The sequence below is a fragment of the Caballeronia glathei genome, assembly GCF_000698595.1.
In the GTDB taxonomy this organism is placed as follows: Bacteria; Pseudomonadota; Gammaproteobacteria; order Burkholderiales; family Burkholderiaceae; genus Caballeronia; species Caballeronia glathei.
In genome coordinates this window covers 112,813-170,170 of sequence record NZ_JFHC01000003.1, presented here as the reverse complement: position 1 = coordinate 170,170, position 57,358 = coordinate 112,813, and the positions used below count along the sequence as shown (strand labels likewise).

Annotated in this window: 51 protein-coding genes (2 of these 51 running past the window's edge); 28 read left to right on the top strand and 23 right to left on the bottom strand. The window is 67.1% G+C overall.

Annotated features, from left to right (window positions below; genetic code table 11):
* Positions 1–685: the 3' portion of an aldose epimerase family protein gene (locus BG61_RS03925; protein ID WP_035935192.1), read on the top strand. It extends 407 nt beyond the left edge of the window; 685 of the gene's 1,092 nt are visible here — the last part of the coding sequence; the start codon falls outside the window, past its left edge; it ends in the stop codon at positions 683–685.
* Here BG61_RS03925 and BG61_RS03920 read toward each other — a convergent pair.
* Positions 682–2,025, bottom strand: a complete 1,344-nt coding sequence (locus BG61_RS03920; RefSeq protein WP_063740956.1) for a cytochrome P450 — start codon at positions 2,023–2,025, stop codon at positions 682–684. The two genes, BG61_RS03925 and BG61_RS03920, sit on opposite strands and share 4 nt — an antisense overlap.
* 93 nt (positions 2,026–2,118) lie before the next feature.
* Complete coding sequence (locus tag BG61_RS03915; protein WP_035935190.1) at positions 2,119–3,636, bottom strand: xylulokinase; 1,518 nt, start codon at positions 3,634–3,636, stop codon at positions 2,119–2,121.
* A gap of 261 nt (positions 3,637–3,897) precedes the next feature.
* Between BG61_RS03915 and BG61_RS03910 the strand changes: the two genes are divergently transcribed.
* Both BG61_RS03910 and tam read left to right on the top strand, forming a co-directional pair.
* The gene (locus BG61_RS03910; protein WP_063740952.1) at positions 3,898–4,953 is read left to right on the top strand and encodes a putative 2-dehydropantoate 2-reductase; all 1,056 of its coding nucleotides are present in this window, start codon (positions 3,898–3,900) and stop codon (positions 4,951–4,953) included.
* Between the two features lie 82 nt (positions 4,954–5,035).
* Complete coding sequence (gene tam / locus BG61_RS03905; RefSeq protein ID WP_035935466.1) at positions 5,036–5,806, top strand: trans-aconitate 2-methyltransferase; 771 nt, start codon at positions 5,036–5,038, stop codon at positions 5,804–5,806.
* 118 nt (positions 5,807–5,924) lie between these two features.
* Here the strand turns inward: tam and hmuQ are convergent, their stop codons facing one another.
* The 11 genes from hmuQ to BG61_RS39135 all read right to left on the bottom strand — a co-directional run bounded on the left by hmuQ (position 5,925) and on the right by BG61_RS39135 (position 17,659).
* Positions 5,925–6,239, bottom strand: a complete 315-nt coding sequence (hmuQ, locus tag BG61_RS03900) for a heme-degrading protein HmuQ (protein ID WP_035935188.1) — start codon at positions 6,237–6,239, stop codon at positions 5,925–5,927.
* Positions 6,240–6,328: 89 nt separating this feature from the next.
* The gene (locus BG61_RS03895; protein WP_035935185.1) at positions 6,329–7,447 is read right to left on the bottom strand and encodes a response regulator; all 1,119 of its coding nucleotides are present in this window, start codon (positions 7,445–7,447) and stop codon (positions 6,329–6,331) included.
* A 30-nt stretch (positions 7,448–7,477) separates the two neighbouring features.
* Positions 7,478–8,488, bottom strand: coding sequence for a chemotaxis response regulator protein-glutamate methylesterase (gene cheB / locus BG61_RS03890; RefSeq protein ID WP_035935182.1), 1,011 nt, complete (start codon positions 8,486–8,488; stop codon positions 7,478–7,480).
* Positions 8,489–8,609: 121 nt separating this feature from the next.
* Entirely contained in the window at positions 8,610–10,922 is a 2,313-nt protein-coding gene (locus BG61_RS03885; RefSeq protein WP_035935181.1) for a hybrid sensor histidine kinase/response regulator, read from the bottom strand.
* Positions 10,919–11,692, bottom strand: a complete 774-nt coding sequence (locus BG61_RS03880) for a chemotaxis protein CheW (RefSeq protein ID WP_035935178.1) — start codon at positions 11,690–11,692, stop codon at positions 10,919–10,921. The genes BG61_RS03885 and BG61_RS03880 overlap by 4 nt, the downstream gene beginning before the upstream one ends.
* On the bottom strand, positions 11,685–13,271 hold the full coding sequence (locus BG61_RS03875) for a CheR family methyltransferase (protein WP_035935175.1): 1,587 nt from the start codon (positions 13,269–13,271) through the stop codon (positions 11,685–11,687). Before BG61_RS03875 ends, BG61_RS03880 begins: the two co-directional genes overlap by 8 nt.
* On the bottom strand, positions 13,268–13,735 hold the full coding sequence (locus tag BG61_RS03870; RefSeq protein WP_035935173.1) for a chemotaxis protein CheW: 468 nt from the start codon (positions 13,733–13,735) through the stop codon (positions 13,268–13,270). Before BG61_RS03870 ends, BG61_RS03875 begins: the two co-directional genes overlap by 4 nt.
* Positions 13,736–13,762: 27 nt before the next feature.
* Complete coding sequence (locus BG61_RS03865; RefSeq protein ID WP_035935463.1) at positions 13,763–15,388, bottom strand: methyl-accepting chemotaxis protein; 1,626 nt, start codon at positions 15,386–15,388, stop codon at positions 13,763–13,765.
* 538 nt (positions 15,389–15,926) lie between these two features.
* The gene (locus BG61_RS03860) at positions 15,927–16,325 is read right to left on the bottom strand and encodes a hypothetical protein (protein ID WP_232256318.1); all 399 of its coding nucleotides are present in this window, start codon (positions 16,323–16,325) and stop codon (positions 15,927–15,929) included.
* A gap of 16 nt (positions 16,326–16,341) precedes the next feature.
* The gene (locus tag BG61_RS39870) at positions 16,342–17,103 is read right to left on the bottom strand and encodes a hypothetical protein (protein ID WP_232256317.1); all 762 of its coding nucleotides are present in this window, start codon (positions 17,101–17,103) and stop codon (positions 16,342–16,344) included.
* Positions 17,066–17,659, bottom strand: a complete 594-nt coding sequence (locus BG61_RS39135) for a PAAR domain-containing protein (RefSeq protein ID WP_161783657.1) — start codon at positions 17,657–17,659, stop codon at positions 17,066–17,068. The genes BG61_RS39870 and BG61_RS39135 overlap by 38 nt, the downstream gene beginning before the upstream one ends.
* A gap of 435 nt (positions 17,660–18,094) precedes the next feature.
* On the opposite strand from BG61_RS39135, the gene BG61_RS03850 reads away from it, so the two are divergent.
* The 5 genes from BG61_RS03850 to BG61_RS03830 all read left to right on the top strand — a co-directional run bounded on the left by BG61_RS03850 (position 18,095) and on the right by BG61_RS03830 (position 22,169).
* Positions 18,095–18,622, top strand: coding sequence for a 2,4'-dihydroxyacetophenone dioxygenase family protein (locus BG61_RS03850; protein ID WP_035935457.1), 528 nt, complete (start codon positions 18,095–18,097; stop codon positions 18,620–18,622).
* A gap of 81 nt (positions 18,623–18,703) precedes the next feature.
* The gene (locus BG61_RS03845; RefSeq protein WP_035935169.1) at positions 18,704–20,005 is read left to right on the top strand and encodes an MFS transporter; all 1,302 of its coding nucleotides are present in this window, start codon (positions 18,704–18,706) and stop codon (positions 20,003–20,005) included.
* A gap of 15 nt (positions 20,006–20,020) precedes the next feature.
* Positions 20,021–20,749 carry an SDR family NAD(P)-dependent oxidoreductase gene (locus BG61_RS03840; protein WP_035935166.1) on the top strand — a complete coding sequence of 243 codons (729 nt, stop codon included), beginning with the start codon at positions 20,021–20,023 and terminating at the stop codon, positions 20,747–20,749.
* Positions 20,750–20,834: 85 nt separating this feature from the next.
* The gene (locus BG61_RS03835) at positions 20,835–21,653 is read left to right on the top strand and encodes an IclR family transcriptional regulator (RefSeq protein ID WP_370818082.1); all 819 of its coding nucleotides are present in this window, start codon (positions 20,835–20,837) and stop codon (positions 21,651–21,653) included.
* 69 nt (positions 21,654–21,722) lie between these two features.
* Positions 21,723–22,169 (top strand): DUF3574 domain-containing protein, encoded by a 447-nt coding sequence (locus tag BG61_RS03830; protein ID WP_052040559.1) that lies wholly within the window; start codon positions 21,723–21,725, stop codon positions 22,167–22,169.
* Positions 22,170–22,200: 31 nt separating this feature from the next.
* Here the strand turns inward: BG61_RS03830 and BG61_RS03825 are convergent, their stop codons facing one another.
* Together BG61_RS03825 and BG61_RS03820 are read right to left on the bottom strand one after the other, a co-directional pair.
* Positions 22,201–22,962, bottom strand: coding sequence for a DUF4410 domain-containing protein (locus BG61_RS03825; RefSeq protein ID WP_035935162.1), 762 nt, complete (start codon positions 22,960–22,962; stop codon positions 22,201–22,203).
* 235 nt (positions 22,963–23,197) lie between these two features.
* Positions 23,198–24,016 (bottom strand): DUF72 domain-containing protein, encoded by an 819-nt coding sequence (locus BG61_RS03820; protein ID WP_035935160.1) that lies wholly within the window; start codon positions 24,014–24,016, stop codon positions 23,198–23,200.
* Between the two features lie 648 nt (positions 24,017–24,664).
* Between BG61_RS03820 and BG61_RS03815 the strand changes: the two genes are divergently transcribed.
* The 6 genes from BG61_RS03815 to ltaE all read left to right on the top strand — a co-directional run bounded on the left by BG61_RS03815 (position 24,665) and on the right by ltaE (position 33,076).
* Entirely contained in the window at positions 24,665–26,695 is a 2,031-nt protein-coding gene (locus BG61_RS03815) for a PgaA family protein (RefSeq protein ID WP_035935158.1), read from the top strand.
* Between the two features lie 6 nt (positions 26,696–26,701).
* Positions 26,702–28,744 (top strand): poly-beta-1,6-N-acetyl-D-glucosamine N-deacetylase PgaB, encoded by a 2,043-nt coding sequence (pgaB, locus tag BG61_RS03810; RefSeq protein WP_035935156.1) that lies wholly within the window; start codon positions 26,702–26,704, stop codon positions 28,742–28,744.
* Between the two features lie 32 nt (positions 28,745–28,776).
* Positions 28,777–30,120: a poly-beta-1,6-N-acetyl-D-glucosamine synthase gene (gene pgaC / locus BG61_RS03805; RefSeq protein WP_035935155.1), complete on the top strand. Its 1,344-nt coding sequence runs from the start codon at positions 28,777–28,779 to the stop codon at positions 30,118–30,120.
* A 16-nt stretch (positions 30,121–30,136) separates the two neighbouring features.
* Positions 30,137–30,592, top strand: a complete 456-nt coding sequence (locus BG61_RS03800) for a hypothetical protein (RefSeq protein WP_035935152.1) — start codon at positions 30,137–30,139, stop codon at positions 30,590–30,592.
* Positions 30,593–30,684: 92 nt separating this feature from the next.
* Entirely contained in the window at positions 30,685–31,908 is a 1,224-nt protein-coding gene (locus tag BG61_RS03795) for a hypothetical protein (protein ID WP_035935149.1), read from the top strand.
* A gap of 157 nt (positions 31,909–32,065) precedes the next feature.
* Positions 32,066–33,076, top strand: coding sequence for a low-specificity L-threonine aldolase (gene ltaE, locus BG61_RS03790; RefSeq protein ID WP_035935146.1), 1,011 nt, complete (start codon positions 32,066–32,068; stop codon positions 33,074–33,076).
* A gap of 47 nt (positions 33,077–33,123) precedes the next feature.
* Here the strand turns inward: ltaE and BG61_RS03785 are convergent, their stop codons facing one another.
* The 4 genes from BG61_RS03785 to BG61_RS03770 all read right to left on the bottom strand — a co-directional run bounded on the left by BG61_RS03785 (position 33,124) and on the right by BG61_RS03770 (position 38,181).
* Positions 33,124–33,954: a sugar phosphate isomerase/epimerase family protein gene (locus BG61_RS03785; protein WP_035935144.1), complete on the bottom strand. Its 831-nt coding sequence runs from the start codon at positions 33,952–33,954 to the stop codon at positions 33,124–33,126.
* Between the two features lie 25 nt (positions 33,955–33,979).
* Positions 33,980–34,591: an NIPSNAP family protein gene (locus tag BG61_RS03780; protein WP_035935141.1), complete on the bottom strand. Its 612-nt coding sequence runs from the start codon at positions 34,589–34,591 to the stop codon at positions 33,980–33,982.
* Positions 34,588–36,342, bottom strand: coding sequence for an FAD-dependent oxidoreductase (locus BG61_RS03775; protein WP_035935453.1), 1,755 nt, complete (start codon positions 36,340–36,342; stop codon positions 34,588–34,590). The genes BG61_RS03780 and BG61_RS03775 overlap by 4 nt, the downstream gene beginning before the upstream one ends.
* A gap of 78 nt (positions 36,343–36,420) precedes the next feature.
* Entirely contained in the window at positions 36,421–38,181 is a 1,761-nt protein-coding gene (locus tag BG61_RS03770; RefSeq protein ID WP_035935136.1) for an FAD-dependent oxidoreductase, read from the bottom strand.
* A 233-nt stretch (positions 38,182–38,414) separates the two neighbouring features.
* Between BG61_RS03770 and BG61_RS03765 the strand changes: the two genes are divergently transcribed.
* On the top strand, positions 38,415–39,245 hold the full coding sequence (locus BG61_RS03765) for a shikimate dehydrogenase family protein (RefSeq protein WP_035935134.1): 831 nt from the start codon (positions 38,415–38,417) through the stop codon (positions 39,243–39,245).
* A gap of 28 nt (positions 39,246–39,273) precedes the next feature.
* Here the strand turns inward: BG61_RS03765 and BG61_RS03760 are convergent, their stop codons facing one another.
* The 3 genes from BG61_RS03760 to BG61_RS03750 form a co-directional block, all read right to left on the bottom strand.
* Complete coding sequence (locus tag BG61_RS03760) at positions 39,274–40,620, bottom strand: MFS transporter (RefSeq protein ID WP_035935131.1); 1,347 nt, start codon at positions 40,618–40,620, stop codon at positions 39,274–39,276.
* Positions 40,621–40,684: 64 nt separating this feature from the next.
* Positions 40,685–42,073, bottom strand: a complete 1,389-nt coding sequence (locus BG61_RS03755; RefSeq protein ID WP_035935451.1) for an MFS transporter — start codon at positions 42,071–42,073, stop codon at positions 40,685–40,687.
* A gap of 180 nt (positions 42,074–42,253) precedes the next feature.
* Entirely contained in the window at positions 42,254–43,345 is a 1,092-nt protein-coding gene (locus BG61_RS03750; protein WP_051672243.1) for a porin, read from the bottom strand.
* A gap of 296 nt (positions 43,346–43,641) precedes the next feature.
* Between BG61_RS03750 and BG61_RS03745 the strand changes: the two genes are divergently transcribed.
* The 13 genes from BG61_RS03745 (at position 43,642) to BG61_RS03685 (ending at position 56,938) form a co-directional block, all read left to right on the top strand.
* Positions 43,642–44,220: a UbiX family flavin prenyltransferase gene (locus tag BG61_RS03745; protein WP_035935128.1), complete on the top strand. Its 579-nt coding sequence runs from the start codon at positions 43,642–43,644 to the stop codon at positions 44,218–44,220.
* A gap of 267 nt (positions 44,221–44,487) precedes the next feature.
* Complete coding sequence (locus tag BG61_RS03740) at positions 44,488–45,675, top strand: FAD-dependent monooxygenase (RefSeq protein ID WP_035935126.1); 1,188 nt, start codon at positions 44,488–44,490, stop codon at positions 45,673–45,675.
* 27 nt (positions 45,676–45,702) lie between these two features.
* Positions 45,703–46,227 (top strand): VOC family protein, encoded by a 525-nt coding sequence (locus tag BG61_RS03735; RefSeq protein ID WP_035935124.1) that lies wholly within the window; start codon positions 45,703–45,705, stop codon positions 46,225–46,227.
* On the top strand, positions 46,224–47,570 hold the full coding sequence (fahA, locus tag BG61_RS03730; RefSeq protein WP_035935121.1) for a fumarylacetoacetase: 1,347 nt from the start codon (positions 46,224–46,226) through the stop codon (positions 47,568–47,570). Before BG61_RS03735 ends, fahA begins: the two co-directional genes overlap by 4 nt.
* 50 nt (positions 47,571–47,620) lie before the next feature.
* A complete protein-coding gene (locus BG61_RS03725) occupies positions 47,621–48,328 on the top strand; it encodes an alpha/beta fold hydrolase (RefSeq protein ID WP_232256316.1) in 708 nt (235 codons plus the stop codon).
* 46 nt (positions 48,329–48,374) lie between these two features.
* Positions 48,375–49,184 (top strand): FAD binding domain-containing protein, encoded by an 810-nt coding sequence (locus tag BG61_RS03720; protein WP_035935118.1) that lies wholly within the window; start codon positions 48,375–48,377, stop codon positions 49,182–49,184.
* A 21-nt stretch (positions 49,185–49,205) separates the two neighbouring features.
* Positions 49,206–49,658 carry an SRPBCC family protein gene (locus BG61_RS03715; protein WP_035935115.1) on the top strand — a complete coding sequence of 151 codons (453 nt, stop codon included), beginning with the start codon at positions 49,206–49,208 and terminating at the stop codon, positions 49,656–49,658.
* Between the two features lie 47 nt (positions 49,659–49,705).
* A complete protein-coding gene (locus BG61_RS03710; RefSeq protein ID WP_035935112.1) occupies positions 49,706–50,224 on the top strand; it encodes a (2Fe-2S)-binding protein in 519 nt (172 codons plus the stop codon).
* A complete protein-coding gene (locus BG61_RS03705) occupies positions 50,221–52,572 on the top strand; it encodes a xanthine dehydrogenase family protein molybdopterin-binding subunit (RefSeq protein ID WP_035935109.1) in 2,352 nt (783 codons plus the stop codon). The genes BG61_RS03710 and BG61_RS03705 overlap by 4 nt, the downstream gene beginning before the upstream one ends.
* Complete coding sequence (locus tag BG61_RS03700; RefSeq protein WP_035935106.1) at positions 52,562–53,287, top strand: enoyl-CoA hydratase/isomerase family protein; 726 nt, start codon at positions 52,562–52,564, stop codon at positions 53,285–53,287. The genes BG61_RS03705 and BG61_RS03700 overlap by 11 nt, the downstream gene beginning before the upstream one ends.
* 40 nt (positions 53,288–53,327) lie before the next feature.
* The gene (locus BG61_RS03695) at positions 53,328–54,893 is read left to right on the top strand and encodes a UbiD family decarboxylase (RefSeq protein WP_035935103.1); all 1,566 of its coding nucleotides are present in this window, start codon (positions 53,328–53,330) and stop codon (positions 54,891–54,893) included.
* Positions 54,894–55,022: 129 nt separating this feature from the next.
* A complete protein-coding gene (locus BG61_RS03690) occupies positions 55,023–55,940 on the top strand; it encodes a LysR family transcriptional regulator (protein ID WP_035935100.1) in 918 nt (305 codons plus the stop codon).
* A 107-nt stretch (positions 55,941–56,047) separates the two neighbouring features.
* Positions 56,048–56,938: a 2OG-Fe(II) oxygenase gene (locus tag BG61_RS03685; protein ID WP_035935097.1), complete on the top strand. Its 891-nt coding sequence runs from the start codon at positions 56,048–56,050 to the stop codon at positions 56,936–56,938.
* A gap of 78 nt (positions 56,939–57,016) precedes the next feature.
* Here the strand turns inward: BG61_RS03685 and BG61_RS03680 are convergent, their stop codons facing one another.
* Positions 57,017–57,358, bottom strand: partial view of a hypothetical protein gene (locus BG61_RS03680; RefSeq protein ID WP_035941576.1) — the 3' portion only. Its footprint extends 504 nt past the window's final position; only the last 342 of its 846 coding nucleotides appear in the window; its start codon lies off the right edge, out of view; it ends in the stop codon at positions 57,017–57,019.

Sequence of the window (57,358 nt, the reverse complement as noted above, 5' to 3'; positions counted from 1 at the left end):
CGACGGCGCGCTCGTCCTGACGCACGAATCGCCCGAAGGCGACGCGGGTTTTCCGGGCGCGCTCGTGGCGACCGTGCGCTACGCACTTGACGACGACGGCACGCTGACGATCGGCTACGAAGCCCGGGCCGATGTGCCCACGCCCGTCAGTCTCACGAATCACGCGTACTTCAACCTGTCGGGCGACGCGGCAGCCGATGCGCCCGACATTCGCGGCCATGTGATCGCCATCGAGGCGGACGCGTACTTCGAAGTCGACGACGCGTTGATTCCGACCGCCCGCAGCGACGTCGCGGGCAACGCGTTCGACTTTCGCGCGGGCGCGCCGATCGGCGCGCGGCTCGACTGGCCCAATGCGCAGCTTGCGCGCGCGGGCGGCTTCGACCATTGCTACGTGCTGCGCGGCAACGGCGGCACCGTGCGCACCGCTGCCGTGCTCTACGACCCCGGCAGCGGACGCGAACTGACGGTCGCGACCGACGCGCACGGCATGCAGTTCTATACGGGCAATTTTCTGGACGGCATCGTCGGGCGCAAGGGCAGGCGCTATCGCAAGCACGCGGCGCTTTGCCTCGAAACCGGCGCGTTCCCGAACCAGGTCAACATGGCCGATGCGGCCGGCGTGGTGTTGAGGCCGGGCGAATGCTACCGGCACACCACGTCGCTGCGCCTGACGACACGCTAGCCTCGTCTGCGGCGCACGTGGAATGCCGGTGAATGATCGGGGCGCGTAGCGAGATTGGCGACAGGCAGGATCGGGCGCGGCGAAGCGAGCGTCAGCTCGTAGTCGCGAAAGAGCCGCGCGATGACGAAGGTGGCTTCCAGCATCGCGAGCTGCGCGCCGATGCATACGTGCGGCCCGATGCCGAACGGCAGATAGGCGAAGCGGTCAGCGGGCTTCGCGTCGATGAAACGGGCGGGATCGAAGACGTCCGGGCGAGGCCAGTAGTCAGGGTTGCGGTGAATCAGCAGGAACGGCACCAGCACGAGCGATCCCTTCGCGACAGGCGTGCCGGCAATCGTCTGCGCCTGCCCGGCAAGACGCGCCGACATGTACGCGGGCGAATAAAGCCGCAGCGTCTCCTGCACCACCGCCCTTGCCAGCGGCAGCGCGGGCACGCGCGCCGGGTTCGCCTCATCGGGCCATTCGGCGGCGGCGGCCTCGCGCGCCAGTTCCTGCTGCAGCCCCGGAGCCTGCGCGAGCAGCGCGCATGCCCAGAAGAGCGTCAGCGCCGTCGTCTCGTGCCCGCCGATCAGCATCGTCGTCACTTCGTCGACGATCAGCTGGCTGTCCGCTTCGCCGTGGGCGCGGATCAGCATGTCGAACAGGTCGGGCGCGCGCCCCTCTGAACCGGCGCGCCGCCTGCCTTCGACAATGGGCTCCATATACGCCTTCCAGCGCCGGCCAAACGCGGCGCGGCGCCGCGACATGAGCGTCGGCATCCACCCGGGCAACAGGAAGTCGCCGAGCGTCACCTTGCCGAGGTCCGCCGTGTATTCGTTCAGCAAGCTGCGCAGGCCGCTGCCGATGGCGCCCATATCGACGGAGAACATCGCGCTGGCGGCGATATCGAGGCTCAGCAGCTGCATGAACTCCAGCACCTGGAGCGGCATGTCCCGCTGCGCGTCCAGCTTGCGCAATGCGTTCTCCGTGGCGGGCGCGATGTGGACCATCAGCGTGTTCACGTGCTTCGGGGCGAACGCGGGCGCCATCGCGTGACGCTGCTGTCTCCAGGCTTCGCCTTCGCTGGTCGCGAGCCCCTTGCCGATGAGCGGGCCGAGCACGCGCTTTAACGCAGGCACGCGCGCGAACGCCTCGTAGTGGTCGATCATCACATGGCGGATCGCATCGCCCGACGTCGCGACGACGAGCGGCCTCACCGGCATCTCCCGCCTGACGACCGCCTTCTCCAGGAAGCTCAGCGGAAACGCCTCGTACGCATTGCGGCGCACGGCGCGCAGGATGCCGATGCCGCTGATGTCGGCGCGCGCCGACGGCGGCATCGGTGGGATCAGAGCTGCCATATCGATCTGCCATTGAAGTGTGGAAGCGGTGCGATCGACGCGCCCGTGCTGGCGTGCGCCGAATCGCATGGACACAACACTTCGATGGAGGGATTATTCCGCCCGCGACTTCATGAGCGCGCGCCCCAGCGCGACGAGTTCATGCGACACCGGTGCGAGCGCGCGCCCGGTGCGCTCGAAGAGATCGAACAACGGGCGATAGAATGCCGCCCGGTCCGCGTCTGGCTCGTAGCGGCGGGCGATGCGCACGAGGCGCTGCTGCGCATCGGCGAGGGAGGCAAACGCCCCGAGTCCCGTCCACGCGAGCGCGGCGGCCCCGAGAATTCCGGCCTCGGATGACGCCGCGGTGACAATGGGCCGCTCGCAGACATCCGCCTTGATCTGACACCAGACCGGATTCGATGCCCCGCCGCCGCCGAAGCGGATTTCCTGCACCGGCCTGCCGAGCGCCTTTTCGGCGCGGCCCAGTACGAGCCGGTTGTGAAAGGCCACGCCTTCGAGCACCGCCCACGCCATGTCCGCCGCCGTGTGGCCGCGGCCGAGCCCGGCGAACGCGCCGCGCAGGTCGGGGTCCCAGTGCGGCACGCGCTCGCCCTGCAGGTAAGGAAGGAACAGGAGCGGCTGTTCATGCCTTTCGCCGGCGAGGAGCGCAGCGATCGCCTCGCCGACCGGCGGCGCGTTCGCACCGGCGGGGCCGAGCAGCGACAGCAGCCACGCAAGCGTGCCCGCGCCGTTCTGCCCGGGTCCGCCGAGCTGATGCACGCCGCCCCAGTCCAGCGTGACGAGTCCGTCCGCCTCGGCTGGCTCCGCGCTCAGGACGCCGAAGACCTCGGTCGTCCCCGATATGTTGTAGGCATGGCCCGGGCGCAGCGCACCGAGCCCGACGACGGCGCTCCACGTATCGTTCGAGCCGCACAACACGGGAACACCCGCGAGCCGGTTCAGAGGTTCGGGCGCCTCGCCGAGGATGCTTCCGATGCGCTCCCACGGATCGACGATGCGCGGAAGGATCGCGCGCGGCACGCCGATCGCGGTCAGCAGATCCGGCGCAGAAGGCCAGGGTTCCGAGGCCGCGATCAGCCGCGCCATGGAGATGCGGTCGCTCGCTTTCTCGCCGGTCAGGCGGAAGTTCAGATAGTCCTTGGGATCGAGCACGGTCGTGAGGCCGCCGAGCGTGTGCGCCTCGTGGCGATGCAGCCACGCGAGGCGCGCGACGGGATGAAACGCGCTCACCTGTTTCGTTTCGGGATGCGCGCCGGGGAGCCGGCCCGCAAGTTCGCCGAGCATGGCTTCGGCGCGCGCGTCCTGCCATGTCATTGCGGGACGCAAAAGCCGGCCGTCATTGCCGAGCAGCACCTGCGTGCGCGTGATGCCGCATATCGCGACCGCCCGCACCTGCCGGAAGCGCTCCGGCGCATCCGCCGCAAGTTCGCCGGCGACAGCGACAAACGCGCGCCACCAGTCATCGGCATCGACCTCCGACCCGCCACGCGCATCGACGCTTACGGGAACGCTGGCGATCGCACGCTGCGCCAGCACGTCGCCTTCGCGGTCGACGAGCGCGGCGCGCAGACTCGTGCCGCCGAGATCGCAGGCAAGTACGACGCTCATGTCATGTGCGGGGTCAGGTGTATCTGCAAGAAGTTCGGAGCATGCGGCGCAATGCGCTTCGCAGAATAGCACCCGCTGCGAACGCCTTCAGGCACCGGTTCAGCAGGCGCGCGGAAAGTGCCCGGAATAAATGCCCGCCGAGACTGTTCCCTTCAATAAGCACAGCGGCGAACGACCCGGACGCCACGCCCTGCCCCGCGTGGCCTGTCGCGCGCGGCGCGGCGCCTGCAATCGTTTCATGACACTCATCAGCGGAATCACATGGCAAATTCAGACAATCGGATCGGCATCATCGGAGGCGGTGCGATCGGCGGCTTTTACGGCATGATGCTGGCGCGCGCCGGCTTCGACGTGCATTTCCTCCTGCGCAGCGAATACCCGACGGTTGCAGCAAAAGGCTTTCTGATGCACAGCAACGTCTACGGGAACGTGCGGCTCGACAACGTTCAGGCCTACGCCGACGTGCGCGACATGCCGCCATGCGACTGGCTGCTGCTCGGCACGAAGGCGACGGGCAACGCCGACATCGCGCCCGTGATCGCGCGCGCAGCGGCACCCGCTGCGAAGGTGCTCGTCCTGCAAAACGGGCTCGACGTCGAGGCTCAGTTGCGGCCGCTCCTGCCCGCATCGCTGCATCTGCTCGGCTGCCTGTGCTACGTCGCCGTGATGCGCAAGGCGCCCGGCGTGATCGAGCACGTCGCGCTCGGCGACGTTCACCTCGGCTATCACTCCGGACCCGCCGACGGCGGGACGACCCCGCAATCGATTCTCGAAGCAGGCGCGGCGCTCTTCCAGGCGGCGGGAATCAAGGCGAAGGCCGTGCCGGACCTCACCCAGGCGCGCTGGCACAAGCTCGTCTACAACGTCGCCTACAACGGCCTGACGGTCCTCCTCGACGCGGGAACGCACGCGCTGAAGAACAATGCCCACAGCCAGAGCCTCGTGCGCGACATCATGCTCGAGGTCGTTGCCGGCGCCACCCGCAGCGGATATCCGCTGCGGGTGGAAATAGCCGACGAGATTATCGCGCTCGCCGAGAACATGCCGGACTATCTGCCGAGCATGTATCTCGACTACCGCGAGCATCGTCCGATGGAACTGTCCGCCATCTACGAAGCGCCGCTCGCGGCGGTCAAGGCAACCGGCTTTTCGATGCCCAAGGTCGAAGCGCTCCATCAGGCGCTGCGCTTCATCGACGCGCGCAATACGCGTGATGCGCACGACACGCACCAAGCGCGCACCACCGCCCACGCCCCCGGCGCGCTCGCTGCCGGCATGCGGGCGGATGCCCGCGCCGCCGCCGGCCACGACCTATAATCGCAGGCGGGCGGGACCGATCCCGCCTGCGCAGCGCGAGCACCGGCTGCCGCCCGAACCCGAGCCGCCGAGGAGCCGCGCGATGAGCTGGTCTGCCAGTCAGTACGTCAGTTTCGAGAACGAGCGCACGCGGCCCGTGCGCGATCTGCTTGCCGCGGTGCCGGTGGCGGGGGCGCGCTCGGTCGTGGATATCGGGTGCGGCCCGGGGAACTCCACGGAGGTCCTTGCCGCGCGCTTTCCGGGCGCCGCGATCGCCGGCTTCGACAGTTCCCCCGACATGATCGCGGCCGCGCGCAAGCGGCTGCCCGAAGTCCGCTTCGAGCTGTCCGACATCGGGGCGTGGCAGGACCCGGGCCCGTTCGACGTCATTCTGGCGAACGCCGTGCTTCAATGGGTCCCGGACCATGCCGCGCTGTTTCCCGCGCTCATCGCGAAGCTCGCGCCGGGCGGCAGTCTCGCCGTGCAGATGCCGGACAACCTGGAGGAGCCCGCGCACCGGCTGATGCGCGAGATCGCCGAGGACGGGCCGTGGGCCGCCAGGCTCGCCGATGCCGCGCAGGCACGGACCGTCCGGCACGACGCACAGTGGTACTACCGCGAGCTGCGCCCCGCGTGCGCCGCCGTGGACGTGTGGCGCACGACGTACCATCACCCGCTCGCGGGCGGCGCTCACGCGGTGGTCGAGTGGTTCAAGGGCAGCGGCCTGCGCCCGTTTCTGGAGGCGCTCGACGACACCGAACGCGCCGCCTACCTCGAACGCTACGAGACGGCGATCGCGCAGGCGTACCCCGCGCTCGCGGACGGCACGGTGCTGCTGCCCTTCCCGCGGCTCTTCATCGTCGCGACGCGCTAGGCCGTCGATACCCGAAAACGCCGATGCCCTCCGGCGGACCGCGCTGCGGCCCGGCGGAGGGCATCGGCTTTGCCCCGGAACGGTTCCAGCGAGTTCCTGAAAGAGCGGAAACGCCCGTTCACTTCACCGTCTGGATCACCTCGAAGCCTTCGAACTCCGGGTGCCCGAGATACAGCGAGCGGGTTCCGTTCCCGGCATTGCGGTGCGCGGCGCGAAACGCCTCCGACTTCGTCCAGTTCTCGAAGGCCGCCTGGTTCGCCCAGACCGTGTGGCTGGAATACAGGACGTGGTCGTCCTTGCGCGGCCCTTTGAGCAGGTGAAACTCCACGAAGCCCGGCACTTCCTTCAGATGCGTGTCCCGGCTCGTCCAGAGGTTTTCGAACTCGGTCTCGGACCCGAGGGTCACTTTGAAGCGATTCATGGCGATATACATGCTGCGGGCTCCTGTGCCGCGACGCTCGAGCGAAGCGGATTGGGGTTTCAGACCAGCTAACGATTATAGGCCCGCGAGCATTTGCCGGCTCATCCCGCGACGACCCGGTTGCGCCCGTCGCGCTTCGCCTGGTACAGCGCGAGATCGGCGGCCTCGACCAGTTGCTTCGACGGCTCGTCGCCGTGCGGCACCTGCGTCGCCCCGCCGACGCTGATCGTCACGTGGCCGGTCGCCGAGCCGGTGTGCGGCACGTCGAGCGCCGCCACGGCGAGGCGGATCTTTTCCCCGAGCAGGCGCAGGCCGCCGGCCGAGGTCGAGGGCAGCACCACCGCGAACTCCTCGCCGCCGAAGCGCGCGGCGAGATCGGCGGGCCGGTTCAGGCACGTCTCCACCGTATGCGCGACGAGCTTGAGCACATCGTCGCCGGCAACGTGGCCGTAGGTGTCGTTGTAGGACTTGAAGTTGTCGACGTCGATCATCAGGAAGCCGATCGGCGCCCGGTCGCGGACCGCGCGGCGCCATTCGGCGCTCAGGTAGTCGTCAAGGCAGCGCCGGTTCGAGAGGCCCGTCAGGCCGTCCGAGTTCGTGAGCCGCTGCAGTTCGAGATTGGTTTCGAGCAGTTGCTGCTGCGATTGCCTGAGCGCGCGATACGCCTCGTCGCGCTGCAGCAGATTCAGGTACGAACGCGAGTGGTAGCGGATGCGCGCGATCAGCTCGATCGTATCGGGCAGCTTCACCAGATAGTCGTTCGCGCCCGCCGAAAACGCCGCGCTCTTGATGCGCGGCTCCTCCTTCGTGGAAAGCACGATGATCGGGATGTCGCGCGTCGACGCGTTCTCGCGGTACTGCCGCACGAGCGTGAGCCCGTCGACGCCCGGCATCACGAGATCCTGCAGGATCACGGTCGGGCGCGTCTCCTCGGCCACCCGCAGCGCGTCCTCGGGCTTCGTGCAGTAGTGGAAGTCGACGTTCGGCTGATCCGCGAGCGCGCGGCGCACCGCTTCCGCGATGATCGTCTGGTCGTCGACGAGCAGCACCATGATCGGGCATTCGTCGGCGGGCGGCGCGTTCAGCGCGGCGGCGAGCAGGTCGGAAACCGCGCGCTCTTCCGCGACCGCGCGGGTGCCCGCTCGCTCGACGCTCGCCGCCGCCGCGGCGGCGGCACGCTTCGCGCGTTCTGCGAGCGGGTCCGGATTGGGATGTTCCATTGAGGTGTCCTGGTTTCGAATAGGTGTCTTTCAGCGCACGGGGCGCAAGGCGGCGATGAGCGCATCGGCGATGCGCGGCAGCGGCAGGATCGCAACCGCCGCGTTCAGCGCCGCGGCCGCCTTCGGCATGCCGTAGACCGCGCAGGTCGCCTCGTCCTGCGCAATCGTGTGATAGCCCTTCGCGCGCATCGCCTTCAGGCCGATCGCGCCGTCGCGGCCCATGCCCGTGAGCAGCACGCCCACGGCGCGCCCGGTCCAGCGCTCGGCGACGCTCTGAAAGAAGACGTCGACGGAAGGCCGGTACGGCATGTCCGCCGGATGCCGCGTGTAGCCGAGCCGGCGGCTGTCGGAAAAATGCAGGTGATCGTTGGTGGCGGCGAGCAGCACCTCGCCCGGGCGCGGCGAATCGCCTTCGCGCGCCACGCGCACGGGCAGCTTCGACTGCGCGTCGAGCCATTGCGCCATGCCTTCGGCAAACGCCCGGTCGACGTGCTGCACGATGACTGTCGCCGGCGCGAAATCGGCGGGCAGCGCGCCGAGCAGCGTGGCGAGCGCCGCGGGACCGCCCGCCGACGCGCCGATCGCGACGAGCGCCGTGTTGCTCGTCACGCGCGGCACCGCGCTCGCAGGCGGCGGCGCGCACGTGGAGACGAGCCGCGCGCCGATCTGGTCGATCTTCGCGATCAGTGCGGCGATGCCGCGCCGCGCGTCGGCGCCCGCGAGCGCGGGGGTATCGACCGCATCGAGCGCGCCCGCGCCCATCGCCTCGTACACGCGCCACGCGTTCGCGCCGACGTCGATGGTGACGACGAGAATCGCGCACGGCGCGCGCGCCATGATGCGGCGCGTCGCCTCGACGCCGTCGACGTTCGGCATCACGAGGTCCATCAGCACGACGTCGGGGCGCTCTGCGATGCAGTAGTCGAGCGCCTCGGCGCCGTCGCGCGCGACCCACGCGACCTCGAAGTCGGCTCGCGTGGCAAGCGCGCGCCGCAGCGCCTCCACCGCCAGCTGCACATCGTTCACGATGCCGATCTTCATTGCGGTGCCCCTCTCGTGATCGCATCGATCTTCGGTTGCGCAAGAATCGTGCTGGCTGCGCATGCGGCCACGAATGCGGCACGCAGGCCGGACACGCTGAACCCGGACGACGCGGCGGCGCTCACTTCGCCTCCCCGATCAGGTCGCGCACGGCGTCGAGCAGCGTCTGGTCATGAAAGCTGCCCTTCGCGAGATAGTAGTCCGCGCCCGCGTCGAGCCCGCGCTGGCGATCCTCGGCGCGGTCCTTGTACGACACGATCATCACCGGCGTGTTCGCAAGCTGCGCATCGCGCCGGATCAGCGTGACGAGTTCGATGCCGTCGAGGCGCGGCATGTCGATATCCGTCACGACGAGGTCGAAGCGCTCCCCGCGCACCGCGTTCCAGCCGTCCATGCCGTCCACCGCGACCGTCACGTCGTAGCCGCGCGACGCGAGCAGCTTGCGCTCCAGCTCGCGCACGGTCAGCGAATCGTCGACCACCAGCACGCGCTTCGCGCTCTTCTCGGCCGCACGGGCCGCGCCCGCACCCACGCGCCCGAGCTCGCCGCCCGCCACCAGCTTTTCGACGGAGCGCAGCCAGTCGTCGATATCGGCGATCAGGAGCGGGTCGCCGTTTTCCATCAGCGCGCCCGCCGCGATGTTGCGCACCTTGCCGAGCCGCTTGTCGAGCGGCTGCACGACCAGCATCCGCTCGCCGAGAAAGCGGTCCACCACCACGCCGTAGCTCGCGGCGCCCTGCCCGATCACGACCACGTCGAGCGTGTCGCCGCGCGCCTGGAAGGCGCCGGCGTCGAGAATCTGATGCGCGGTGACGAGGCCGATGCGCCGGCCGTCGAAGGAAAAATGCTGCTGGCCTTCCAGCATGTCGATCGCGGCGGCCGGCAGCACGAGCGTGTGCGTGACGTGCGCGAGCGGCAGGCCGTAGGGCTCGCCCGCCACTTCCACGATCAGGCTGCGGATCACCGAGAGCGTCAGCGGCAACTGCAGCAGGAACCGCGTGCACACGCCGGTTTCCTGCGTCACGCGCACGCTTCCGCGCACCTGCCGCACCACGTCCTGCACCGCGTCGAGGCCCACGCCGCGGCCCGATACGTCGGTGACGGCATCGCGCATCGAAAAGCCGGGCAGGAACAGGAATTCGAGCAGCTCGGCCTCCGAGAGCCGCTCGGCCGTCGCCTCGCTCGCGAGCTTCCTGTTCACGACAGTGCGGCGCAGCGCGCCGATGTCGATGCCGCCTCCGTCGTCGGTCACGCTGATGAAGAGCGCGCCCGCGCTGTGGCGCGCCTCCAGCGTGATCGTGCCCTCGGGCGGCTTGCCGCGCGCGCGGCGCACCCCGGGCGGCTCGATGCCGTGATCGGCGGCGTTGCGCAGCAGATGGCCGAGCGGGCCGTCGAGCAGATCGAGGATGTCGCGGTCCACCTGCGTCGTTTCACCGACGATCACGAGCCGCGCCTCCTTGCCGAGCGAGCGCGCGACGTCGCGCACCATGCGCGCGAAGCCGCCCGTCGCGTCGACGAACGGGCGCATCCGGCATTCGAGCGCTTCGTCGTAAAGCTGCTGCGACAGGTGCGTCGAGCGGCGGTCGTAGTTTTCGAGTTCCGCGAGACGCTCGTTCAGTTGCCGGTGCGCTTCGGCGGTGAGGCGGCGCACTTCGTCGAGTGCGGCGTGGGCGCGCAGGCCGAGCGCGTGGCCGGGCGCGTCGTCGAGTGTTTCATGCAGGACGTCGAGCGCGCGGCTCGCGTCGCGCTGGATGCGCTTCACGCGCAGCATCGACTGGGCGAACGGCTTGAGCCAGCGCGATTCGACGAGCGATTCGCCCGAATGGCTCAGCAGGCGGTCGAGCGTATCGGCGCGCACGCGCAGCATGCGGGCTTCGCCGGGGCGCGCGGCGGGCGAACTGCGATCCGCGGCGGCCGGCTCCGGCACATCGGGCACATCTGGCACATCGAGCGCGGCAGAGCCAGGCGGGGCCGGATCGTCCACCACGGAGAGCGCCGCGTCCTCGAGCACGAGTTCGCGCGACAGTTGCGCATCGTGTGGCCGCGTGCCGCGCATGCGCGCCTCGAGCGCGCCGACGAAACCGTCGACATTGTCCTGCGCGGCCGCGCTGCGCCCCTCGCCGATCGCAACGATCAGGTCGACGCCGCGCAGCAGCAGGTCGATGTAGCCCGCATCCAGCGTGAGGCGCCCTTCCTGCGCGGCGACGAAGCAGTCCTCCATCACGTGCGCGAGCGTCACGCCCACCGGCACGCCGACGATCCGCGCCGCGCCCTTCAGCGAATGCGCGGCGCGCATGCAGGCTTCGAGCGTGTCGGGCGCGCGCGGCGCGCGTTCGAGCGCGAGCAGGCCGTCGGACAGAATCTGCGCCTGCGTGCGCGCCTCCTCGCGAAACAGTTCGAGCAGCGAATCCTGTGCTTCGTCGCCGGCGCTCATGTCAGGCTCCGGTTGAGGGTGTCGAACAATTTTCCGGCGTCGAGCAGGCCGACCGTGCGGCCCTTGTAGCCGACCACCGCGTGCGCGTGCGACGCGGACCGGTGCGCGAGCGTGGCCGGCACTGGCTGCAAGGCCGCGCGCGCGAAGCGATGCACGCCGTCGACGGCATCGGCGGGAAAAGCGATCGGGCCCTCGCCGTCGGCCCGGTCGCCGCCCGGCCGCTCGATGACGAGCAGCCGCCCGAGTTCGCGGGCGTCGACCGCGAACGCCGCGCGCCCGCCCGGCGCCTGCGACGGCAGAATCTCCTGCGCGCGCTCGATGCCGAACAGCCGCGCGAGCGACGCGCACACGAGCAGCTCGCCGCGCACGTTCACGACGCCGAGCACCGACCGGTGACGCCGGTGCGGCAGCGAATGGATCGGCCGCAGTTGCGCGACCTGGCGGAAGATCGCGGTCGGCAGCCCGAGCCATTCGTCGCCGACACGGAACACGAGGCACGACAGTGACTGCTCGTCCTCGCGCGCGCCGCGTTCCGCTGACAATCCGCGCGGGTCGGCTTCCGGCTTCGCGCCGGCGGCGAACGCAACCGCAGTACCCGCGCGATCGAGCACGCGGGCCGCCGCCGCATCGTGCACCGGGCAGTTTCGGCAATGCACGTAGTCGGCGAGCCGCGGACACGAGCCGTCGCCGCGCACGCCGATCCGGTTCCAGCAATCGTCGATCGCCTCGGGGTGCGCGGCATCGAAAGCGCCTCGCGCTTCGTCATTCATCGCGGCCTCCGTGCTTCACGACACGGTCGGCACGCGCGAGCAGCAGGCGCGCGCCGGCTTCGTCGCCGTCGAGTTCGAGGACGGCCGCAAGGTGCGTGAGGGCCTCGCGGTGCGCCGGGTCGAGATAGAGCGCGCGCTTGTAGTGCGTGCGGGCTTCGGGCGTGACGCCGCGTGCGTCCGCGATCAGGCCAAGCAGGTAGTACGCGCTCGCGCTCGACGGATGCGCTGCGAGATAGGCGCGCGCCGCCACGGCGGCGGCGTCGAGGTTCCCGGCGTCGGCGAGGGTATGCGCCTCGTCGAGGTTCCTTGCCAGTGGGCCTCGCCCCAATGGCGCAGGAGCGGGAGCGGCAGACGCCGCCGGCGGAACGCTCACCGTGCGCGGCGCGAACGCGGCGGCGGGCGTCCGTCCCGGCGCGCCGCCGGAGACGTCGACGGTGGCGGCCAGCCGCACGTGCGCGAGACTTTCCCCCGCCGCGCCAGCGGGCAACCGGCCGCCGACGTTCGGCACGCGAACCTGCGCAAGCGCCGCGAGGCGGGTGGTGTCGAATGCCGACGTCGCGAAGGCTTGCGCTGGCGGAACGCTGCCGGGCGGCACGGGGAACGCCACGCGCGCATCCGTCACTGCCGCCGTTGCCGTCGCCGTCGCGGTCGCCGCTGTCGCAGCGAAGTGCGCCATGAACGCGCCACCCGCCGCCCATGCGTGGCGCACCGCCTTCGCGGAAGGATCGCTGCCATCGCGCGTCCGGTGAAACGCGAAGGCAAGCGCAATCTTCGCGGAAGTCATGCCCTCGCGCATCAGCAAGCCCGTCTCCGCCGGTCCGACGAAGAGCGTGCCGTCGTCGGCAAGCAGGCGCTCCAGCACGTCGAGCGCGGCGTGCTGCGTATCGCGGTCGAAATAGATCAGCACGTTGCGGCAGAACACGAAGTCGAAGCGCTCGAATGCATACGGATCGAGTTGCAGCAGGTTCGCCTGCGCGAATCGCACACGGGCCGCCACCTCGGGGCCGAGCCGCCAGCCGTCGGCCGCCCGCTCGAAGTGGCGGTCCCGGAACGCGAGCGCATGGCCGCGAAACGCGTTGCGCCCGTAGTGCGCATGCCGTGCGCGGGCGAGCGCGGTTTCGCTCACGTCGAGCGCATCGATCGAAAAGCGTTCGGGCGCGATGCCCGCGTCGATCATCGCCATCGCCGCCGAATACGGCTCCTCGCCGGACGAGCACGGCACGCTCAACACCCGCACGGGCTTGCCCGGACGGTCGAGCAGCTTCACCTTCGCGAGCCGCGCGAGCGCGGCGAACGCCTCGGCGTCGCGGAAAAACCATGTCTCCGGCACGACGACCGCTTCGATCAGGTCCTGCAGACGCTGCGCTTCGGCGTTGACGGCGTGCCAGTAGTCGTCGAGCGTCGCGCCCGCCTGCCCGTGATCGCGCCACGCGGCAAAGCGCTCGCGCACGGCGCGCTCGATCGCGCTCGCGCCGATCGACGCGGCATCGAGCCCGATCGTCCGGTGCAGCAGGCCGACGAAACGCGCAATCGACGCGTGATCGGCGTGCAGGTCGGGGACGCGGGTCAGGAAGCTCATGCGGCGCTCGCGGTGAAAAGCTGCGCCTGCACGCCGGCGGGCAGCAGATGTTCGACGCGCACCCATTGTGCGAGGCCGTGCGCATCGTGCGCGACGGGGCCGAGATAGCGCGCGTGCGGCGTGTCGATGCCCGGGTCGCGAAACGCGCGGGCATCGAACGACACGGTGCGCGTCGCCTGCTCGACGAGGAGGCCGAGGCGCCGCGGCACGACGCCGTCCGGCGTGGCGTGCGGATAGTGGACGAGCGCGAGCCTGGTCGAAAGCCGCTCGCGCGAGCGGACCCCGAGCGCGAGCGCGGACAGGTCCATCACCGGCACGGGCTCGCCGCCGTAGTCGAAAAGGCCCGCCACCCACGGCGGCATGCCCGGCAGCGACTTGAGCGGCGCGAGCGGCAGCATGCGCTCGATCTGCGCGCTGTCGAGCAGGTAGCGTTCGGCGCCGAGCGTGAACTGGACGAAAAGCATGCCGCGCCCGTCAGGAGGCAAGAACGGTCATGTCGCGACCTTGAAGCGCGACACGCCCGTGCGCAGGCCGTTGGCGACGTGCGTCAGGTCCTCGATCGCCTGCGACGACTGGCGCAGCGACTCCGCCGTCTGCTGCGCCGCCTCCGACAGCTGTGCGAGGCCCTGCGTGATCTGGTCGGCGCCCGTCGCCTGCGTCTGCATGCCTTCGCTCACCATCACGAAGCGCGGCGCGAGCGCCTGAACCTGCTGGATGATCTGCGAGAGCTGGCCGCCCACGTGCTGCACGTCGAGCATGCCGCGCCGCACTTCCTCGCTGAACTTGTCCATACCCATCACGCCCGCCGCCACCGCGGACTGGATCTCCTTCACCATCTGCTCGATGTCGAGCGTCGCCACGGCGGTCTGGTCGGCGAGGCGCCGGATCTCGGTCGCGACGACCGAAAAGCCGCGCCCGTATTCGCCCGCCTTCTCCGCCTCGATCGCGGCGTTGAGCGAAAGCAGGTTCGTCTGGTCGGCGACCTTGGTGATGGTAGCGACGACCTGGTTGATGTTGCTCGCCTTCTCGTTGAGGATCGCGAGCTTGCCGTTCACCGACCCGGCCGCCTCCATCACGAGCCGCATGGTTTCCTCCATGCGCGTGAGCCCCACGTGTCCGGTGCCCGCGAGCGCCGCCGACTGCTCCGCCACGCTCGACACCTCGTTCATCGTGCGGGCGAGGTCGCGCGAGGTCGCGAAAATCTCGCGCGAGGTCGCGCCGATTTCGGTCGTGGTCGCGGCGGTCTCGCTGGCGGTCGCCTGCTGCTCCTTCGCGGTGGCCGCGATTTCCGACACCGAGGTCGTCACCTGCACCGCCGATTTCTGCGCCTGGCCGACGAGGCCCGTCAACTCGTCCGTCATGCGGTTGAACCCCGCTTCGAGCGTGGCGAACTCGTCCTGGCGGTTCAGGTCGAGCCGCTGCGTCAGGTCGCCGGTGCGCATCCTGTCGACCACGTCGACGAGGCGATGCATCGGCACCGTCACCGCCCTGAGCAGCACGTAGCCGAGCACGGCGGCGGCGGCAATCGCAACCAGCATGATGACGAGCAGCGTGATTTCGGACTTGCGCACCGATTCGCGGATGCTCGCCACGGATTTGTCGGCATAGCTCTTGTTGTGGTCGACGAGCGTGCGTACGTTGCCGCGCCCCGTTTCCCAGACCGGCGTGAGTTTCGTGTTGAAGGTGGCGGCCGCGGCTTCCTTCGACGTGTCGAGCTCGCGCAGGATCTGCGCCTGAATCGGCACGTACAGCTCGCGCTGCTGCTTGAACTGGTTGAAGAGCTGGCGGTCGCGTTCCTCGAAGATGGTCGAGCCGTACGTCGCAATCAGCTTGTCGAGCGTGTCGCGCGTCTCGCCGATGCGCTGCGCGTCGCGCTGCATCGCCTCGGGCGCCGTGTCGATGAAGACGAGCCGCTGCGTCACCGTGTAGTTCTCGAACCATGCGGCGCGGATGTCGGTGGCGAGATCGAACCCGGGCATCGAGTCTTCCTGGAGGCTGTTCGCATCCTGGTCGATGCCGTTCATCAGGATGTACGAGAACACCGCCATCACGAGCATCAGCGACAGGATGAGGCCGAAGCTCGCAAGGATTCGCTGCCGAATGGTCAACTGCTTCACGCGTGCGCCTTTTTTGAATTGGAAGAGACAGGACCGCGCGAAGCGCGACAATTTCGAGACTATAAATCAGACGGATGCCCCCGGCACGTCTGGCGTCGAGGCAATTTCGGGATGCGTCGGGGGCACGCGACGGTCGCCGGGGGCGGGAGCGCCGCCGCGGGCGGGAGCTGTGCACGCATCTCGCAAGAGCGCGCCCCTCGCGGCATTGTCGCCATGAAGGCTACAAATTTACCGATATTCCGCGATTTATCGCCTCGATGGCGAAAGTGGCACGATCCGCGCCGAGCGGTGTTCACCCAGCGCGTTCGAGGCGCCAACAACAGCGTGATGAATGAGGCGCCGGGCCGCGACCCGCGCCCGGCAGCCACGCGCCGCATGGGGCGGATAACTCGGAGGGACAGCGCAGAGGTTCAAGCATTGCAAAAAATGCTCGACTGCGGCGAGTGTCGGAGTTCGCAGGTCCAGGTCCGACGTTAATGCGGATCGGCACCGGAAATCCGGAACATCCACGGCGCCCCTTTTCCCGAAACAGACGTTATCAATTGCCGTCCCGCGTGGCCCCTGCTCCGAAGGCTTTGAGTTGCCTGACATCGGCTACCTGATAGAACAGCGCAAGATACCTGCTTCCCTTCGGTGGAAAAGCGGCGACAAAGGCAGAGCGGACAAAGGCGGCGCTTCCCTGTGCAGCGCTTTCCACGACACACAGGTACTGGCGCGGCCCCTCACGCAAGACTGCATAGAACGCAAGTGACGGCGATTCGATACGTTCTGCCTTGAACGCACCAAGCGCCGTCGCAGTCCTGATGTAGCCACGATACCGGCCGGCAAATACGAAGTCGTTGCTGCCACGTTTGCTCGTGGCGTATCCCACCTTGACCGCGACGCTCCTGGCCGTCGGAGTGAAGATTTCATAGCCCGGAACAGAGTGCTCGTCCACGAGTATCTCGGGTCCTTCAAACCGGGTCACGCTGATCGATGGTGCCGCCTTGTCGAACAAGAGGCAACTGTCCATGACCGCTTCGGATGGACGCTCTGCTCGGGCCATCAGGCATAGCGCCCATAAAGCCATGAAAATAATCGGACGCATCATTTGTATTCCTTTGCTCGGGTAACTCGAAGCCAGTCGCGCCCATAGCACCAGAAAATTGTTCCCCCGATGCCAGCCGTAGATTCATACACCCACAAATATCGTCCCATTTCGAGTTGCTCGGTCCTGATCGTCCATTCACCCGCTTCCTGACCGTCCTGTAGAGAATCCTCGTCGTCCCGGAATCGCTTATTCCATGGACGTTGTGGGCAGGGTCACTGATGTGGATTCCCGATCTAACCTTGGCGTGCCGGGCGTAGTTCGATTTGATATCGGCGCCGTCCCAGAAGTACGCTCCCTTGGAGTAGTCCGGACCGCCCGCGAAGGCGTTCCGTGCTGCATTCACCGCGTCGGACATTGCGGTGCTTCTTGCGATGTCCGTTTCCGATGCCCTCATGAGCCTCGCGTAGCGTGCATTGCCGTCCGTACGCACGAAGGAAAAGTTTCTATCTTTCGAGGTGAAGGCTTCGATGGTCCAATACCCGCGCGACTTCATCTGACGCACCATAACGCTTGCGAGCGCTGCCATTTCTTCATATTGGTCGAGCGTGGATGATTCGCCATACACAATGGCGGCGAGCAATCGCTCTTCAGAAGTGAGGAGAGACGCCTTCAGGGGATCCGTCATGCGAAACCCCCCGGGATTTGTCCAGCCACAACACAATGCTCATCGCGACGCGCCCACCCACCACAGCGCTGCGCCCGCCAAAGCTGGCGTCTTGGTTGACACGACGGCCGTCGCAGAAGAGGTCGTGTCGGTAGCCTTCCTCTGGTCTTCCTGTCTTTGCGTCGACGAGTTCGAAATATTGCTCGATGACTTCGTCCGATTCGTTCGATGATTGCGCGCCATTGTCAGACGGACCGAACAATGGCTGCATCAACGCGTGACTACCGCCCCTGTTCACTTGAATCGTGAATATATTCTGTGAGGCGAGCACCCGTGGCTTGGTAGGACATTTGCAGTGGACGCGAGCACCTTCAACGAGAATGTCCTTCCCCATGAGTGTGAAGCTGGGATCACAGTCATTGAAGACCAGTCCACCTGTTTTGCACGCGGGGCATGTCGCAAAGTCGCCCCGCACCGCCATGCGCGTGCCGTGGTGAGTCGAGTTGTCCGTGCCTATGAGCACGCCTCCCGTAGTGGTCCTGTCGCCATCCAGCAGGGCGCACCGGATATCAGTCATTCCCCGCTCCTTCGCCGTTGCTCGTTTGCCCACCTGCGCCGTCTGGCAGTTCGCGGGCCGTGCGAACGTGGTCAGGCTGTCCGTCTGGCGACTGCCAGTTAACGAGGTAATCGAGGTCCGACTCAGTGCAAAGGACCTGACCGCATGGCCGGGCATTGACACTTCCGTAGGTCTTCAAGGCGGTATTCCTCCGAAGAATCGAACGTTCCTCTGTACGCAAAGCGCCACGGAATGTCATTGAGAAAAGTACGAAACAGCTGCCGCAACTCCCTGCCTTCGCTTAGGGGCGCATTAAAACGACCGGCGTGCGTGCCCGGCCATTGCCGATAGCCTCAAGAATCGATGCGAAATATCGTCTTGACACCAATCCGATACGCGCGGAAGATTTGTCCACAATACGACTTATTGATCCACAATATGGACAAAGGAGACGCGATGACAGCGCCCAACCCCGCTGCGGACGCCATGACGCCCTACCAGTTTCCCAACCCTCCCGAGGCGGCGAAGGAGATCGTCGTTCAGAACGCGATTCCCACCGACGAGCGCCTCTGGGTGCCGCAAGCCGAGAACGTCTGGTTCCGGCCGCTGTGCCTGAACGTCTCGACGGGCTACTGGATGAACCTGCTGCGCGTGCGCAAGTCCGGCGTGCTGTCGCGCCACCGTCATCCGCAGGCGGTGCACGGCATGGTGCTCAAGGGCAGATGGCGCTACCTGGAGCACGACTGGATCGCCACCGAAGGCAGCTACGTGTTCGAGCCGCCCGGCGAGACGCACACGCTCTACGTGCCGGAAGACGTGGAGGAAATGATCACGTATTTCCAGGTCAACGGCGTGATGTATTACTGCGATCCCTACGGCCAGTTCACCGGCTACGAAGACGTCTTCACCAAGGTCGACATGTGCCGCACACACTTCACGGAGGTCGGCCTCGGCGCGGATTTCGTCGATCAGTTCATCCGCTGACACATCCACGGCAGCACCCGCATCGCGTTAAAACAGACAACACCTTCCATTGAGACTCGAAAGAGCACCGGAGGAGACACCATGCAGGCAAAGTCCCCGCGCCTCAAGCGCATTCAATGGGTCGCACTCACGTTCCTCACGCTGGCGGGAATCGTGAACTATCTCGACCGCAGCACGCTGTCGATCGCCAATCATTCGGTCAGCCAGGAGCTGGGGCTTTCCGCCTCGCAGATGGGCCTGCTGCTCTCGGCGTTTTCGTTCGCGTACGCGTTCTCGCAATTGCCGGTCGGCGTGATGCTCGACCGCTTCGGCGCCCGCGTGATGCTCGGGCTCGGCATGTTCGTGTGGTCGGTCGCGCAGCTGTTCGGCGGGTTCGTCACGACCCTGCACCAGTTCCTCATCGCGCGCATCGCGCTCGGCATCGGCGAGGCGCCGCAGTTTCCCGCGGGCGCGAAGGTGGTGAGCGAATGGTTCGCGCTGCGCGAGCGCGGCCGGCCGACCGGCATCTTCACGACCTCCTCGACCATCGGTCCGGCCCTCGCGCCGCCGATCCTCACGGCGCTCCTGCTCGTGTTCGGCTGGCGCTACATGTTCGTCATCATGGGCGTGCTCGGCATCGCGGTGGCGATCGGCTGGTACATCGTGTATCGCAACCGCGCCGATGTGCCGCTCGACGCGCAGGAAGTGTCGCATCTCACCGAAGGCGAACCGCAACAGCGCGCCGAGCGCCAGATGAGCTTCGCGGAATGGCGCGGCCTCTTCGGCAAGGCGACGACCTGGGGCATGATCTTCGGCTTCATGGGCGTGATCTACATGGTGTGGCTGTATCTCACGTGGCTGCCCGCCTATCTCGAACACGAACGCCATCTGACGATCGCAAAGACCGGCTGGATCGTCTCGATTCCCTATCTGTTCGGCACGCTCGGCATGCTGTCGAGCGGCTTCGTCGCGGACGGCCTCATGGCGCGCGGCGTCGCGCCGATCCGAAGCCGCAAGTGGCCGATCTGCACCGGCCTGATCGGCGCGGCGCTCTTCACCGTGCCCGCCGCATTCACGCCGAACCTCACGCTCGCGATCGTGTACCTGTCCGCGGCAATGTACTTCGTCAACCTCGCGAGCGGGGCCGCGTGGGCGCTCGTGAGCGTGGCGGCGCCGCGCCACATGGTGGCCTCGCTTGGCAGCATCCAGAACTTCGGCGGCTATTTCGGCGGCTCGTTCGCGCCGTTCATCACCGGCCTCGTGGTCGACAAGACGCACTCGTTCGTCAACGCGTTCCTGATCAGCGCGGGCGTCGCGTTCGCCGCCGCGCTCGTCTACATGTTCGTCGTGCGCATGCCGATTCAGGACTCGGAGCACAGCGCATCCGCCGTGCCCGCCGTTTAACTTTTCATACCCGACATGACTTTTCAGGCTGATCTGTTCAAAGGCAAGACCGTTCTCGTGACCGGCGGCACGCAGGGCATCGGCGCGGGCATCGCGCAGCAGTTCGCGGCGCTCGGCGCGCGCGTGATCGCGGCGGGCATCGCGCCGACCGAGGCGCAGCGCGAGGCGCTCGGGCACGGCGTGGAGGTCGCGCCGCTCGACGTCGCCGACGAAGCGAGCGTGGCGGCGCTCGTCGGGCGCGTCGATACGCTCGACGTGCTCGTGAACTGCGCGGGCATGATCCGGCGCGGCGACGAGCACGACATCGACGTGTTCGAGCGCGTGCTCGCCGTGAACCTGAGCGGCACGATGCGCATGTGCGCGGCGGCGCGCGAGCGCCTGAAGGCGAGCGGCGGCGCGATCGTGAACACGGCGTCGATGCTGAGTTTCTTCGGCGGCGGGCTCGTGCCCGCCTACAGCGCGAGCAAGGGCGGCGTCGCGCAGCTCACGAAGTCGCTTGCCATTGCGTACGCGGCCGACGGCATTCGCGTGAACGCGGTCGCGCCCGGCTGGATCGCGACGCCGCTCACGCAAGCCCTGCAGGACGACGACGGCCGCTCGCAAACCATCCTGGAACGCACGCCGATGAAGCGCTGGGGCCAGCCCGAGGACGTGGCGCAGGTGGTCGCGTTCCTGTGCTCACCGGCGGCGGCGTTCATGACGGGCGCGATCGTACCCGTCGACGGCGGCTACCTGGTGGCCTGACACGAAAGGAGAGCGCGCCGCGTCGCTATAATCGGGCATTGCAGATACACCGGCATTCGCGCCTCCTTTTCGCGCAAGTTCGCGCATGCCTTCTCCGACGCTCATGCCCGCACCCTCCGATCTCATCGCTCCCGACGCCAAGGCCACCGGCACCGCCGCGTTCTCGAAGTTCATGGCGGTCCTGCAACTGATCGCCGACGCCGCCGACGCACCGACCATCGCGCAACTCGCCGCGCTGACGGGCTACCCGCGCCCGACGGTGTACCGCATCGTCGGGGCGCTGATCGCCGAGGGGCTCGTCGTCGAAACGCGGCATGGTGCCTCCTATGCGCTCGGTCCGCGCCTGATGTCGCTCGCGAGCCGCAGCTGGGAGCGCTCCGACCTGCGCATCGCGGCAACGGAAGCGCTGCAGACGCTGCGCGACGTCACGCAGGAAACCGTGCACCTCGCCGTGCGCAGCGGCTCGGAGATGGTCTACATCGAGAAGCTCGAAAGCCCGCATGCGGTGCGCATGGCATCGCGCATCGGAACGCGCGTGACGCTCTATTCGAGCTCGGTCGGCAAGGCGTACCTGTCCGCGCTGCCCCGCGCGGATCGCGACGCGCTGCTGCGCGGCCTGACCTTCGAGCGCTTCACGCCGAACACGATCACCGCACGCGACGCGCTCGACGCCGAGCTCGACGCCACGCGCGAGCGCGGCTATGCGGAGGACCGCGAGGAGAACGAGGCGCAGATCTTCTGCTACGGCAGCGCGATTCTCGATTCGAACGGCCGGCCGCTCGCGTGCGTGAGCATCAGCATTCCGCTCTTCAGAAAGTGCGCGACACCGCTCGAAACCTATGTGACGCCGCTGAAGGACGCGTGCCGCGCGATCGCCGGGCGGGCGGGGCCGGGCGCGCGATAACGCAGTCCAGACGGCTTCGCTCCTATAATCCGCCGATAGCGCTCTGCGCAGTTCGCGGATTACCACAGGATGAACCTCTTGCCGTCCATGTCCCGCTTCAGCGCCGCCGCGGCCCTCGCGTTCATGCTGGCCGCGACGGGCTGCGCCGCCATGCACGAGCACCAGTCCGAGCCCGAACCCGCATGCAGGCCCGGCGAAGCGCGCAGCATCCACGACCTGATGTACTTCGGCACCAGCCGGGCTTCCGGAATCGTCTCGGCCGAGGAGTGGTCGGCGTTTCTCCGAACCTCGGTCACGCCACGCTTTCCTTCGGGACTGACCGTCTGGGAGGCGTCGGGGCAATGGCGGGACGCCGACGGCGCCATGGTCCGCGAGGGTTCGTACGTGCTGAGCGTCGTGCACCCCGACGACCAAACCAGCGAGGCCGCCGTGCGCGCCATCGGCGCGGAGTACAAGGCGCGTTTCACTCAGGAGGCGGTGCTCCGGGTGCGGAGCGTCGCCTGCGCATCCTTCTAGCGGCGCGCGACGTCGCATCGCGCGGGGCCGCTCAGCCCTTGATGCGTCCGCTCGACATCCAGCCCTCGGACACGCCGATCTCGGCCACCTGCTTCGCGATGGAATCGGCGAGCCGCTTCGCGTCCGACGACACGACGTCGTGCTTCGATTCCGACACCGCATGCAAGCCGCCGCCCGCCGCCGCCGACACCGCGACATGTCCCGCCACTGCCCCTACACCCGCCGTCTCCGCGACGCCCGGCATCTTCCCGCTGTCGCCGGTGGCATCGAAGCTCTGCACGAGCCGCGGCACGCCGCCCGCCGGCTTGTAGAGCAACTGCACCGAGGTCGTGACCCGGCTCTCCCCCGCGCCCATGCCGATCAGCGTGCGCCGCCTGCGATTGCCCGAATCGATCGTGTCGAAGTGGCCCTCCACGATCAGCACGTTCTGGTCGGTGGGCGCGGGGATGTCGGAGCGGATCGCGCGCAGGCCCATCGACTGCAACTGGGTCACGATTTCGTTCGCCACCTCTTCACGCACCGCGACGGCCTGCTGCGACTGCTGGTCAGCCGCCGACGTGCCGTCGATCCGCGATTTCAGCTTCTGCATCATGCCGCTGTCGAGCTTCACCTCGTCGGGCGAGCTGTCGAACGTGTAGACATAGATGTTGTCCGGCCGGATGTCCGGCGCGGCCGAATACTGGCTCGCGTTGGTGATGCCGCCGGCGCACCCGGTGAGCGCTGCGCAGAAAGCCAGCGCTGCCGTTGCGCGAAGAATGCCCTTGCGACCCGAGAAACCCAATGAAGTAAACATGTTCACCCTGTCATCGGCACCGATGTGCCTTCGTTGACTCAACCTGTCGTCCGATGACTGTGACTGTGCGAACGCGGAACCGCTGCTCATCGGCGACTTCGACTGTTGCCGGCGCTTCTTGCTACGCTGGCGACGGAATGGAGTATGGGTGAACGCCGGTGCAAACACTACGCAGGAATTATGTCGCGCCATGTCATGGCAAGGTGCCCGGAGCGCCGCCCCGCCGGGGCGGCGGCTACGCCTCGAGCCGCTCGATCAGCGCCATGGCGGCGGCCGGGTTGTGCGCCTTGTGGCCGCTGATCACGTACAGGAAGACGTCGCGCGCCGTCTCCGTGGCGGGCTTGCCGAACGCATCGAGACCCTCCGGCATGCCGCCCGCCGCCCACGTGCGCGCGCGCCCGGTCCAGAGATCGAGCGCCTTGCGGGAATATCCCTGCGCATGCGTCTCGCTCGTGCCCATGATCCGCGCATACACGAACGGCGCGGTCAGGTCCGCGATCTGCGGATACTTCGAATCCCCCGCGACAACGATTGCGACCCCGTGCTTGCGCGCGAGCGCAACGAATGCCGCGTCGCGAAAGCTCTCGTGCCGCACTTCGACCGCATGGCGGATCGCGCGTCCTTCGACACGCTTCGGCAGCAATGCGAGAAATGCGCCGAAGTCGTCGGCGTCGAACTGCTTGGTCGGCGCGAACTGCCAGTTGACCGGGCCGAGCTTGTCCTTCAGTTCGAGCACGCCGCTCGCAAAGAAGCGCTCGACCGATTCACCCGCCGAAGCAAGCTCGCGCCGGTTGGTCGCAAAGCGCGGCGCCTTCAGCGAGAACACGAAATCGTCGGGCGTCTCGTCGTGCCATTTCATGAAGGTGGCGGGCTTCTGCGATCCGTAGAAGGTGCCGTTGACCTCGATCGTGGTCAGCATGCGGCTTGCATGTTCGAGTTCGCGCTTCTGCGCGAGCCCTTCCGGATAGAACGTCCCCCGCCACGGCTCGAACGTCCAGCCGCCGATACCGACTCGAATCCGTGCCGTCTTGCCGCTTCCTTTCCGGGTTGCCATCGGACGCTCCCTCGACGCATGAAGCGCCCAGTGTAGCGAATCGGCGACACGGCGGCTGCGAGCGTCTCTCTGTGACGCGGCTGTGTACCTGCCGCAATTTCGCCATGCGACTCGTTACGCCGAAGGGTGGCCTTTCGTACATAGTCGTTCGCGGTAAATGCAGACAATCCGGTCGAACGGTTTTCGTTGCGTCGCAATAAGCCATAAGCAACATGCGATGCGAAACGCGAGTCGTCAGAAAGTCCGGGGCCATGGCGTATTGGCAATATCGTGCCTCGCGAAAAGAAGAGCGTGACCAACAGGCATCAGAAAGTCGGGGAGCAGGGCTTCAGCAAGCGTCGAGGTTCCGAACGTCCGATCGATGAGCAGCGGCATCGGTCGAGCGCATCCGAATCACCGGCGCATTGAGGACTCACTGCATTCCACATCGAGCATGCGACGTTCGTGCGAGTGAGCCGGGCAACCGGCGGCTTCCCGCATGGCCTGCGCGTGCCCGAAACCAATTCAGGCGTGAGCCGTGGCAACACGTGCACGCGCCGAACGGGAAAACCAGCAGTCATTTCACTTGGACGCCGCGATTCGGGATCGCCAGGCGCCGGGGACTCCTTTTGTCCGCAACGCAGCAACACCTCCCATGAGAGAGGGAACATGAAAAAAAAACGCCATAGCCGTACGAGGAACACCGCACTCAAAGCCACCGCACTGCTGCTCGTCATGCTCGCGTCGGAGCAGTGCGTCATCGCACAGACGACGCCGCCCGCATCCACGGGCAAGGCAGGCGAGGGCGCGGTGCGCACCGACCGCGACGAATACCGTCGGCGCATCTTCGAACAGGCGACGGCCGGATCGCCGCAAACCGCGCTCGAGGATGCGCGCAAGCGCCCCGATGCGTTCTCCGTCAAGGACATGCTGCAGATCGAGGCGCTCGGCGTCTCGACCGAAGTGCGCTGGGGCCGCCAGCAGGCGCTCGCGTCGAACGATGCGGACCGCCTCTCGCAGACCTGGCTCGCGCTGCGCCACATCGACGACATGCTCACGCGCATCCCCGAAAGCGACGACTACGCGGATGTGCGCCGCTCGATGCTGGCGGAGCGCGTTGCCGCCCTGCAGGGGCTCGGCCGCATGCGGGAAGCGTGTGCGCTGTACGAGACGCTCTCGCTCTCGATCGAGCCGTTGCCCGCGCATACGTACGCGGCAGCCGGCGAGGCGTACACCTATATCGACCGCCCGAAGCAAGCCGCCGCTGCGTTCGAGCTCGCGCTCACCACGCCGAACGAACCCCTGCTGCCGACGCTCGAACCGCATGCGCTCAGGCGGATCGACGTGCAGGAGGGACTCTTCTTCGCCTACCTCGACCAGGGGCGCTACGAAGACGCGCAGAAGTTCCTGGAAGTGACCGCGAAGAGCACGCCGATGTACGCCGACCTCGCCGAACATCCGGAAGACCTGAGCGAAGACTATGGCCGCGTGAAGAAGCTGCAGGCGCAGTACCTGCTCTACACGAACCGCACGCGCGAAGGCGTCGAGGCGCTCGATTCGCTGCATCACGACGCGCCGTTCGATCCGTCGCTCATCAGCGCGCGCTCCGACGCGGCGCTCGTGCGCCAGCGCCCGCACGATGCGCAAAAGCTCTATGAAGGCACGCTCGTCGATCACCCCGGCGATGTCGAGACGCTCGCGGGCCTGGGCAAGACCTCGCTCGAGCTGTACCAGTACGACCGCGCGGCCGAGGTCAATGCCACCTTCGGCGACCGCTTTCCCGAAAGCGGCTCGGTGAACAAGTTCGATCGCGAATTCGGCGTGTACCAGAGCCCGCAGCTGATCGTTGCAGGCAACGGGCAGAAAGGCAACTCGGTGCTCGCGGACAACAACTGGGGCATCGACACGCAGCTCTACTCGCAGCCGATCGCGCAGTACTGGCGCGTGTTCGCCCATCAGTTCAGCGGCCGCGCAGACACCGGTGACGGCGAGAGCGTGAGCCGCGTGCGCAACGGCGTCGGCGGCGACTTCCGCTACTACGGCTGGGATGCGGCCGCCGAGGTGAACCACTCGACAGGCCCGCAGGCGCGCACCGGCTTCGCGGGCACGCTCGCCTTCGAACCGGACGACCACTGGAAATTCTCCACCGGCGTCGACACGAGCGACAACGCGCTGCCGTGGAAGGCGTATCAGGCCGGCATCACGGGCCGCACCGCGAGCGCCGCCGCGCGCTATCGCTTCGACGACTACCGGTACTTCGACCTGGGCTACGGCGTGTCGCGCTACAGCGACGACAACCTGCACCAGCAATGGAACGCGACGTGGTATGAGCGCCTCTTCCAGTCGCCGCGCCACGAGGTCTCCATGTGGGTCGACCTCAACACGAACGGCAACACCGTGGCGAACACGGAGTACTTCAACCCGCACCGCGACATCACCGCGCAGGTGACGGCGATGTATCAGTGGACGCCGTGGCGCGAAGTGGACAAGTCCTTCAGCCAGCGCGTGTACGGCACCGTCGGCGCCTACCGGCAAACGGACATCGGCAACAGCGGGCTGTGGGAAGTGCGGCTCGAACAGCAGTGGCAGTTCGGCACCAAGGCGGCGCTCGCGTACGGCATCGGCATGTCGAGCCAGCGCCAGGACCACACGCGCGAGTACAGCAAGCTCATCTACCTGAACCTCAACATTCCGCTCTAGGCCATCATGGACAAGCTCAATCGTCGGCGCTTCCTCAGCTTCGCCGCGGCGCTCTCCGCCGCTCCCGCTGCCCAGGCGGCGATCAGTCTCGACCTCCTGCCGCCGCCCGACAAGGACGACGGCAAGACCTTCCGCGTAATCGCGATCCACGACGTGCGCGACGACCTGCGCGCCGATCTCTCGACCGTCGCGGACACCTGCGCGATCAGCACCGCCACGCTCAACACGATCTTCGCTTGGATCAAGGCGAAGGACTTCCGCCCGGTGAGCGTCGACCAGATCATCGCCTCGCGCAACGGCGGACCGCGCCTGCCGCAGCGCGCGATCCTCCTCACCTTCGACGACGCCTACAAGAGCCAGTACACGAAGGTGTTTCCGCTGCTCAAGCAGTACGGCTATCCGGGGCTCGTCGGCGTGGTCACGCGCTGGACCGACACGCCGCGCGGCCAGCCGGTGCGCATCAGCCACAAGTCGGTGATGCCGCCCGACTACTTCATGAGCTGGGACGATCTGCGCGAGATGGCCCAGTCGGGGCTCGTCGAACTCGCGTCGCATACGCACGACATGCATCACGGCGCCCTCGCGAATCCGCAGGGCAACGAGCTGCCGGCCGCGAGCGCGCACCTGTATCTCGAACCGCTCAAGCGTTACGAAACCGACGAGGAATATCACGCGCGCATCCATGGCGACCTGAAGCAGAGCGTGGACCTGATCCGCCAGCAGACCGGCGTCAGCGTACGCTCGGCCGTATGGCCCTACGGCATGTACAACGCGGCGCTGATCCGCGCGTCGCAGCAGCTCGGCATGGGCGTGCACTTCACGCTCGACGACGGCCCGAACACGCCCGATGTGCCGCTCACGAAAATCCGGCGTCTCCTCGTCTCGTACGACTGGGATGTCGGCACGATGATCGGCCAGTTCCGCTCGGAGTCGTCGTATCGCGGCGAGCGCAATCCTGTCGAGCGCGTGGTGAACGTCTCGCTCGACGATGTGTACGACGTCGAGCCCGCCAGGCGCGAAGAAAAACTCTCGAAGCTGCTCGACCGCATCAAGGAACTCGAGCCGAAGTCGGTCTACCTGCGCGCCTACTCCGACCCGGACGGCACCGGCGTCGCGCAGGCGCTGTATTTCCCGAGCCGGCACATGCCGATGCGCGCCGACCTGTTCAATCGCGTGGCGTGGCAGCTGATCACGCGCGCCGGCGTGCAGGTGTATGCGCGCATGCCGCTCCTCGCCTTCGCGCTGCCCGCCGGGCACACGGCGGCGGGGAACGTCGTCAGATCGGTGGCGCCCCCGGAAGCTCGCGCAGGTGCCGCGAACGTGCGGCGCCTGAGCCCCTTCGACAGCCAGGCGCGCGGCGTGATCCGCGAGATCTACGACGACCTGACGAAGTACGCGAGCTTCAACGGCGTCGTCTTCGACGAAGACGCGACGCTCGGCCAGTACGAGGACGCGAGCGCCCCCGCGCTTGCCACGTATGCGAGCTGGGGCCTGCCCGCGGACATCGCGCAGATCCACGCGTCGCCGGACTCGATGAAGCGCTGGTCGCGCGGCAAGACCGATCACCTGATCGCATTCACCCAGGAGCTTGCGCAACTGGTGCGCGAGTACCAGGGCGGCGGCAACGTGCTCACCGCGCGCAGCCTGCCCGCCGATGCCGTGCTCAACGCCGACTCCGACGCGATGCTCGCGCAGAGCCTCGACGCCTTCGTCGCGAGCTACGACTTCGTCGCGCTCTCCGCATGGCCCACTGAGCCCGGCGAAAAGGTCTCGGCGGCATGGCTCGACAAGCTTTCTCGCGCGGTGGCGGCGCACCCCGGTGCGCGTGCGAAAACGGTCTTCGAATTGCAGACGGTGGATGCGGCCACACAACAGCACGTCGCGACCGAAGTGCTGCGCGAGCAGATGAAGCGCCTGAACGCGGACGGCGTGGTCCATCTCGGCTACACGCCCGACGACTTCCTCGCCAACCGGCCCGACACCACCGTACTGCGCGACGTGATGTCGATACAGAACGCGGTGCGGCTCAAGCAGGGGATGCTCGTCTGACAGCACCACAAGAACAATATACGAGAGATCAAATGAAAAACGTGATGGGCGTGATATCGAACTTTGTCTTTTACTACCCGCTGCTGATGGCCTATCTGTGGATGGTCGGCGGCATCCTGCATTTCGTGCTGATCGAGCGGAAGGACCGCGGCAAGACCGCAGCCGACCCGCTGCGCGAGTATCCGAAGGTGTCGGTCGTGGTGCCGTGCTACAACGAGGCGGACAACGTGCGCGAGGTGATCGCCTGCCTCGACAAGCTCGACTATCCGAACTACAACATCATCGCCGTCAACGACGGCAGCCGCGATGCGACCGGCGAGATCCTCAACGAGCTCGTCGACGCGTATCCGAAGCTGGTCGTGATTCACCAGAACCAGAACGAGGGCAAGGCGATCGGCCTCACGACCGCCGCCATGCTCACCGACGCCGAGTTCCTGATGTGCATCGACGGCGATTCGCTGCTGGACCCGCAGGCGCTCGGATGGATGCTGCGGCACTTCCAGGACGACCCGAGCGTCGGCGCGGTCACGGGCAACCCGCGCATCCGCACGCGCACGTCGCTGCTCGGGCGCATGCAGGTGGGCGAGTTCTCGTCGATCGTCGGACTCATCAAGCGCACGCAACAGATGTATGGACGGCTCCTGACCGTATCCGGCGTGGTCTCCATGTTCCGCAAGAGCGCGCTGCGCGAAGTGGGCTACTGGAGCTCGGACATGCTGACCGAGGACATCGACATCAGCTGGAAGCTGCAGGTGGGCGGCTGGCAGATCCATTTCGAGCCGCGCGCGCTCAGCTGGATCCTGATGCCCGAGACGTTCCGCGGCCTCTACAAGCAGCGGCTGCGCTGGGCGAAGGGCGGCATCCAGGTGCTGCTCAAATATGCGGTCGAAGTGGTGACGCGCCGCAAGCTGATGATGTGGCCGATCTTCATCGAATACGCGATCAGCATCGTGTGGGCCTACTGCATGCTCTTCACGCTCGTGATGATGCTTTGCACCGCGGCCTTCACGCTGCCCGAGGAATGGCGCTTCGCCGCCGTGCCGCGCGGCGCGGGCGTGTTCCTCTTCGCGACCTGCTGCATGCAGATTCTGGTCGGCTGCGTGATCGATCGCCGCTACGACACGAACCTGCTGCGCTATTTCCTCGACACGGTCTGGTACCCGGTCGCGTTCTGGGCCATCAGCATGATCGCATCGGTGATCGCACTGCCTGGCGTCATCGCTCAGCGGCGCCGCTCGCGTGCCCGCTGGGTGAGCCCGGATCGCGGCATCCGTGCGGGCACCGACACGCTCGACGGCTCCGCTTCACCGCAACAGGCAATTCAGTCGCAGCATGCAGGTCAACTCGAAGCAGTCCAACTAGAAGCACGTTCCTGACAGGAGACCAATAAAAATGACTTTCCCGATCATCGATGTATCGAAGCAGACCGTCGAGCAATTCAAGGCGCAGAACAGTCATTGGCAGGCGGTGCGATACGTCGCGTGGTATCGGCTTGCGCGGCCGGTGCTGGTGCTCTCCATGTGGCTCCTCGCGGCGTACTACATGCGCTGGTGCCTCACCAACGCAAGCCCCGGCGAACTCTCCCTGGAGGCGCTGATGCCGAGCCTCCTCGGCATCGCGACCGTGGGCGGCGCGCTGATCCTCTGGACCATCGGGCGACAGGTGGATCAGGGCCGAAGCAATCGCGTGCGCGCCATGCCGATGATGGCCGAACCCCTCGCGCTCGAAGCGCCGCACGGCATCGCGCTCGATGTCGATGCGGGGCGGCGTCTCGTCGCCTATCACGATGACGACGGCCTGATCTCGCACGTCATCTCGGTGCCCGAAGCCGTACGGCAGGCGGCCTGAGCTTCGCCACCCTGGAGGAGACGCATCATGCAGAAAACCGCTGTCCGTTCGAGCGCCGCGATGCGCGAGCCACGCGAGACCGGAGCGTGCGCATGCGCATGACGTTCGCGATCCTGGCCATGGCGGCGGCGGTGGCGTGGGCCGGTGCTTCGCCGGTCCGCGCCGCCACTCCCGCGGACCCCGCGGATGCGGCGCGCACGCGCGTGCCGGCCGGCGACCTGCGCGCGTACATGCACGGCATCGGGGCCGCACAGCGCCCCGACGGCACCACGCAGGTGTTCTTCAGCAGCTCGGGCCTGCCGCCGCGCGGCGCGGGCCGCGATCGCAACTGGACGCACGACGTGTATGTCGCGCGCTGGTCGCCGTCGCAGCCGAAGCTCGGCACGCCGCGCGTCTTCATACGCCGTCCCGAGGCACAGGAACCGGTGTCGGTCGCGCAGAACGAAGCGGGCAACATCATGCTCTCGTTCGAGGACGGATGGAACACGCCGAACTCGGTGAGCCAGCGCTACGGCGTCTATACGCGCGCGTTGCAGCCGGTGCGCGCGTATCCGCAGGACGTGCGCTCCGGCGGCCATTCGGGGCACGTGGCCGCGGTGGGCAAGCGCTTCGTCGTGTTCTACTCGGACGACTGGATCGACGGCGGCGGTGTCGGCAACCTCGGCACCGGCAACGGCGTGTACGTGAAGACGTACGATTCGAACGGCAAGCTGCTGCAGTCGGTCGATGTCGCGCCGCGCGTGCGCGAATGGTGGCCGATGATCGCGGCATCCTCCTCGCGCGCTCTGCTCGTCTGGCAGCAATACGTCGACGGCGCGACGCATGCGCGGCTCAAGGCGGCCGTCTTCGATCCCGCGAGCGGCACGCTCGGGGAAGCGCGCGTGATCGCATCGCACCTGCAGTACTACACGTATTCGGCCGCGTACGTGCCGTCGATCGATCGCTTCATCGTGGTCGGCAGCGACGCGAACGGCACGGGCTTCGCGCAGCTGCTCGATCGGAACGGCGCGACCGTCGCGACGCTCGCCTGCATGCCGGCCTCCGTGCGTGAAGCCGGCATCGCGGTGATCGGCGAGCGCGCGTTCACGCCGTCGCAGGACGGGCGCCTGCTGCACCTCAAGCTGAGCGCGTCGTCGATCGGGCTGGCTGCCACGCAGCCGTCGCCTGTCGCGTGGACCTATGAGGGCAGTCTCGGGCTCGTGCGTTCGCCGACGCAGCTGCACTGGGTCGCGCTGAGTCCCGACGGTCTGCGCGAGGCCGACTTCGACCTGAACGCCGCGCAGGCGCCCACCGCACGCGACCGCTGCGAACCATAGCCGTTCACCGTCAGTCGCGCCGCGTCACGGCATTCCTTCCTGCGCGAAACAACGCGCCGCGTGGAAGTGGATATACTTCCCCGGATTCATCATCCGGGATGCCGCGCGGCGCGTTCGAGGCCCTGCGGCGCATCGACAATCCACGCAGGAAGCTCACATGATCGATTTACGCAGCGATACCGTCACCCGTCCGAGCCGCGCGATGCTCGCAGCGATGCTGGACGCCGAGACAGGCGACGACGTCTGGGGCGACGACCCGACCGTATTGCGCCTGCAGTCAACTGTCGCCGAGCGCGCCGGCAAGGAAGCGGGTCTCTTCTTTCCGAGCGGCACGCAGAGCAACCTCGCGGCGCTGATGGCGCATTGCGCGCGCGGCGACGAATACATCGTCGGACAGCTCGCGCACACCTACAAATACGAGGGCGGCGGCGCGGCGGTGCTCGGCAGCATCCAGCCGCAACCGCTCGAAAACGCCCCGGACGGCACGCTGCCGCTCGCGAAAATCGCCGCCGCGATCAAGCCGATCGACAACCACTTCGCCCGCACGCGGCTGCTTGCGCTGGAAAACACCATCGGCGGCAAGGTGCTGCCGGCGGGCTACGTCGACGAGGCAGTTCAGCTTGCGCGAAGCCGCGGCCTCGCCACGCATCTCGACGGCGCGCGTGTCTGCAACGCGGCCGTCGCCTCGGAAAAACCGATCGCCGCGCTGTGCGCGCCTTTCGATTCGATTTCGATCTGCTTCTCCAAGGGGCTCGGGGCACCGGTCGGCTCGGTGCTGGTCGGCAGCCAGGCGCTGATTGAAAGCGCGCACCGCTGGCGCAAGGTGCTGGGCGGGGGCATGCGGCAGTCGGGCGTGCTGGCCGCCGCATGCCTGTATGCGCTCGATCACAACGTCGAGCGTCTGGCGGAGGATCACGCGAACGCGGCGCACCTCGCGAACGGGCTCGCGCAGATCGAGCAGGTCAAGGTCGAGTCGCAGGCCACCAACATGGTGTTCGCGCAGTTTCCGCAAGCGCATTGCGCGCCGCTCGAAGCGTCGCTCAAGGAGCGCGGCATCCTCACGCAGATGCTCTATGCGTCGCGCTTCGTCACGCACCTCGACCTCACGCGCGCCGATATCGATACGTTCGTCTCGGCCGTGAAGCAGTATTTCGCGCAGCACGCGTGAGCCGCGCGTGAACCTGCTTCTCAACTGAGTCAACTGACTCAGCTGACTCAGAGCGCGTACGTTCGCTCCAGCACGGCGAGCGTCGCTTCACGAAGCCTGCGGGCGCGCTCGACCGCGCCCGCGGTCTTCGCCCATTCCTGCATCGGCACCTCGATGCTGATCGGCAGATCGTCGGGCAGCGCGCGCAGAATCCCTCCAAGATCGAGGCCGCCCTCGCCCGGAATCATCCGCTCGCAGCGCGCCTGATACAGCAGCGTGTCCAGATCTGCGGGACGTTCGGCGGGAGCGTCGCAGAACTGCACGTAGCCGAAGTATTCGCGCGGCAACGCGCGCAGTTCCTCCGTCGAAGAACGCGCCCGGTCGAAGTGGATCGGATCCACGATGAGGCCCGTATTCCTCCGCCCCGCCGCCTTCACGATGCGCGCGGCCTGCGTGATGTCCTTCGCGTCGGTCCAGGGCATCGGCTCGAGCGACGGCGTGAGCCCGAGCGGCGCGGCCAGATCGCACAGCTGCGCGAGACGCTCGGCCGTGCGTGCTTCGTCGGGGTCGTTGCCCGCGACGAGCACGTAGCGCGCGCCAAGTTCCGCCGCCGTTTCCAGCATCGGCGCGTACGCGGCCACATCGGTGTCCGGCTTCACGCGAAGAATCTCCGCGTCGAGCACGCGCACGCCGGTATCCCTCAGGCGCGCGAGCGTTTCGCGCCTCATCGGCGTATCGCCGACGATCTCGTGACGCACCTCGTGATCCGTCGCCGGCAAGAGCCGCAAGCCGACGAAGTCATAGCCCGCCTCGGCCGCGCACTCGACCATCTGCGGCGGCGAGAGTTCGAGCACTGTCAGCGCCGAAAGCGACAGCGCACGTGAATTCCGCTTGCCCATATCGTCTCCTTTTTTCCGGCCGCGTTCAGCGCAGCGGCGAGAACGGCGCGGGCACGCAGATCGTCGACTCCATCGTCGTCAGGTGGGCGGGGCCGCCCTTCGGCGGCCAGATGCCGTCCTTCACGGCTTCGGCGCGAATCCGCGAGCGTTCATCGACGCTCTTGTACGGCCAGATGTTCAGAAAGCGCGGCACGGTGCCGTCGAGCGAATACATCGCGCCGACGAGCGGCGAGCGCTTCGTACGCTCGGGAACCGCGTCCTTCCAGGCGTCGATCGTGTGCTGAAGGCTCGCGAGCTTCGTGCCGTAGACGCGCATCTCGTAGATGCCGCCGTATTCGGCCGGTTCGACCGGCGCAAGAAAGGGGAACAGCGAATAGCTCTCCACCTTGACATCGGTGACAAACTCGCCGCAGTGAAAGGGATTGCCTTCGAGCAGGAGGCGGCGCCGTTCACCAATCAGCGCAGCCTCCGATTCGAAGCCGCACAGCACCATCACCTTGCCGAGCGCGCCGATATCCGAGTACCAGCAGCCGAGCAGCTTCGCGCCGGACTGCTCGCCGTTCGCGGCGATGTTGTCGAAGACCTGCGCGTTCGCGCCGATCCTTACCGTGAGTGTCACTACGTCATACAGAGTCATTGCATTGTCCTTGCACGTTTGAATGAGGAGAAGTCGGCGGGCGGCTGCAGCCGGACCGGCTCCGCGAGCGCGAGGCCCGCGAGATAGCCGAAGGTCATCGCGGGGCCGAGCGTGATGCCGCCGCTCGGATAGCAGCCGCCCATCATGCTCGCGCTGTCGTTGCCCACCGCGTAGAGGCCGGGAATCGGCGCGCGGGTGTCGTCGAGCACGCGCGATTGCGCGTCGGTGGCGAGGCCCGCGAACGTGCCGAGGCTGCCCGGCACCAGCTTGACGGCGTAGAACGGTCCGTCGGCGAGCGGCGCGACGCACGGGTTCGGCTTGTGCCGGGCATCGCCCTGCACGCGGTTGTACGGGGTCGATCCTTTGTGAAACTGCGGATCGAAGCCATCTTTCGCATACGCGTTGTACGTTGTCACGGTATCGGCGAGGCCGCGCGAATCGATGCCGCATTGCGCGGCGAGCGCCTCGATCGTGTTCGCCCGCATCAGATAACCCGAGCGCCGGTACGGCCCGGTCGGGAACGGAAACGGCTTCGAAAAGCCGAGTCCGTAGCGGCGCTGAAAGCGATGATCGCAGACGAGCCACGCGCACACTTCCTCGCCTCGCGGCGTCGTGCCGATCAGCGCGCCCATGAAATCGTGATACGACGACGCCTCGTTCACGAAGCGCCTGCCCGCGCGCGTCACGGCGATCACGCCCGGCTTCGCGCGCTCGATCAGGTGAGGAAACGCGGCATCGGGCCTGCCCTTCTGTTTCGGCACGAGCGAGACCGGTGCCCACGCGGCCGGCGCTTCGAGCGAAGCGTCGAAATGCGCGCCGGCTGCTTCGCCCATGCGGATGCCGTCGCCGGTATTGGAAGCAGGCGCCGCCGACCAGTGTTCGCCGCCCGAGGGCGTGTAGGCGAAGGTGCTTGCGCGGCGCGCGACGTCGTGCGGATAGCCGCCGCAAGCGAGCACCACGCCGCGCGACGCGCGCACGATGTGCGGCACGCCTTCGATCTCCACGCGCGCACCGGTCACGCGCTGGCCGTCGCGCAGGATCTCGACCGCTTTCGCCCGCGTGCGCAGATCGACGCCGCGATCGGCCGCCGACTTGAGCAGGCGCGCAACCAGCGCATTGCCGTTCACGAGATGCATCGAGCGGCCGTAGCGCAGCGTGTGGGCCGCGAACGCGGCGAGACGCCGCGTGACATGCCACGCCGAGCGCAGCGAGCGCGTGGCGTTGTAGAAATGGGCGAGGTCCTGGCCCGAGCCGATCGCCATGCCCTTGATCGTCATCTCCGCAAGCGGCGGGCGCAGCTTGCCGAGCAGCGGACCGAGCTCGCGGCCGTCGAACGGCATCGCGCAGACCGAGCGCCCGCCGGTGGCCGCGCCGAGCGTCGTGTGAAAGTCGGGAACGCGGTTGCCGTCGATGAAACGCATCGACGTGTTGCGCTCGAAGAACTCGATCATCTCCGGGCCGCGTTCGAGCAGGGCATCGACCTTCCGGGCGTCGAACTGCGCGCCGAGTTCGTTGCGCAGATACGTGCGCGGCACATCGATGTCCTCGACGATGCCCGCGCGCACCGCGAGCGGATTGCGCGGAATCCACATCCAGCCGCCCGACCACGCGGTCGTGCCGCCGAACACGTCCTCCTTCTCCGCGACCATCACGCGCAAGCCGCGCGCGGCCGCCGTCACCGCGGTGGACAGTCCGCCCGCGCCGGAACCCAGCACCAGCACGTCACATTCGAGGATCGGTTCGAGCTTCATCTGCAATTCACCAGACGGTTCAAGGCTTGTGCGCATGCCGTGGCGTCCGCTTTGGTTGATCTTCATCGGCGCCATCGATCAGGCGTGTGCCGCGACGCCCGATTCGCGCCCGGGCGCCGCCGACGATGCCGCACGCACTGCCGCATGGCGCGCCGCCAGGTAGGCGAACGCGAGGCCGGGGCCGAGCGTGATGCCGGGGCCGGGATAGACGCCGCCCATCACCGACTGCATGTCGTTGCCGCATGCGTAGAGGCCAGCGATCGGCTGGTCGTCGCGGGCCAGCACGCGGGCGTGCTCGTCGGCGACGAGGCCCGTCGCCGCGCCGATGTCGCCCGGGTACAGGCGCACCGCGTAGAACGGCGCACGACCGATCGGCCCGAGGCACGGATTCTTGCCTGTCCATGCGGCATCGCCGTTGGCGCGCTGGTAGTCGGTCGTGCCGCGCCGGAAGTCCGGATCGACGCCGGTCGCGGCGTAGCGGTTCATGCGCGCGACGCTGTCGGCAAGGCCCGCGGCGTCGATGCCGAGCTTCGACGCGAGTTCTTCGAGCGTGGCGCCTTGCACGAGATAGCCGTCGGCGAGGAACGGAGCGAGTCCCTTGCCGCCCGGGCGCACCATGCCGAGGCCGTATTTGCGCAGGCCCTCCGCATCGGTCACGAGGTGGGCGGGCACCGAAGGCGTCTTGCGATGCGCCTCCTGCATCGCGATGCCGAACAGGTGATACGACGTGCTTTCGTTCAGGAAGCGCCGCCCCTCCTTGTCGACGACGATCATGCCCGGCTTGCCGCGGTCCATCAGAAAGTGCGGGAACACGGCGGTCGTGCCGTCCGCGCGCCTGCGCACCGAGACCGGAGCCCAGAACGCGTGGCTCAATGCGCCTTCGCCATAGCGTGCGCCGGCGGCGAGCGCCAGGTCCTGCGCATTGCCCGCATGCCCGGGCGCGCCGGGACACCACTGCGCATCGACGCCCGGCAGCATCACGCGGCGCCGCTCGGGATGCCGGTTGAATCCGCCGCTCGCGAGAATCACGCCGCCCGTCACCGCAATGCGCCTGCGCTCGCCGTTGCGGCTGAGCGTGATGCCGTCGATGCCATCGGCACCCTTGTGCATGGCCTCGAGCCTCGTGCCCACGAGCACCGTCACGTCGCGTGCGAGCAGCGAGTGCAGCAGTCGTCCGATCAATGCGTTGCCCATCACGAGGCGCGTGCCGCGCGGCCAGCTCATGCGGTCGCGTGCATGACGGGCCAGCAGCTTCACCGCATGGCGCAACGATGAAAACGACTTCGTCATCTTGAGCAGATGCCCGACATCGTCGCGATCGACCATCATGCCGCCCACGACCGTGAACTCGGGAATCGGCGGGCGGATCAGTGCGAAGTGCCTGCCGAGCTTGCGGCCGTCGAAGGGGAGCGGTTCGAGCGCGCGGCCTCGCAGCGTCGAGCCTTCGAGTTCGGACAGGTAGTCCGGATGAAACGGCCGGGCGCGGTACTTCACATCCGAATTCGCCTCGATATGCGCGACCGCCTTCGGGCCGGCCGCGAGAAACGCACGACGCATCGCGTCGCTGCTGCGCTCGCCCACCGCCCGTTGCAGGAACGCTCCGGCGTTTTCGGCGGTGTCGTCGCGATTGACGTCCGGCGCGTGCACCGAGCACGGAATCCATGTCGTGCCCGCCGAATAGGCCGTCGTGCCGCCGACATGGTCCGTGCTCTCCACGAGCAGCACGCGCGCGCCGTCGATGGCCGCGAAGAGCGCCGCCGACATGCCCGCCCCGCCCGCGCCGATCACGACGACATCGAATGATTCGTTCTGGGCGAAGCCCTCGAGTGTCTCCACCATCTCCAGCTCCTTTGTTCCGCTTCCAGCCCGGTGATGCAATCCGGATTTTCTGTGGAATATTCTTTGATGTTGGAATACTATTCCAGAAAATCGGAATTGCAAAGCCTTTCAAAAGGTAGGAAGAAACGCCGCACGGAGGCCGCGCACCGGCGCGGGCAGGAGAACAGGCGGGATAATCACTGGACCACGGGCCGGCACGGCGAACCCGAATCCATCACGGAGATGAAGACAGCATGAACCAGGGCACTTCTTTTTCCGCGTCCCTCGACGCGGGACTCAGCGGCGCGACGCGCCTCTATTTCATCGTCGGCGATCCGATTGCGCAGGTGCGCTCGCCAGCGGGCGTCACTGCGGCGTTGCGCGCGGCGGGCCGCGACGCAATCGTCGTGCCGGCGCACGTCGCGAGCGAGAATTTGCCTGCGTTCTTCGCAGGCGCTTCGCAGATGAAGAACGTCGACGGCATCATCGTGACCGTGCCGCACAAGTTCAGCGCGACCGAGTATTGCGCGAGCCTGACAGACGAGGCAGCGTTTCTCGGCACGGTGAACACGCTGCGCCGCCTGCCCGACGGGCGCTGGCACGGCGGCATGTTCGACGGCACCGGCTTCGTCAGCGCGCTGCTCGACGCGGGCGGGAAGCTTGCGGATCAGCGCGTGCTGCTGATCGGCGCGGGCGGCGCGGGATCGGCGATCGGCCATGCGCTCCTCGGCGCGGGTGTCGCGTCGCTCGACGTGCGCGATAACGACCGCGCGCGCACGCAGTCGCTCGTCGAGCGTCTGAACGGGTTGAAGCGGGGCGCCGTGAGTGCCGCGCGCGAGTCCGACGGACCCGAGACGTTCGACGTGATCGTGAACGCGTCGCCGGCCGGGATGCGCTCGGACGATCCGCTGCCCTTCGACGTGACGCGTCTGCCGGGCAGCACTTTCGTCGGCGATGTCGTGACGAAACCGCCGCTCACGCCGATGATCGAGGCGGCGCGCTCGCGCGGTTGCGGGACCGTGACGGGCACGCAGATGTTCGGCCGCGTGCGCGACCGGATCGTGGAGTTCCTGCTGGAAGTGTGAGCGCGAGGTTCAGCGCATCGGGCACGCGCTAGACCGTGCGCTGCACGCCGTCACGCGCGACCGATCGATGCGACACAGCGAGCAACGCCGCAAACGCGGTGATGAAGACGAACAGCAGCGCCACGTTCATGAACAGATCGCCGATGGGCAGATGCATGGCGAGCAGCACGCCGCCGAGCATCGAGCCCGCGATCGATCCGAACTTGCCCACGCCGATCGCCGTGCCGACGCCGAGCGAGCGCACGGGCGTCGGGTAGATGCTGCCCGCGAGCGCATAGAGCCCGAACTGCGTGCCGATCACGCACACGCCGCTCATGAATACGGCCGCCATGAGAACGGCCTGCGGCATCGCGTGCCCGAGCGACGCGGCAACCGGACACCCCAGCGCCGCGAGCACGCCGATGACCGTCATGCCATGCCTGTCTACCAGCCGGCTGAGCGCGAGCGCGCCGATCGTGCCGCCGACCGGAAACATCATCGCGACGAGTGCCGAACGCTCGGGCGCAAGCCCCGCGAGTCCGAACAGCATCGGCAGCCAGTTCTGCAGAAAATGCAGCGCGAGCGAATTGAGGATGAATACCGCCCACAGAAGCGGCGTGACATAGCGCAATCCCGAGCCGAACAGCGCGCGCGGGCTGGCTCGCGTGAGCGGCGCTTCGTCGTCGAGGACGAATCTCGTGCCTTGCGTGACGGGACGCGCGGGAAGCATCCGCTGAACGAGACGCACGATCTCGGCGTGACTCCGCTCTTTCAGCACGAGGAACCGGATCGACTCCGGCAGCGCGCGAAAGGACGCGAACGCGACCACCACGGCTGCCGCGCCGCCGATCAGGAAAATGATCTGCCAGCCAAACTGCGGCAGTAGCCACGAGGACACGGCCCCGCCCCCGCTCGCCCCCACGGAGAAGCCCGAGAACATCAGCGTGACCCATGTCGCGCGGCGCTGCCGCGGCGCGTATTCCGCGACGAGCGCCACGGTGTTCGGCACCACGCCGCCCATGCCGATGCCCGCGAGAAAGCGCAGCACGGTCATCTGTCCGATCGACGACGCCGCGGCGCAGGCCATGGTCAGCAAGCCGAAGGCGAGCGACCCGTAGATGATGGTCCGCTTGCGGCCCAGACGGTCGCCGACGAAGCCGAGCAGCAACGAGCCGACCAGCACGCCGAAGAGGCCCACGCCGAACACCGGCGCGAAGTCACCGGCTTTCGCATGCCATGCCTTGACGAGCGCCGGTGCCGCATAGGCGATCGCAATCTGGTCGTAGCCGTCGAGCAGCACGATCACGAAGCACCACGCCAGCAGCGCGAAAGCGAAGCGCCCGGACGTCTGATCCTGCACGACGCGGGATATGTTGCAGGTCTCTTCGTGTTGCATGCGCCTCCCCTTGTTATTCTTCTGCGCCTGGCGCACGAGACTGCCGCCATCCGCCGCGACGGACTCAGGACTGTTCGACCGCCTTGCTCATCGGCTGCGCGGTTGCGGCGCTTGCCGCGTGATCGCCGCCGAAGCGCGAGCGATACAGCAGCGCGAGCAGCGTCGAGAACACCGCGACGATGACGAACGGCACCGCCGCCGCGTAGAACAGCTGGTTGAAGGGCAGATGCATCGAAAGCAGCAGGCCGCCGATCATCGGTCCCGACACCGACCCGATCTTGCCGATGGAGATGGCGCTGCCCACGCCGGCCGAGCGGAACGACGTCGGATAGATCATGCCCGCCACCGCATAGAGTGCGTATTGCGCGCCCACCACGCAAAAGCCCGTGGCGAAAACGGCGATCGTCAGCCACGTCTCGGACATGCCCATGCCGAGCAGCGCGACGACCGGGCAGCCGATCGCCGGAAGCGAGATCACCGCGAGCACGCCGTGACGATCGACGAAGCGGCAGAGGATCAGCCCGCCCAGCACGCCGCCTACCGAGAACATCGCCGTGATGAGACTCGCGTGCTGGGGCGCGACGCCCACGCCTTCCATCAGGATCGGCAGCCAGTTCTGCAGGAAGTAGAGCGCCATCGAATTGGCGATGAAGACGATCCACAACAGCGGCGTGATGGCGCGCAGCCCGTCCGAGAAGATCAGCTTGAGCACGAACTGCTTTTTCTCCTCGCGTGCCTCGCCCGCGACGAAGCGCGCGCCTTCGGGAATATCCAGTTCGGGACGCAGCCGCCGCGCGAGCTTCTCCACCATCTTCGGGCTGCGCCTTCTCACGACGAGCAGTTTCGCCGACTCGGGCAGCGCGAAGACGAGGAGCACCGCGACCGCGATCGATCCCACGCCGCCAACCACGAACATGACGGGCCAGCCGAACCGGTGAATCAGCGCGGAGGACACGAGGCCGCCCGATCCGGCGCCGATCGAGAAGCCCGAGAACATCAGCGTGACCCACGTCGCGCGCAGCCGCCTGGGCGCATATTCGGCCACGAGCGCAACCGAGTTCGGAATCACGCCGCCCATGCCGAGTCCGGCGAGAAAACGCAGGATCATCAGGTCCTGAAGCGAGGTCGCCCATACTGAAGCGAAAGTGAGCGCGCCGAAGAACAGGCTGCCCCAGACGATTGCCTTCTTGCGGCCCAGCCGGTCGCCGAGATAGCCGAACAGAAACGATCCGACGAGCGTGCCGAACAGCCCGGCGCCGAACACCGGGCCAAAGCTGCCGCGATTGACATGCCATTCCTTGATGATCGCGGGCGCCGCGAACGAGACGGCCGTCTGGTCGTAGCCGTCCATGAGCATGATGAGGAAGCACCAGAACAGCAAGCCGACGGCGAAGCGTCCTATCTTCTGCTCTTCCACCAGTTGCGCGATGTTGAAAGTCCGGTCTTCTTGCATGTCGTCCATTTGCCTCGTTCTCTGATGCGTCCCGGCCGCTCCGGAACCCGGCCACTTTTGCCGCGCCGGCCCGACGGCCGGCAGTCAATATAAGTCGAGCGGCCTTGCAGCGGAATCAAAAAAAACCGAACAGGCCAGCACGAAATTCGAATAAAGCCCGCCGGATAAAGCCCGGCGCCGTCAGAACATATGGTTGATGCCGATGCGCGCCACGGTCTGGTTGCTCGAACTCGATGCCTGGTAGCCGAACTGCGCCGCTTTCGCGTTCGGACCCGAAGCGCGCTGAAGCCCCGCGCCCGCGTACACCTGCGTGCTCTTCGACAGGTAATAGGTCATGAACAGGTTGTACTGGTTGAAAGTCAGGTCTTCGAAGAGTGACCGGTTGTACGAAACGCCGAGCAGGCAGATCCGCTCCCCGCCGCTCAAATCGATGTTGACGCCCGCCTGATAGTTGCGCTCCGATTTCGCGCCGTTCTGGTTCGCGAGTTTCACGCTCGTGAAGGTCGCGTGCGGCGTGAACGCGCCGATCACGACCGACCCGCCCACGGCGATCGTGCTGTAGCGCGACGCGTTGAACATCGTGCCCGCGCGCAGCGGCTGGCCGAGCAGCGAAGACAGGCTGAACACGCCGAACACGTCGGCCGTGCGGTCGTGCGACATCGTGTAGGCGGCGCCGAACTTGAAGCGCCCCTGCTGATAGCGCGCGCCGATGCTGTACTGGCGTCCCGCGCTGAAGTCCCCCGCCTGCCCGCCGAAGCCGTTCATCACGCCCGCCTGGAAGCCGTAGAACACGGGCGTGTCGTACTTCACGGAGTTGTCCATCGCGTGCGTGTTGGCAAGGCCGTCGAGGTTGCCCACCGTATAAAACGACGAGATGCCCGGCACCGAGTTGTTGAGCGCGCCGACGTATTCGTAGACGTAGTCTGGAATATGCCCGGCGCTGATCGTGCCAAACGTGTCGTTCGTCAAGCCGATCTGCGCGTTGCGGTTGAAGAAGCTCTGCGGATTGATCTGCGCACCCGTGTTGGTGAGAAAGCCGTTCTCGAGGCGCACGACCACCTTGTTGCCGCCGCCCAGATCCTCGACGATCCGAAAGCCGAAGCGGTCCGGCGTGCGCTTGCCGGCCGATTCCTGGATGAGATGCCCACCGCGAGAGTTCGTCACGTAGTCCACGCCGACGTCGACGCTGCCGTACAGCGTCACGGATGACTGCGCGAACGCGGGGCAGCTCAGCACCGCGACGCTGCATCCGAAAAACAGGCTCTTTGTCAAAAGAGGTCTCCAATTCTTATTTAATCGCTCTTCCGCTCTGTGGCGGATGAAACTCGGCGCGAAATTCCGATCGCGGCATCGCAGACGTGAATTTTTGCGCTGCGCAGAGTGTAGCGAAGTCGATTCCGCATTTGAATCACGATTTATCGATCGACTTATCGAACAAACCGAATATTCGACCAAGGGTTTATACCACTCGGCCGCGCATGTTATTCGGGGTCTTTTAATTGCCATTGACATGCTAATATCCGCACCGTTTCAATGGCATGCCCATTCACCAACCCGGAGAAAACACAATGCAAGCAAGCACAGTTCCGCCGCGGCGGATGGTCGTCGGCGTGAGCGGTGCGTCGGGTGTCGTCTACGGCGTGCGGCTCCTGCAGTTGCTGCGGCAACTGGAGATCGAAACGCATCTCGTGATGAGCCGCTCGGCGCAGGTCACGCTCGCGCACGAGTCCGACTACAACGTCGCCGACGTGCGCGCGATGGCGAGCGTTGCCTACACAAACGCCGACATCGGCGCCGCGATCTCGAGCGGATCGTTCCCGGTGATGGGCATGATCGTCGCGCCGTGCTCGATCAAGACGCTCTCCGAAATCGCCACCGGCATCACGAGCGCCCTTCTGCCACGGGCCGCGGACGTGATGCTGAAGGAACGCCGGCGGCTCGTGCTGATGGTGCGCGAGACGCCGCTGCACCTCGGCCACATCCGCAGCATGGGCGCCGTCACCGAGGCGGGCGCGATCGTCTATCCGCCCGTGCCGGCCTTCTATGCGAACCCGGAGTCGATCGAGGACATGGTCGATCACACGCTCGGCCGGGTGCTGGACCTGTTCGGCATCGACACCGGCACGGTACGCCGCTGGGGCGTCTGAGTCCGGCGCGGCGGGCGCCGTACCACTCCTCCCGAAGGTCCCGTTCACGCCGGCCTGCCCTCGCGCGGGCATTCCCTTTCTTTCCCATCCGATTATCAAATTTCACTGATAACCCATTCACTTTAATTTGCTTCATTCGAGCAAACCATTGTTTTAAAGTGACTGCGTTTTGTATCGCGCCTGGCATTTATAGAATTTCCCGATTGATTGATAAATAAATGCTTTTAAAGCGGCGCACTTCATGAAAACAAGAGGTCGGACAGACGAATGAAAATCATCATTGCAGGAGCCGGTATTGGCGGATTGACGGCGGCGCTCGCGCTATTGAAAAAGGGATTCGACGTCACCGTGCTCGAACAGGCGCAGGCGCTGAGGGAAATCGGCGCGGGCGTGCAGCTGAGTCCGAACGCGACGCGCGTGCTGTACCGGCTCGGCGTCGGCGACCCGCTCGAAGGGCTCGCGTGCGAGCCGCTCGGCAAGCAGGTGCGGCTCTGGAACACGGGGCAGAGCTGGCGCCTCTTCGATCTCGGTGCCCAATCGCGTGAGCTCTACGGGTTTCCCTATTTCACGCTGCATCGGGCCGACCTTCATGCGGCGCTCGCCGATGGCGTGCGGGCCATGTCCGCCGACGCGATCAGGCTCGGCGAGAAGGTGGAGTCGATCCAGCAGGAAGCGGGCACGGTCGCCGTGCGCACGAGTTCGGGCACGACGTACGAGGCGGATCTGCTGATCGGAGCGGACGGCGTCCACTCCACGGTGAGGCGCGCGCTCTTCGGACCCGACGAGCCGGTCTTCTCGGGCGTGATGGCATGGCGCGGCGTGATCGATGCGACCCTCTTGCCCGAGCATCTGCGCACGCCCTATGGCGTGAACTGGGTCGGACCGGGCGCACACGTCATCCACTATCCGTTACGCGACAGCAAGCTGATCAATTTTGTCGGCGCTATTGAACGGGACGGCTGGCAGGTGGAGTCGTGGTCGGAGCGCGGCACGCTAGACGAGTGCCTGCACGACTTCGCGGGCTGGCATGAGGACGTGCGCACGCTCATCTCGGCCATCGACATTCCCTACAAGTGGGCGCTGATGGTGCGCGCGCCGATGACCGGCTGGACCCAGGGCAACGCGACGCTTCTCGGCGACGCTTGCCATCCCACACTGCCGTTCCTCGCGCAGGGTGCGGGCATGGCGATCGAAGACGGCTATCTGCTCGCGCGCTGCCTGGAACAGCACGGCGCCGACCTCGACCGCGCGCTGCGGCGCTATGGCGAACTGCGGCTCGAGCGCACGTCGCGCGTCGTGCAGGGATCGGCCGCCAACGCCACGCGCTTTCACAACCCGCAGCTCGCCCACGCGGAGGGCGCGGCAGCCTACGTCGATCGCGAATGGAGCGAGGAGCGCGTGAAGGAACGCTACAACTGGCTTTTCGAATACGACGTGGACGCCGTCGAGGTCTGACCGCATCCAACCATTCAGGAGACTCGCATGCCCGCCATTCCTCCCATTCTCGGCCTGCATCACTTCGCCTGGCGCTGCCGCAACGCCGAAGAGACGCGCCATTTCTACGAAGACCTGCTCGGCCTGCCGCTCGTGCATGTCATCCGTCTCGACCGCGTGCCGAGCACGGGCGAGCATTGTCCGTACGTGCATCTGTTCTTCGAGATGGCGGACGGCTCCAATATCGCGTTCTTCGATCTCGGCGACAATATCGCCGCCCTGCCCTCGCCCAATACGCCGCCGTGGGTGAACCACATCGCGCTTCGTCTTGCGACGCTCGACGAACTGGAACACATGAAGCGGCGCCTCGCCGAACATGGCGTCGACGTGCTCGGCACGACGGATCACCACTTCGTGCAGTCGATCTATTTCTTCGACCCGAACGGCATCCGGCTCGAACTGACGGTGCCGACCGCGCCCGAAGAGCAGCTGGCCGGATACAGAACGAACGCGCGCTCGACACTCGATGCGTGGACGAAGGAAACCTCGACTCCGGAGCCTGCCCGCGCATGATCGAACTGAATCCGACACATGACCCGGCGCGCCGCAGCTGGGTCGAATCGGCGAACCTGCCGGACAGCCACTTCCCGATTCAGAACCTGCCGTTCGGCGCGTTCGAACGCGGCGAGGAAGTGCGCACCGGTGTGGCGATCGGCGAACAGATCGTCGACCTGCATGCGCTCGCGCAGGCGCGGCTCGTGGAAGGCGACGCCGCCGTTGCATGCAACGCCGCGCTCGGCAGCACGCTCAACGAAGTCATGGCGCTCGAACCGCGTGTCATCTCCGCGCTTCGCCGCGCGCTCTCCGATCTGCTGAAGAGCGACGCACCCGGCGCGGGTCGGCTGCGCGAACTGGAGGCAGGCATCATGCCGCGCATGTCGGATGTCTCGATGCGGCTTGCCTGCGAGATCGGCGACTACACCGACTTCCTCACGTCGCTTCATCACACCGAGCGGCACGGCCGCTTCAAGGGGCTCGCCGATCCGCTGCCGGCCGCGTTCAAGTCGCTGCCGATCGCCTATCACGGGCGCGCGTCGTCGATCCGCGTGAGCGGCGGCGACGTCGTGCGCCCGCACGGCCAGTATCGCGACGCGAGCGGCAACGTCGCGTTCGGGCCGGCGCCGGCACTCGACTTCGAACTGGAACTCGCGGCCTTCATCGGACGCGGCAACGGCCTGACGCAGCCGATCCCCGTCGAGCGCGCGCTCGATCACGTGTTCGGCTACTGCCTGCTGAACGACTGGTCGGCAAAGAGCATTCAATGGTTCGAGCAGGTGCTCGGGCCGTTTCTCGGCAAGAGCTTTCACACGAGCGTGTCGCCGTGGATCATCACCGAAGAGGCGCTCGCGCCCTTTCGCATGGCGGCGCCCGCACGCGCCGAAGGCGATCCCGAGTTGCTGCCGCATCTGCACGGCGACGTGGATCGCAAGGCGGGCGGCCTTCGCATCGCGCTCGACGCACATCTGAGCACCGCTTCGCTGCGCGAGCGCGGCGATGCGCCCGTGCGGATCACGCATACGCATCTGAGCAACCTGTACTGGACCTTCGCGCAGATGATCGCGCACCACACGAGCAACGGCTGCAATCTGCGCACGGGCGACCTGCTCGGCAGCGGAACGATCTCCGGCGCCGACGACCTTTCGCGCGCATGCCTCACGGAGCTGACGAACGCGGGCCGTGATCCGCTCGCGCTGCCGGGCGGCGAAACGCGCGTCGCGCTCGAAGACGGCGACGAAATCATTCTCAGCGCTCGCGCGAGCGCACCGGAGGCGGTATCGATAGGCTTCGGCGAATGCCGCGGCCGCATCGCGCCCGCCGTGAAGCCCGGCGGCACTCACGGCCTGCGGAGAGCATGATGCGCGACAGCTTTCTGAAAGTCGGACACGGTCCGCGTAAGGTAATCGCAATGAGCGGCTGGTTCGGCAGCTCCGCCGACTGGTCCGCGATGATTCCGGCCCTCGACACGGGCACCTTTACTTACGTATTCTTCGACTACCGCGGCTACGGCCGCGCGATCGAAAGCGAAGGCGAACATTCGTTCGACGAAGCCGCCCGCGACGTGCTCGCGCTCGCGGACGAACTCGGCTGGGAGCGCTTCAGCCTGGTCGGCCATTCGATGGGCGGCATGGCGATGCAGCGCGTGCTGCTCGCGGCGTCCGCGCGTATCGAGCGGATGGCGGGCGTCGCGGCGGTGCCCGCGTGCGGATCGCGCATGGACGACAAGCGGCTTGCCATATTCTCGAGCGCCATCGATGATCTCGACGCGCGCGCGGCGATCATCGGTTTTTCGACCGGCAACCGGCTGTCGAAGGCCTGGTGCGCGCATCTCGCCCGGGAATCCGCGCGCACCTCCTCGCGCGACGCGTTCGCCGCCTATCTGCCGCACTGGGCGACCGGCGATCTCTCCGCGAGCGTGGCAGGCAATCCGGTGCCGGTGAAGCTCTTCGTCGGCGAGCACGATCCCGCGATCACGGCGGAGCTGACGCGGCGCACATGGCTCGCGTGGTATCCGAACGCGGACCTGGAAATACTGGCGAACGCCGGTCATTACCCGATGCATGAAGTGCCCGTCGCGCTCGCGACGGCGCTGGAAAACTATCTGAAGCACGCATAGAACCGGCATCGGCGCGCGGATGCGTCGATGCCGGCAGGAGACAGGCATGTACGAAACAACTTATGTGCGGGCGCGCTCGCTCGCCGAGGCAAGCGCATTGCTCGTTGAACACGAGGAAGCGCGCCCGCTCTCGGGCGGCATGACGCTGATCCCGACCCTCAAGCAGCGGCTTGCCGCGCCCACGCATCTCATCGACCTGACGCGGCTGGACGAACTCAAGGGCGTCGCGCTCGCGGGCGGCACGCTGCGCATCGGCGCGAGCACGACGCACGCGGTGGTCGCGGGTTCGCCCGTCGTGTCGTCGGCCATTGCCGCGCTCTCGCAACTCGCCGGGATCATCGCGGACCCGCAGGTACGCAACCGCGGCACGCTTGGCGGCTCGGTCGCGAACGACGACCCGGCGGCCGACTATCCCTCGGCCGTCCTTGCGCTCGGTGCCACGGTGGTGACGCCGGCTCGCCGCATCAGCGCCGACGACTTCTTCATCGACACCTTCGAAACCGCCCTCGAACCGGGCGAGCTGATCGTAGCGATCGAGTTCCCCGTTCCGCGGCGCGCGGCCTATGCGAAATATCGCCACCCCGCATCGGGATACGCGGTGGTGGGCGTGTTCATCGCGCAGTTCGACGCGGGCGTCCGGGTAGCCGTGACCGGCGCGGGCGCCTCCGTGTTCCGCTGGCTCGACGCCGAAGCCGCGCTCGGGCGCGATTGCTCGGAGGCAGCGCTCGATGCGATCGAGGTCGATCCGTCGACGCTCCCCGACGACGCGAACGCGTCGGCTGCATACCGCGCGCATCTCATCAAGACCTACACACGTCGCGCGCTGAATGCGCTCTTGCAGCAGCGGCACCACTGATCGAACCGCCAGGAGAAGAACATGGAATTTACCGGATCGCAGATCATCGCGGCATCGCGCGAAGTCGTATGGAAGGGCTTGAACGAGGCCGCCGTGCTTCAGGCGTGCGTGCCCGGATGCGAAGCCTTCACGCCCGTCAGCGACGATGAATTCACCGCGGTCGTGGTCGCATCGGTCGGGCCCGTGAAGGCGCGCTTCAAGGGCAGCCTCGTGCTTTCCGAGCGCATCGAAGGCGAAGGCTACAGGATCGCGGGACAGGGCGAAGGCGGCATCGCCGGATTCGGCAAGATGACGGCGACCGTCACGCTCGCCGACGCCGAAGAAGGCACGCTGCTCACGTACATCGCCGAGGCGCAGGTGGGCGGCAAGCTCGCGCAAATCGGCTCGCGGCTCGTGACATCGGTTGCCAACAAGCTCGCCGCCGAATTCTTCAAGCGCTTCAACGCGAACGTCAGCGAAGCGGTCGCCAGATGAACACGCGGCGCGCCGCAAGGCCGCCGAGTCAGGGAAACAGGTAGATCATGATCGAAGTTCAATTGCAGGTGAACGGCACCGACGTCCGGCATGCGGTGCCCGACCATACATTGCTCGTGGAGTTCTTGCGCCAGACGCTGCGGCTCACCGGCACGCATGTCGGCTGCGACACGAGCCAGTGCGGCGCATGCACGGTCAATCTCGATGGGGTCGCGGTCAAGTCGTGCACGATCCTCGCCGCACAGGCGAGCGGCGGCACGGTGGTGACGGTGGAAGGGCTCGCCGCGACCGCGGACCAGCCGATGCATCCGGTGCAGCAGGCGTTCGTCCAGTGCCACGGCCTTCAATGCGGCTTTTGCACGCCGGGCATGATCATGGCGGTGGACCACTACTTGCGCAAGCCGCCGGCGCTCGACGACGCCAGCATCTGCCATGCGCTCGAAGGCAACATCTGCCGCTGCACGGGGTACGTGAACATCATCGAGGCGGTGCGGCACGCGGCACGGGAGATGTATCCCGAGGCATGTGCCGCAAGTGAAGCAGGCGCAGGGAGCGAGCGCACATGATCGGCAAACCCATTCCGCGCGTGGAAGATGCGCGCTTCGTCACGGGCAACGGCAACTATACCGACGACATCAACATCGAAGGCCAGACTCACGCCGCATTCCTGCGCTCGCCGCACGCGCACGCGCGCCTGCGCTCGATCGACATCACGGCCGCCGCCGAAGCGCCCGGCGTGATCGCCGTGCTGCTCGGCCAGGACTATCTCGATGCGGGGTTCCAGGGCGTCGATCACGTGCCCAATCCAGCCGACGCGGTCATCTCGTCGCAGCCCGCGTTCCTCACTTCGACCACCGGCTCGATCTTCAATCAGCGGCACATTCCGCTGCCCATCGACAAGGTGCGCTATGTCGGCGAGGCGATCGCGATGGTGATCGCGAGCACGCCGCTCGAAGCACGCAACGCCACGGAGCTGATCGACGTCGACTACGACGTGCTCGACGCTGTCGTGCACGGCGCCGACGCCATGCACGACAGCGCGCCGCAACTGTGGGACGGCGCACCCGGCAACCTGTGCTTCCAGACCCAGATCGGTGAGCGCGACAAGGCTTGCGCCATCCTTGCCGGCGCCCATCTCGTCGTGCGGCGCGAGTTTCACAACAGCCGCATCGTCAATTGCCAGATGGAGCCGCGCAGCGCGATCGGCTGTCATGACGCCGCGTCGGACACGTACACGCTGATCTCCGGCAGCCAGGGCGCAGTGCGCCAGAAGCTCTGCATCGCCGCGGCGCTCAAGGTGCCGCCCGCTCGGCTGCGCGTGGTATGCCCCGATACGGGCGGCGGCTTCGGGCCGCGTTCGTTCGTGTACGTCGAGCAGCTTGCGGTCGTATGGGCTGCGCGTCACGTGGGCCGTCCGGTCAAATGGACGAGCGATCGCAGCGAAGCCTTCCTCTCCGACTATCAGGGACGCGACCAGATCATCCGCTGTGCGATCGGCTTTTCGAAGGACGGACGCATTCTCGCCATCGACAACGAATGGATCGGCAACGTCGGCGCGCATACGGTGTCGTATGTCCCGATGTCGAACGGCACGCGCATCATGACGACCGTGTACGACGTGCCGGTTGCCGCCGTGCACGTGAGCGCCGTGCTGACCAACACCGTGCCCACCGCGCCGTATCGCGGCGCCGGACGCCCCGAGGCCACGCATGCGATCGAACGCGTGCTCGATCTCGCGGCCGGCGAGCTCGGCATCGACCGCGCGGAGATCCGCCGCCGCAATCTCGTCGCGCATGACAAGCTGCCGTATCGAAGCCCGATGGGCCTCACCTACGACAGCGGCGAGTTCCTGCGCAACATGGAGCGCGCGCTCACGCTCGCCGAATGGGACAGCTTCGAGACGCGCCGCGCTGCCTCGCGGGCGGCGGGGCGGCTGCGTGGCATCGGGCTTGCGAACTACATCGAGTCGCCGGTGGGCGCGCCGCGCGAACGCATCGAGATCACGGTGCTGCCCGAAGGGGTGATCGATATCGTGTCGGGTACGCAATCGACCGGACAGGGGCATGAAACCACCTTCGCGCAAGTGATCGCCGAGCATCTCGGCGTGCCGATGTCCGCGGTGCGGCTGCGCACCGGCGACACCGCGTTCGTGAGCGTCGGCGGCGGCAGTCACTCGGACCGCACGATGCGACTCGGCGGCATGCTGCTTGTCGAGGCCTCGGCACGGATCGTCGCGCAGGGCAGGCGAATCGCCGCATCCCTCGCCGGGTGTGAGCCCGAGCATGTCGATTTCGCCGACGGGAAATTCGTCGCGCGGCACTCGCGGCAGGCAACCGGTCTCTTCGAACTCGCCCGCCTCGTTCAATCCGATGGTCTTCCCGGCGAGCCCGCCACGCGCAAGCTCTACGCCGACGCCGAATTCAACGGCCGCGTGCCCGCGCATCCCACGGGCGCCGCCGTCTGCGAACTCGAAGTGGACCCGGACACGGGCAGCGTGGCGCTCCTCAACTACACCTCGGTGGACGACGTGGGCCAGCCGATCAATCCGCTGATCGTCGAAGGCCAGGTGCACGGCGGGCTTGCGCAGGGCATCGGCCAGGCGCTGTCGGAAGGCTGCTATCTCGACCGTGAAAGCGGCCAGGTGCTGACCGGCTCCTACATGGACTACGGCATGCCGCGCGCGGGAAGCGTGCCGCCGCTGCGCGTGGAGCTGACCGAGGACCCGACCCTCGGCAATCCGCTGCGCGTGAAGGGCGGCGGCGAGAGCGGCATCACGCCCGCCACCGCGACCATCTTCAACGCGCTCGCCGACGCGCTGCGCGAGATCGGCACGGAAGAACTCGCGATGCCCGCCACGCCTAAAGTGGTGTGGGAATTCATTCACCGCAAAGAGGAACACGACCATGTCAACTGAACCGGTTGCAATCGAACGCAACGGCGACACGCTCGATATCGTGCTCGATCGCCCGGACCACGGCAACCGCATCAACGCCGCGATGAGCGCGGCGATCATCGGCGCCGTCTCGAATCTTGACGATACCGTCAAGCTCGTTCGCATCACGAGCAGCAGCGCGGATTTCTGCACCGGCCGCGAGTCGCCTATGCCGCCGCCCGATGCGAAGCCGTCCGCTGAAACGCTGCGCCGCGTGGTCGCCGCGCCGCCGCTCGCGCTCTACGACGCGCTCAAGGCCGTGCCGGTGCCGGTCATGGCGGTGGTGCGCGGCCGCGCGATCGGCGTGGGCTGTGCGCTTGCAGGCGTATGCGATCTCGCGCTCGCCGCCGACGACGCCGTCTTCCAGATCCCCGAGATGGAGCGCGACATTCCGCCGACGCTCGTGATGTCCGCGCTCATCGGCCGCGTGCCGGTCAAGACCGTCGCGCACATGGTGCTCAGCCGCGCGACGCTGAACGCGAGCGAGGCGTTGCAGGCGGGCCTCATCAGCCGTGTCGTGCCGGCCGCCGAACTCGATGCGCAAGCCGACGGCCTCGCCGCCACCATGCTCACGTGCAGCGCCGTCACGCTGCGCGCGGTGAAGCAGTTCCTCCACCTCGCGCCCGAAATGCCCGCTGCGGGCGCGAGCGGCTTCGCGGCGCACCTCGCGGCGACGGCGCTGTCGGCCCGCTTCTGAACGCGCCCCGGCCTTATCGAACCGATCAAAGGAAGACACATTGAAACGCCAAGCTGAGATTCCGGGCACCGCACGCGGCGCCGCCGCGCCCGATCTGGAGCAGTTCCGCCTGCGCCGCTTTCTCGAGTCGCTCGACGAAAGCGAACTCGAACGCCATGACCAACCGGTCGACCTCGGCGACATCGCCGGCCTCATGGAAGGCAACCGGCGCGCCGTCTGGTTCGCGCGGCCCTCGGGCGGCGCGACGTCGCTCGCGGGCAACGTCACGGGCAGCCGCTCGCGGCTCGCGAACGCATTCGGCACGACACCCGACAAGCTGCTCGACGTGGTGCGCGAACGGCTGCGCACGCGAGGCAGGCTCGTGGAGGTGACGCGCGAGGAGGCGCCGGTGCAGCAGGTCGTCGTGACGGGCGACGCCTGCGACTTCACCACGCTGCCCGTTCATCTGCAGCACGATCTCGACGGCGCGCCCTACATCTCCGCGTCGATCGATTTCGCCGTCGATCCGCAAACCGGCTGGACCAACGTCGGCGTGCGGCGCCTGATGCTGCGCGGCCGCCGCACCGCCGGCATCGATCTCGTCGCGCCGTCGGACCTGCGCGCCATCAGCATCGCCTACGCGAAGCGCGGCGAGCGTCTGCCGATCGCGTTCGCGGTCGGCACGCATCCGGTCGATCATGTCGGCGCGACGATGCGCATTCCGGCCGACGAACTCGAACTCGTCGCGGCGCTGCGCGGCGCGCCGATGGGCGTGGTGAAATGCGTGACCAGCGACCTGCTCGTGCCCGCCGACGCCGAGTTCATCCTCGAAGGCTATCTCGACGAACGCGGCCACGCCGAACCCGAAGGACCCTATGGCGAGTTCCTCGGCTACTACGGCGGCATCAAGACCAACCCGGTGTTTCACTTGACGGCGATCACGCACCGCCGCGACGCCGTCTTCCAGACCTGCACGATCGGCGGCCGTTCGATGGCCCGCACGGACACGGCCCAACTCGCGGCGCTGCGCACCGAGGTAACGGTATGGCGCGCGCTCGAAACCGCCGTGCGCGAAGTGAGCGCCGTCTATTGCAGCCCGGCGACGGGCGGCATGTTCAACGTGCGTGTCGCGATGCAGCAGCGTGTGCCCGGCGAAGCACGCAACGCGATCACCGCGGTCTTTGCGTCGCTCGCCAACGTGAAGCACGTATTCGTGGTGGACCCGGACATCGACATCTTTTCCGACGAACAGATGGAATGGGCGCTCGCCACACGCTTTCAGGCCGACCGCGACCTGATGGTGCAAGCAGGGATGCGCGCGATGCCGCTCGACCCGTCGCTCGGCGGCGCGGCGCACACGGCGAAGGCCGGCTTCGACCTCACGCTGCCGCTGCTCAAGCCCGGCGAGGAGCGTCAGCTCGAGCATCGCGTGCCGACGCCGCCGCACTATGCGGGCCCGCGCTTCGAAACGCTCGAAGCCGCGCTCGAAGACGGGCCGAAGCGCTTCGTCGATCTGATGGCGGCAACCGGTACGCGCGACGGCCGCGAGATCGTGCGCTGGCTGGAAGACACAACGGCACGACGCCCCATCGCACGCGACGACGAGGGCCGCTACGGCTTCGCGTGACAACGGTTCGCGTGAACCGGTCGCCTGCCTGAGCCCCGCCCGCGTCCGCCGCCAGGATCGGCGCGCGGGCGGGACGGGATAGAATCCCGACATACTCAGGTCGCGCAACACGCGAAGGAAACGTCGCAGATGAATCTGTCTCTCAAGCAACTCAAGGTCTTTCTTGGCGTTGCGAACGCCTCGAGCTTCACGAAGACCGCGCAAAGCATGCACCTGAGCCAAGCGGCGCTCAGCGCAATCATCCGCGAACTGGAGACGCAACTGCAGTGCCGCCTGCTCGAGCGCACGACGCGCACCGTCGCGCTCACCGATGCCGGCCGCATGTTCTACCCCACCGCCGTCAAGATCGTCGAGACGCTCGAGAAATCGGTGATCGAGCTCAACGAGCTGGGCCGGCAGAAGCAGGCGTCGCTGCTGCTCGGCTGCACGCCGATGATCGCCGCGAGCCTCATGCCGCAGGTGCTCGCGCGCTTTGCGCAGGCGCATCCCGAGTCGCAGATCGAACTCGTCGACCGCCCGCCTTCCGAGCTGCACAAGATGGTGGAAGAAGGCGATCTCGATGCCGCGTTCGGCATTTTCTTTTCCCAGCTGTCGGGCATCGACCGCGTGCCGATCTTCCCCGTGCAGCTGGTCGCCGTGACGGCGCTCGACCAGGCGGCGACGAGTGCCGTGACTCGCCCGATCAACGGTGACTGGCGCGCTCTGGAGGGCCTGCCGCTGATCACGCTGCCGAAGGACAACCCTTTGCAGCGCCTGATCGAAGCGACGCTCTCCAAGGAGGAAGTGACCTCCGGAAAGCGCATGGTCGTCGCTCACCTGCAAACGGCGATAGCGATGGCGCACGCGGGACTCGGTGTCGCCGTGATGCCGTCGTTCTGCGAGCACATCTGCCAGCACTATCGCGTGCGCGTGGAAGTGATGCGGCCTGCCGTGGAGTTTTCGTTCTATCGGATCACGCGCGCCGGACGCGGCACGCTCACCGTACTCGACCAGTTCAGCGAGATGTTCGCGCAGGCTGCGCAGCGTCGCCCCACATCGGCTCAATAGACGCCTTGCAGGCGCGCCTCCTCGCATCGAGGCGCGCGGCGATAGGCGAATTGTCGCAATCGATTGCTAGCATGTGGCCGGTCACATCCGGAACGAGAAGGCGCCACATGATCGTCAATTTTCCCCAGGACGTGCGCGACTGGCTGGTCGCGCATCTCGAACGCGGCACACCGCCCGCCACTATCACCGCGCAGCTCGAAGCGCAGAACGTGCCGGCCGTGCTCGCGGCGGCCATCGTCGATACGGTTGCGCACGCCGTCGCTCGCGGCGCACCGCCGCCCGCGGGGCAGCTTCACGTCGATGAAACGCCGGTCGCGGCGGCGCCCTTCCGGCACGAAGAACCGCTGCATCTGGGCCGCGCGCCGGTGCTCGATGCGGGCGATCGCCGCGTGCAAGTGCTGGCGCGTCTCGAACGGCCAGCGGTGGCGCTGCTCTCCGGTCTCCTCGACGCGCGCGAATGCGCCGCGCTGATCGCGCTCGCGCGGCCCCGGCTCGATGCCGTGCGCGTCGTCGATCCGCAAAGCGGCGAAGACGTGATCGCGGAACACCGCAGCAGCGAAGGCATGTTCTTCCGGCCGCTCGAAACACCGCTGGTCGAGCGCATCGAACGGCGCATCGAGAAGCTCACCGGCATACCGCTCGCACACGGCGAAGGCATACAGGTGCTGCGCTACCGGCCGGGCGCGCAGAGCACGCCGCACTTCGACTTCCTGCTGCCGGCCAACGCCGCGAACCGCGAGTCGATCGAGCGCAGCGGCCAGCGGATCAGCACGATGGTGATGTACCTGAACGATGTCGAATCAGGCGGCGAGACTGCCTTCACCGAAGCCGGCCTCTCGGTGACGGCGCGTGAAGGCAACGCCGTCTACTTCCAGTACGGCAACCGCCTGGGGCAGAGCGATCATGCGTCGGTGCATGCGGGTTCTCCCGTGCTCGCGGGCGAAAAGTGGATCGCCACCAAGTGGCTGCGCGCGCGCAGATTCGTGCCGCGCGCCTGACACGCGCGAGCATCGCCGCATTCGATTCACAGCATGCAATGAAGCGAACAAGCGGGCGCCGGGGCGCCCGCTTCGCGCTTACTGTTCGAGCCAGACGCCCACGTAGTCGCGCGTGTTGCCGCCCGCCACTGTGCCGTGCTGAATGACCGCGAGGCGGAACTGCCCGTTGATCACGTACAGCGCCGGAATCAGCCAGTCGCCATGATTGCCGGCCGGGGTCACCTCCCCGTTTGCGACCTTCGCAGCCGTATTGGTCGTCACGCCCGTGCGGCCGTCGAAGAGCGACATGTTCCCCGAGCCGTCGATCGTGAGGCTCGAATGCGTCGTAAGCGGCGTCGCCGATCCGTCGCGCAGGCAGTCCTCGTAATACACCGGGAATTTGCGCCCGCCGAGTATGGTCGGGTCGGTGATCGGCGTGCC

Coding starts and splice junctions, on each gene's coding strand:
- BG61_RS03920 (WP_063740956.1), bottom strand. CDS start 2,025: ATGGCAGCTCTGATCCCACCGATGCCGCCGTCGGCGCGCGCCGACATC.
- BG61_RS03915 (WP_035935190.1), bottom strand. CDS start 3,636: ATGAGCGTCGTACTTGCCTGCGATCTCGGCGGCACGAGTCTGCGCGCC.
- BG61_RS03910 (WP_063740952.1), top strand. CDS start 3,898: ATGGCAAATTCAGACAATCGGATCGGCATCATCGGAGGCGGTGCGATC.
- tam (WP_035935466.1), top strand. CDS start 5,036: ATGAGCTGGTCTGCCAGTCAGTACGTCAGTTTCGAGAACGAGCGCACG.
- hmuQ (WP_035935188.1), bottom strand. CDS start 6,239: ATGTATATCGCCATGAATCGCTTCAAAGTGACCCTCGGGTCCGAGACC.
- BG61_RS03895 (WP_035935185.1), bottom strand. CDS start 7,447: ATGGAACATCCCAATCCGGACCCGCTCGCAGAACGCGCGAAGCGTGCC.
- cheB (WP_035935182.1), bottom strand. CDS start 8,488: ATGAAGATCGGCATCGTGAACGATGTGCAGCTGGCGGTGGAGGCGCTG.
- BG61_RS03885 (WP_035935181.1), bottom strand. CDS start 10,922: ATGAGCGCCGGCGACGAAGCACAGGATTCGCTGCTCGAACTGTTTCGC.
- BG61_RS03880 (WP_035935178.1), bottom strand. CDS start 11,692: ATGAATGACGAAGCGCGAGGCGCTTTCGATGCCGCGCACCCCGAGGCG.
- BG61_RS03875 (WP_035935175.1), bottom strand. CDS start 13,271: ATGAGCTTCCTGACCCGCGTCCCCGACCTGCACGCCGATCACGCGTCG.
- BG61_RS03870 (WP_035935173.1), bottom strand. CDS start 13,735: ATGCTTTTCGTCCAGTTCACGCTCGGCGCCGAACGCTACCTGCTCGAC.
- BG61_RS39870 (WP_232256317.1), bottom strand. CDS start 17,103: ATGACGGATCCCCTGAAGGCGTCTCTCCTCACTTCTGAAGAGCGATTG.
- BG61_RS39135 (WP_161783657.1), bottom strand. CDS start 17,659: ATGACTGATATCCGGTGCGCCCTGCTGGATGGCGACAGGACCACTACG.
- BG61_RS03850 (WP_035935457.1), top strand. CDS start 18,095: ATGACAGCGCCCAACCCCGCTGCGGACGCCATGACGCCCTACCAGTTT.
- BG61_RS03845 (WP_035935169.1), top strand. CDS start 18,704: ATGCAGGCAAAGTCCCCGCGCCTCAAGCGCATTCAATGGGTCGCACTC.
- BG61_RS03840 (WP_035935166.1), top strand. CDS start 20,021: ATGACTTTTCAGGCTGATCTGTTCAAAGGCAAGACCGTTCTCGTGACC.
- BG61_RS03835 (WP_370818082.1), top strand. CDS start 20,835: ATGCCTTCTCCGACGCTCATGCCCGCACCCTCCGATCTCATCGCTCCC.
- BG61_RS03830 (WP_052040559.1), top strand. CDS start 21,723: ATGAACCTCTTGCCGTCCATGTCCCGCTTCAGCGCCGCCGCGGCCCTC.
- BG61_RS03825 (WP_035935162.1), bottom strand. CDS start 22,962: ATGTTTACTTCATTGGGTTTCTCGGGTCGCAAGGGCATTCTTCGCGCA.
- BG61_RS03820 (WP_035935160.1), bottom strand. CDS start 24,016: ATGGCAACCCGGAAAGGAAGCGGCAAGACGGCACGGATTCGAGTCGGT.
- BG61_RS03815 (WP_035935158.1), top strand. CDS start 24,665: ATGAAAAAAAAACGCCATAGCCGTACGAGGAACACCGCACTCAAAGCC.
- pgaB (WP_035935156.1), top strand. CDS start 26,702: ATGGACAAGCTCAATCGTCGGCGCTTCCTCAGCTTCGCCGCGGCGCTC.
- pgaC (WP_035935155.1), top strand. CDS start 28,777: ATGAAAAACGTGATGGGCGTGATATCGAACTTTGTCTTTTACTACCCG.
- BG61_RS03800 (WP_035935152.1), top strand. CDS start 30,137: ATGACTTTCCCGATCATCGATGTATCGAAGCAGACCGTCGAGCAATTC.
- BG61_RS03795 (WP_035935149.1), top strand. CDS start 30,685: ATGCGCATGACGTTCGCGATCCTGGCCATGGCGGCGGCGGTGGCGTGG.
- ltaE (WP_035935146.1), top strand. CDS start 32,066: ATGATCGATTTACGCAGCGATACCGTCACCCGTCCGAGCCGCGCGATG.
- BG61_RS03785 (WP_035935144.1), bottom strand. CDS start 33,954: ATGGGCAAGCGGAATTCACGTGCGCTGTCGCTTTCGGCGCTGACAGTG.
- BG61_RS03780 (WP_035935141.1), bottom strand. CDS start 34,591: ATGACTCTGTATGACGTAGTGACACTCACGGTAAGGATCGGCGCGAAC.
- BG61_RS03775 (WP_035935453.1), bottom strand. CDS start 36,342: ATGAAGCTCGAACCGATCCTCGAATGTGACGTGCTGGTGCTGGGTTCC.
- BG61_RS03770 (WP_035935136.1), bottom strand. CDS start 38,181: ATGGTGGAGACACTCGAGGGCTTCGCCCAGAACGAATCATTCGATGTC.
- BG61_RS03765 (WP_035935134.1), top strand. CDS start 38,415: ATGAACCAGGGCACTTCTTTTTCCGCGTCCCTCGACGCGGGACTCAGC.
- BG61_RS03760 (WP_035935131.1), bottom strand. CDS start 40,620: ATGCAACACGAAGAGACCTGCAACATATCCCGCGTCGTGCAGGATCAG.
- BG61_RS03755 (WP_035935451.1), bottom strand. CDS start 42,073: ATGCAAGAAGACCGGACTTTCAACATCGCGCAACTGGTGGAAGAGCAG.
- BG61_RS03745 (WP_035935128.1), top strand. CDS start 43,642: ATGCAAGCAAGCACAGTTCCGCCGCGGCGGATGGTCGTCGGCGTGAGC.
- BG61_RS03740 (WP_035935126.1), top strand. CDS start 44,488: ATGAAAATCATCATTGCAGGAGCCGGTATTGGCGGATTGACGGCGGCG.
- BG61_RS03735 (WP_035935124.1), top strand. CDS start 45,703: ATGCCCGCCATTCCTCCCATTCTCGGCCTGCATCACTTCGCCTGGCGC.
- fahA (WP_035935121.1), top strand. CDS start 46,224: ATGATCGAACTGAATCCGACACATGACCCGGCGCGCCGCAGCTGGGTC.
- BG61_RS03725 (WP_232256316.1), top strand. CDS start 47,621: ATGAGCGGCTGGTTCGGCAGCTCCGCCGACTGGTCCGCGATGATTCCG.
- BG61_RS03720 (WP_035935118.1), top strand. CDS start 48,375: ATGTACGAAACAACTTATGTGCGGGCGCGCTCGCTCGCCGAGGCAAGC.
- BG61_RS03715 (WP_035935115.1), top strand. CDS start 49,206: ATGGAATTTACCGGATCGCAGATCATCGCGGCATCGCGCGAAGTCGTA.
- BG61_RS03710 (WP_035935112.1), top strand. CDS start 49,706: ATGATCGAAGTTCAATTGCAGGTGAACGGCACCGACGTCCGGCATGCG.
- BG61_RS03705 (WP_035935109.1), top strand. CDS start 50,221: ATGATCGGCAAACCCATTCCGCGCGTGGAAGATGCGCGCTTCGTCACG.
- BG61_RS03700 (WP_035935106.1), top strand. CDS start 52,562: ATGTCAACTGAACCGGTTGCAATCGAACGCAACGGCGACACGCTCGAT.
- BG61_RS03690 (WP_035935100.1), top strand. CDS start 55,023: ATGAATCTGTCTCTCAAGCAACTCAAGGTCTTTCTTGGCGTTGCGAAC.
- BG61_RS03685 (WP_035935097.1), top strand. CDS start 56,048: ATGATCGTCAATTTTCCCCAGGACGTGCGCGACTGGCTGGTCGCGCAT.